The organism is Shinella sp. GW835-FHT14H05, assembly GCF_058793575.1.
In genome coordinates, this window is the sequence record NZ_JBXAFY010000011.1 from 113929 (window position 1) to 170186 (window position 56258).

A 56258-nucleotide genomic window follows, 5' to 3' on the forward strand; every position below is an offset into this window, starting at 1 on the left:
CCAGCTTTCCGTGCTGACGCTGATGCCGGTCATCTTCGTCTCGATGGGCTATACGCTGCAGGGCAGCCTGCTCTACAGCATGATCATCCAGAGCGGCAGCGTGCTCGGGGCGATTGCGGCCTCGATGTTCGGCTACTACTTCCCGCGCAAGCGCGTGCTGACCGTCGGCGCGATCTGCGCCTGCCTGGCGGCGCTGTCGATCATGTATCTCGGCACCACCATCTATCTGGTGCTGTTCTTCGGCGCGCTCTTCCAGTTCTTCGTGCTCCTGCTCAACACGTCCATCTGGATCTATGCGCCGGAACTGTTCCCGACCCGCATCCGCGCCTTCGGGGTGGCCTTCATCCTGGCTTCGGGCTCGGCGGCCGGGTCCTTCGTGCCCACCATTTCCGGCGCGCTGTTCGACCATTACGGCATGGTCGGCGTGTTCGGCCTGGCGGCGGCGATGTATGCGGTCTTCGCGGTCTGCATTCGTCTCGGACCGGAAACCTACGGCATGTCGATGGAGGACATCACGCAGCGCGCCGATGCCACCACCGAAAGCCCGGAGCTTGCCGTGCAACCCCTGAAAGCTGGAGCTTGAACCAAGCATGACCCCGCACATCCTGTTGATCAATCCCAACAGTTCCGAGGCGACGAGCGAGATGATGCACGCCATCGCGCTCAACGCTCTCGCCGGCAGGCTGGCGGTGAAAACCGTCACCGCCAGCCGGGCGCCCTCCATGATCGTCACGCCCGAGCAGCTCACGGCTTCGGCCGCCGAGGTGGTCGAACTGGGCACGGCGCATGGCAAGGCCAATGGGCGGGGGTGTGCGGGGATCATCGTCAGCGCCTTCGGCGATCCCGGCCTTGCCGAGCTTCGCCGCAAGGTGGCGGTTCCGGTTGTCGGCATCTGCGAGGCCTCGATGATCGAGGCTTCGGAGGGCGGGCGGCGGTTCGGCGTGGCAACCTCCACGCCGGATTTGGCCGAGGCGATCGGTCAGCGGGCGCATGATCTCGGCCTTGCCCATCTCTATACGGGCATCCGCTGTACGGCCGGCGATCCGGTGGCGCTTGCCGCCGATCCCGCCCTTCTCATCGAGGCACTCGCCGGTGCGGTCGGCGCGTGCATCGGGGAGGACGGCGCGCAGGCCGTGGTCATCGGCGGCGGCCCGCTCGGCGAAGCCGCCAAGGCACTCCGCCCCCGTTTCGGCAAGCCGGTGCTGGGGCCGATCCCGTCGGCCGTCGAGCGCATCGTCGGCCTCATCGGCGAGGCCGACCGGGTGTCCCGGGCGATCTAGAGCATTTCCAGGAAAAGTGTGAAGCGGTTTTCCGTCCGGAAATGCGCAAAAACAAATGCTTTAATCCAGGATTGCCATCTTCAGCTCGGCGTCGCGGCCGAGCGTCGTCATCCATTCGGTGAACTGCGGCCGGCTCTTGATCTGCCGGCCGTAATGGCGACGGAGGGCGGCCGTCAGGTCGCCCTTGCGGCTGAGCTGTTCATCGGCAAAACCCACCATCTGCGAATTCGGCCAGGCCTGCGGACGGATGGCGACGAGGCGGGCGAACAGGCTTTCGGCCGGCTCGTCCGGGTTCGCCTGCGCCATCAGCGTCAGCATGGCGGCCGTCGAGCGCGACACGCCCATATGGCAATGCACCAGAAGGTGGCTCGGTCCCTTGGCATCCTGCCGCGCCTGGAAATCCGTGCCGAAGCGCAGGATTTCCTGCGTGTGGTCCGGGTGCGGCATCACGCGCTCGGGCGCGGCGGCGATGATATCGTGGAAGCGCAGCGTCGTGCGGTGATGCGTGCCATAGGCCAGGAAGGCTTCCAGCTCCGGATAGTCCGGATCGATGATGGACAGCACATGGGTGACGTTGCGCGTGCCGTGGCCCGGCAGTTCATCGATCCCGCACACCGTCAGCTCCGGCGTAAAAACCACATCCATGTCCATCTCCAAGACTGCGTTTCGGCTTTGCCGCAGATAGCACCTGCGCCGCCCGCCGGGCAAACCTATTCGGCCCGGTTTTGGAACCCTGTCGCGGCAAATGGGTTTTTTCGGGGAAGACCAGGAGGTGACCCATGTTTGTCGTTCTCGGAGCAACCGGCCATATCGGCGCAAACCTCGTGCGCGCGCTCGACCAGGCGGGCCAGCGGGTGATCGCCGTGCTGCACGATGCGGACAAGGCCGGCGCCATCGCAACGGCAAGGGTGGAGCCGGCGGTGGTCGACATCACCGACACCGAGGCCCTGCACAAGGTGCTGCGCTGCGGCCACCGCGCCTTCCTGCTCAACCCGCCGGCCGATACGCGCGGCGACAGCGACGCCGCCGAGCTTGCGACGGCGCGCAGCATCACCGATGCGCTGGAAGGTTCGGGCCTCGAAAAGATCGTCGTCGCCTCGACCTATGGCGCGCAGAAGGGCGAGGCGATCGGCGATCTCTCGGTGCTCTACGACTTCGAGCAGCGGGCGAAGGCGAGCGGCATTCCCACCGCCATCGACCGCGCGGCCTATTATTATACCAATCTCGACATGCTGCTGGACCCGGCGCGCGGCGGCACGCTGCCGACAGCCTTTCCGGCCGACATGGTGCTGCCGATGGTCTCGCCGACGGATCTGGCGGAAGCGGCCTATCGCCGGCTGGTGAGCGGGCTCGACGATGTCGGCATCCGCTATGTCGAAGGTCCGCGGGCCTATACGTTCCAGGACGTCGCCAACGCCTTTTCCGCCACGCTCGGCCGGCCGGTGGTGGTGGAGACCACGCCGCGGGAACATTGGGAGCAGAGTTTTCGCGACGCCGGCTTTTCCGTCGAGGCAGCGCGCGCCTATGCCCGCATGACGGCGGCAACGGTGGACGGGCCGGCCCGGCCGGACAATCCGATCCGCGGCACGGTGACCTTGCAGGCCCATATCGACGGCCTGGTCGCCTCCGGCACGACATGAGCCGGAGGCGAGGGGGTCTACTTCACGAAGGCCTTGCCGAGGCCCATGGCGCGTTCGACGATCATGATGACGGCGAGGGTCAGCAGGATGAGGAGCGCGGAGGCGGCGGCGACGAGCGGGTCGGCCTGGTTGTAGACGTAGTTGTAGAGTTCGACCGGCAGCGTGCTGATGCGCGGGCCGGTGAGGAACAGCGTGATCACCACCTCGTCGAAGGAAACGAGGAAGCAGAGTGCGGCCGCCGCGACGATGCCGGGCGTGAGCATGGGCACGGTGACGCGGAAGAACACGGTGAGCGGTTTAGCGCCCAATGTTCGCGCCGCCTCCTCGCAGGCGCGGTCCAGCGTGCTGAGCGACACCGCCAGCACCCGCAGCGCATAGGGCAGCGTCACCACCAGATGGGCGAAGACCAGGCCGTGCATCGTCGCAAGCAGCCCGAAGGAGGCGAAGACGATGAGGATGGCGAGGCCGAGCACGATGGTGGGCAAAAGCAGCGGCGCGGTGAAGAGGTTGAACAGCAGGTCACGGCCGGCGAAGGTGAGCCGGGTCATCACCCAGGCGGCGGGCACGGCAATGACGATCGACAGGGCGGTGACAATGGCCGCGAGCGACAGGCTCGTCCAGAAGGCCTGCAGCATCTGGCTGTTGGCAAACAGCGCCGAATACCAGCGCGTCGACCAGAAGGACGGCGGGAAGCGCAGCACCTGGTCGCCCGAAAAGGACAGCGGGAAGACGAGGATGACCGGCGCCAGCAGGTAGACGAAGAGCAGGAAGACGAGGATGCGCATCGGCCAGGAGGTCTTGTGGATTTCCATCATCTTTCCTCCTAGTCGAGACGCCGCAGCACGGCGGAGTAGGCCCACAGCGCCGCACCGAAGACGATGAGCACCAGGATCGACAGCGTCGAGGCGAGCGGCCAGTTGAGCGTGACGATCGCCTGGTCATAGATCTCCGTCGCCAGCAGGAACACCCGCCCGCCGCCCATCAGCTTGGGCGTGATGAAGGACGAGACGGCGAGCACGAAGCAGAGCAGGCAGCCGAGCGCGATGCCGGGCAGGGTCAGCGGCAGGATGACCTTCATGAAGGTGCGCGACGGGGTGGCGCCGAGCGTGCGCGCGGCCTCTTCCACCCGCGGATCGAGCCGGCCGAAACCCGCCATCAGCGCGAGGATCATGTAGGGCATCAGGATTTCCGTGAGGCCGATGAAGACGCCCTTGATGTTGAACATCAGGCTCGGCGCCGGCAGGCCGAGCGCCTTGATGGCGCCGACCACAGGGCCGTCGTCGACGAGGATGGCGATCCAGCCATAGGTGCGCACGACGGCCGAGGTCAGAAGCGGCGAGATGACCAGCACGGTGAGGAAGGTGCGCCAGGCGCCGGAGGCGCGGTGCAGGTAGAGCGCGATCGGATAGGAGACGACGAGCGTCGTCAGCGTGATCGCCAGGCTGATCCAGACCGAGTTGAACACCAGTTCGAGATAGAACGGATCGCTCAACAGCCCCGCCCAGTTCTCCCAGGTGAAGACGGCTTCGATGCCGCCGCCGACGCGCGACTTGTTGAAGGAATAACGCGCGAGATTCAGCACCGGCAGGATGAAGCCGATCGCGTTGATGAGCGCGATGGGCAGGAGCAGGAGGACGGCGAGTTCGCCGTCGCGCCATTGGCGGGGTGCCGCCGGCACGGGGGTGGTGGTGGGAACGGCGCTCATTGTTCGCCCGCCGGATAAACGAGCGTGTCTTCCGCCGACCAGCCGAGCGTCACCGTGTCGCCGACGGCAAGCGGGCTGCGGTCGCGCCGGGTCGCCTCTTCCACCACGACCTCGGCATCGCCGACGCGCACGGCATATTGCACGAGGTCGCCGATGAAGGTGATGCCGGAGACGGCGCCCTTTACCCGGTTGGCGGTCTCGGCGGCGGCGTCGATGCGGATGCGGTGCGGGCGCACGAGGATCTCGACGGCGCCGGGCGGCAGCGTGGTGGCGGAACGAAGCTGGTGGCCGGCGGCCGTCAGCGTGCCCTCGGCGGTGATCGCGCCCTTGAGGCGGTTGGTGCGGCCCACGAAATTGGCGACGAAGGCGGTGGCCGGGCGTTCATAGACCTCCGTCGGCGTGCCGAATTGCTCGACCCGCCCGCCGCGCATCACCACGACGCGATCGCACATCGACAGCGCCTCGACCTGGTCGTGCGTGACGAAGACGGCGGTGATGCCGCTTTGTTGTTGCAACGCGCGGATCTGCACGCGCATCTCGTCGCGCAGCTTCGCGTCGAGGTTCGAGAGCGGCTCGTCGAGGAGCAGGATCGACGGCTCGATGACGAGCGCGCGGGCAAGCGCCACGCGCTGCTGCTGGCCGCCGGACAGTTCCTTCGGCTTGCGGTGGGCGAGGTGGCCGAGCTGGACCATGTCCAGCGCCTGCGCCGCGCGGCTTTCCGCATCGCGCGAGGGGATGTTGCGCATCTGGAGGCCGAACGCGACGTTGCGCGTGACGTTCATGTGCGGAAACAGCGCATAGCTCTGGAACACCATGCCCATGTCGCGATCATGGATGGGAAGGCGCGTGATGTCGCGCCCTCCCACCATGATGCGGCCCCGGGAGGGTTTGTTGAGCCCGGCGATGATGCGCAGCGTCGTGGTCTTTCCGCATCCCGACGGGCCGAGGAAGGCGACCATCTCGCCCTTGCGGACCGAGAGGTCGAGCGCGGGGATGACGTTGACGGCGCCGAAGCTGACGCCGATCCCTTCCAGTCTGAGATGCTCTTCGGGTGCAGATGTCATCGGTTGCAGACCTCCATCAACGGCTGAGCGGGATGACGCGACGGCGCCACTGCTCGGTGATGGCATCGCGGATCTTGGCGACCTCGAGCCAGTTGATGTCGATCATCTTGTCCATCGCGCCGGCGGCGGTGCGGCTCAGCGCCTTTTCCGAGATGAGGGCGGCGGCCTTGGAATTGGTCGGCGCGTAGAACATCTGCTCGGTGAAGGCGGCCTGCGCCTCCGGGCTCAGCGCATAGTCGATGAATTTCTTGGCGCTGTCGCTGGCAGGACCGCCCTTGACGAGGCCGATCACGTTGATCTGGAAGCCGCTGCCTTCCTCCGGCAGCACGACGCCGAGCTTGCCGTCGGAAAGATCGGCATAGACCTGCGCGCGGGCATTCCAGCCGATGCCGATCGCCGCCGTGCCGCTGGAAATCGGCTGGTAGACGTCCGGCCGCGGCTCCCAGGTCTGCACGAGGGGGGCGAGTTCCGCCAGCCGGTTGATGCCGGCCTCGACGCTTTCGATGTAGTTGGTGCCGCCCGCCATCTTGTCGGTGAGGATGGTGAAGGTCGTGCCCTGGATGTCCGGCACGGCGGGAATGGAGACCTGCTTGGCATATTGCGCGTCCCACAGCGCATTCCACGAGGTCGGCACGGTCTTCACCTTGTCGGTGTTGTAGAGCAGGACGAGGTTGTCGAAGGTGACGCCGACGGCATTGACGCCTTCGGCCTTGGCCTGCGGGTAGAGGTCGGCCAGATGTTTCGTGACGCTCTCGTCCATCGGCGCGAAGATGCCCTCGTCGGTCGCGGCCTTGGCGACGGAGACGTCCATGATGGCGATGTCGATCTGCGGGGCGCTGGCCTGGGCGCGCAGCGTGCCGAGCATCTGGGCGGAGTTGGGCATGCCGTAGAATTCTATCGTGATGTCCGGATTGGCCTTCATGAAGGGCTCGACGACGGCCTTCACGTAGTTTTCCTGGAAGATGCCGGAATAGGCGGTGAGCACCACCGTGTCGGCCATCGCCACCGAAGTGGCGAGGGCCATGGCAAGCGCGGCAAGGCCGGCGCGGGTTGCGTGTCTGGTCTTGGTCATGAGTTTTCCTCCACTCTTGGACCGAATTGTTCCCGTGTCTTTATAGTCTTGGGCTGCCTCAGGCGGCCGAGGCTTCCACGATTTTCGTGGCGCCGGATATGTCGGGCAGCTTCTCGCCCTTGCGCAGGCGTTCGAGCAGCACGAGTTCGCTTTCCTGCATGGCAAGCGCCTTGTCGACCGCCCATTCCGCCTTGGACGGATCGAGCACCAGCACGCCGCTTTCATCCGCAATCACGGCGTCGCCCGGATTGACCGTCTGCCCGCCGACCGAGACCGGCACGTTGATCGCGCCTTCCAGCCCGAGGATCTTGGTGGTGATCGGCGAGGGGCCGCGGCACCACATGGGCAGGTCGACGCGGCGGATCTCGGAGAAATCCGTCGCCGGGCCATCGATGACCGCGCCGACGATGCCGCCGAGCTTCATCGAATGGGTGACCACGCCGCCCCAGCAGGCGTGCTTGTCATCACCGCAGCGGTCGACGACGATGAAGTCGCCCGGCCGCACCAGCTTGGTGAGATAGTGCAGGATGGTCGAATCCGCATGGGGCAGGCGCACGGTGACGGCCGTGCCGCCGACGCGCTTTTCCGGCAGGACCGCGCGCAGTTCCCGGTTCAGGAAACCCGAATGCAGGAAATGGCCGACGGTCGCGGTCTCGACCTTCTCCATCTTCGCGATGAGTGCCGGAGCGATCTGCTGCGGCATGGGGTTGACGATGAACATGGCTCTTTCCTTCACAGAACGTGATGCTGGGCGACGGGCACGTCGCGGCGCACGCTGCCGATGCGATCGAGGTCGAGGCGGGCCGAGGCGGCGCTGACGCCATCCGAGCACTGGGCGACCATGTGGCCCCAGGGATCGATGACCATGGAATGGCCCCAGCACCACTTCTTGCCGTCTGCGTGCGCTCCCGCCTGGCCGACCGCAACGAAATAGGTCTGGGTCTCGATGGCGCGGGCGCGGGCGAGCACTTCCCAATGGTCCTTGCCGGTCATCAGCGTGAAGGCGGCGGGAAGCACGATGACGTCGGCGCCCTTGTCGCGCAGTGCGCGGAACAGTTCCGGGAAGCGGATGTCGTAGCAGATGGCGCAGCCGACCGTGGTGTCGCCGACCTTGTAGGTCACCACGTCCTCGCCGCGCCCGATCGTGTCGGATTCGCGGTAGGAGACGCCGCCGGGCGTGTCGACGTCGAACAGGTGGATCTTGCGGTATTTTGCGATTTCCTTGCCCTCGGGGCCGAAGACCACGGTGGCGTTGTAGTGGCTGTTGCCGGCCTTCTCGACCATCGAGCCGGCATGCAGCGTCACGCCGAGTTCCTTGGCCAGCGCTGCGAAGCGCTGGTAGGTCGGGCCGTCCGGAAAGCTCTCGCCGCTGCCGTGCACCGCATCGCGGCCCTCGCCGAGAAAGGCGAAATATTCCGGCAGAACCACCAGGTCCGGCCCCTCGGCGGCCACCACGTCGCGCACCATGCGCTCGGCGTCGTCGAGGTTTTTCGCTTTGTCGGAACCGGAATTCATTTGCACAATACTGATCTTCATCGAAGTCCTCCAAGTCTCAGTCCGGGTATCGTCAGGCCAGAAGATTGGAATGACAAACGACAAAGAATTGTCGTCCCTGATAGAAAAAACTTGTGTGGACGCTCTTTAGGCCGAGATGCCGGTCGTGTCGAGCGAAGCCTCTCTGGCGATGACGGAAAGCATTGACGGGATTAGATTTTCCGGGTCGTCGGCATAGACCGCGTGGAGTTTCAGGGCCGGAAATTGCGGGGTGATCGACAGGCGCTCCACCACGCCTTCGGCGATCATCGGCACCACCATGGGCACCGGCAGCAGCGCCACGCCGATGCCGTCGCGGGCCAGCCGCAGCATGGCGGAGAGCGAATTGGAATTGGAAATGACCGGCGGCTGCACGCCCATTTCCTCGAACTGCCGCAGCAGCCAGATATGCGGCACGCTGTTGCGCGAGAAGGTCAGAACGGGGTGCTCGGCGAGGTCATGCAGGGTGAGTTCGCGCCCGCCGAGCCCGAAGGACGGCGTCGCCACCCAGGCGCATTCCATCGTGCCGAGATCGATGTTCTTGAGGCCGGGGGTGAGCACCGGGCCCATCAGCAGCGCGAGGTCGAGCCGGCGCTCGCTGATGTCCTTGCCGATCGCCAGCGACGTGTCGACGTTGAGATCGAGGCCAAGCGCAGGAAAGCGCTCCTTCACGCGCTCGATGAAATTGGGCAGCCAGGCATGCACGATGGAATCGATGGTGCCGATCGATACGGTGGCGCGCAGATGCTGTGGGCTGCCGATCGCCACCTTGAAGCTGGTCGCGGCCTTCAGCAGCTCCTCGGCCGGCTGCATGGCGCGCTGGCCGATGGTGGAGAGCCGCACGCCGCCCGGCACGCGCTCGAAGAGTTCGCAGCCCATTTCCGCTTCCAGGCTGGCGATGCGGTTGGAGACGGCGGCCTGGGTGGCGTTCAGCCGGTCGGCGGCGGCGCGAAAGCTGCCGAGCCGGGCCACCCAGACGAATGTTTCGACGAAACGCAGGTTCATGGCATGTCCCCCCGTTCCGTCGATACAGTCACAGCCGCGCGGTTTCCACGCGTTTTTTCGCTACTCGGCGGGTGTCGCGTTGAAATCGGCGCCGCGATCGGCGTCGAGGATCGCGTCGATGGCGATCAGCTCCGGCATCTTCAACCCCTTGGCGCCGCCGCGCGAGGCGAGCAGGTAGCCGAGATAGACGGCGCCGATGGCGAACATGATCGCCACATAGGACCAGGGTTTTGCAAACGAGGCATCGCGGAAGATCGCGAGCTCGAAGGCGAGCCAGGCGATGGCGAGCACCAGCACCGGCACCTCCCATTTGCCGAGCGAAAAACCCTGGCTCGGCGGAAGCTGGTGGCGCTTTGCGGCATACATCAGCACCGTCACCGCATAGATGATGGCCGGCAGCAGGGTGGCGGCGGAAAACAGCGAGAACAGGGCGTCCGTCTGCTGCGAGAACAGCGCCAGGATGATCTCGCCGATGGCGGCGACGAGGATGGTCGCATTGACCGGCGTGTGCAGCGTCGGGCTGATCTTGTGCCAGAGCTGCCAGCCCGGGAAGCGCTCGTCGCGCGACATGGCCCAGACGAGGCGCGTGCCGGAGAGAAGGATGACGAGGCCGCAGGAGAAGATGGAGATCACCACCAGCACCAAGAGGATATTGCCGACGACCGGGCCGAGCACGCGGGAGATGACGTCAGCAATGGGCGTGGCGGAGCTGCCGATCGCCGCCGGATCGCCGAGAAGCGCGGTAATGGCAATGAGGAACAGCATGCCGATGATGCCGAGGCTCAGCACCGCCTGCCACATGGCCTTCGGCACGACGCGCGCCGGCTCGCGGGTTTCTTCCGCAAGGTTGGCGGCGGATTCGAAGCCGACGATGGTGAAGGCGCCGAGCAGCGTGCCCATGATCCACGGGCCGACCTTTGTCAGTTCGCCAAAGCCGTAATAGCCCTCCGGCGAGATGGTGCCGGTGCTGACGAGGTTGGAGAAGTCCAGCTCGTTGTTGAGGTAGCCGGCGGCAAAAAGCAGCACGACGAGGCCGATCATGCCGACGAGCTGGATGGTGACGGCGACGGCGTTGAAGCGCTGGGTGAATTTCGTCGAGAACGCGATCATCACCGCCTGCACGACGATGACCAGGCTGGTGATCCACCAGGCATTCGTCGGCGTGCCCTCATAGCCGAACAGCACCGGCAGCACGGTGGAGGCGATGGTGTAATCCACCGCGCAGAGCACGATGGCGAGAAAGGTGAAGCTGATCCAGCCCATGATCCAGCCGAAGACCGGATTGGAGATGCGCGAGGCCCATTGGTAGACATAGCCCGTGACGGGAATGCGCGCGGACAGCGAGCCGAGGATGAAGGCGACCATCAGCTGGCCGACGACGACGACCGGCCAGGTCCAGATGCCCATCGGCCCTGACGTCGAGAGCATGGCGCCATAGGCGGTGAAGATGCCGGTGGCGATCGACACGAAGCCGAAGGCGACGGCGAAGGACTGGAAGGCGGTGACGTCGCGTTTCAGCGTGTCGTGCTCGCTTGCATGGTGTGTCGTGCTGTTCATGGTTCCCCTCCTGTTGAAAATTCAGTTCATGCCGGAAAGTCGCTTTCGGCCTCGCTCCAAAGGCTGACCCGCCGGCCGCGTTCCTTGAAGAACTCGATCTCGCGGGCAACGCCGGCACTTTCCGTCCAGCCCGGTTCGTCGATGACGATCAGCTCCTCCATCGCCGCCATGAAGAGCGCATCGACCGGCGCCCAGAGGCGGCCGATCGCCGCCTTGTCGAGATGGGCGAGCTGGCCGTTGATCGGGTGCGACATGGAGACCTGGCTGAACACGGCCGCCCCATTCGCCACGATGCGGGCGGCGACCGCGTTGGAAATGTCGAAGCGCCGTTCCACGACGGCTTTGTCCGCATGCCCGTAGGGGCACGCGAGGAAGATTTTTCGCATGTCTGGCTCCGTGAGATTTTAAGGCGTTGCTGGCGGCGTTACCGCCAGGCGCGCGCCCTTTCGATGGCTTTGGCGAACCGGGCATGGTCAGAGGCCCCGACCGTGCCGTCCGGCTTGAAGGTTTTTGCGGCGGTGCGTGCGCCGCGGACGTCGACGCCGGCGAGTTCCGCAAGGCCCAGCGCCGTCAGCTCGTGCATCGGCGCCACCGTGATCGCGCGGTTGCTGGCCGACGCCAGGAACTGGGCGAAGTAAGCGCTCTGCGACAGGCCGCCGTCGATGGAGATGCTCGGGCCGAGTTCGCCGACCTTGGCCGCCGCCTCGATCAGCCCAACCGTCAGCATGGCGATGCCCTCCAGCACCGCGCGCACCAGGTCGCGCCGGTCCGTCGCGTGGTCCATGCCGATGAAGAGGGGGGCGGCCTGGCGGTCCCAATAGGGTGCGGCAAGGCCGGACAGCGCCGGCACGAAGACGATGCCGCGGCTGAGCGCGGAGGGGCCTTCGAAGCTGCCGAGTTCCTCCATGGCCGAAAACAGGCCGATATCGCGCGCCCATTCCAGCGCGGACCCCGCATCATAGACGCCGCCCTCGATGGCGAAGGTCGGGCCTTCTCCGGTGCGGTGCCAGGCGATGGTGGGCAGGAGATCGGATTCCGCCGGGCGCCGGTCGCCGGCGATCGCCAGCAGGAAGGCGCCCGTGCCGAAGGTGATCTTGCAATCGCCCGGCTTGCGGCAATTATGCCCGAAGAGGGCCGCCTGCTGGTCGACGATCGAGACTTTTACCGGCGTACCGCCGATCGCGCCAAAACCGGCATCGACCGCGGCGATCTCCGGCAGGCACTGGCGCGGCACGCCGTGCAGCGCGCACATTTCCGCGCTCCAGGTGCCGGTGGCAAGGTCGATCAGGCCGGTGCGCGAGGCGGTGGCGAGGTCGGTGCGGAAGGTGCCGCAGAGCCGGTCGAGGAAGAAGGCGTCGGTGGTGCCGAGCCGCAGGCGGCCGGCTTCCAGCGCGGCTGCGACGGCGGGCAGGGTCTTCACCAGCCAGGACAGTTTGCTGGCGGAAAAATAGGGATCGAGCGGCAGGCCGCTCACCGCCTTGGAGCGCGCTTCCGCCTCCGGGGGCAGGGCGGCGAGCGCCTCCGCCGTGCGCGAATCCTGCCAGACGATGACGGGCGACAGCGGCTTGCCGGTCTCCGCATGCCAGGCAAGGCAGCTTTCGCCCTGGTTGGAAATGGCGATGGCATCGACCGACCCCGCACCCTCCAGCACTGCCTCGATATTGCGCAGCAGCTCTTCCGGATCGTGCTCCACCCAGCCGGACGCGGGGTGGTGCTGCGCATGGCGGCGCGTGCCGGCGACGCGCCAGGCGCCGCCATCCTCGATGACGAGGCAACGGGTGGATGTCGTGCCCTGGTCTATGGCGGCTACCCGCATCTAGTCTTCCTCCCTGAAACGAAAATGCACATGCTGCGCTTTTGGCGCATCCGGCGGAATGGGCACGAGGATGCGCCGCTCGGGCATCCAGAGGCCGCGCGCCTGCCAGACCTCGCGCCCGTCAAGCGTGAGCGAAAGCCGGCCGCGCACGCGCCGCAGCACGCGGAGCTGGAACTGCCGGAAGGCCGGGGCGGACGCGGTGCGGCGCAGGATATTCGGCACGACGAGTTTTATCGGCGCATCGAAGGTGACGGGCACCGGGGCGGCGTCCTCGGGGTCGCGTCCGGAATCCTCGGCGATGGCCCTGCCGATGGCGCGGCCCTCGCGATAGGCCCAGCCGCCGGTCTCCACCGCGCGCAGGACATTGCCGGCGGCGAACATACGCGGATCGAGCGAGCGGCCCTGCTGGTCGACGGCCGGCCCGGCGCTGCCCGGGTCGACGCCCAGCGCCGATTGCAGGAACAGCGCGGATTCCGGGGTGAACTGGCCGGTGAGCAGCACGCCGTCGCAGTCCAGCGTTTCGAGCTTTTCGGCGCGGCGGATGGTGACGGCCTCGACGCGGCCGCGGCCGAGAATATCGACGATCTCGGCGCCGCGGTGGAAAGGAATGCCCATCAGGCTCGGGAACCAGGCAAGCGGCGCGCGGGCGAGCGCATGGGCGCGCGGCTCGATCATCGCGACGGGCCTTGCGCCATGGCTGAGGCAGGTCAGCACCGCCGACAGCGAGACGAGCTCCGAGCCGACGATCAGCGGGCGGCGGAAGGGCAGGAGGCCGTGGAAGGCGAGATAGGATTGCAGCGTGCCCGTGGTCACGACGCCGATCGGCCGGTCGCCGGAGAGCAGCCGGGCGGAGCGCGGTTTTTCCCGCGCGCCCGTCGTGACGAGGATGCGTTCGGCTGTCAGCTTTTCCACGCCGGGGCCGGCGGTGACGAGCAGCGCACCCTCGCCAAGCTCCACCACCGAATGCCCGGTGCGGATATCGACGCCGGCCTTCTCCGCTTCCCGCGTCAGCTTGCGGCCATAGGCGGCGCCGAAATAGACGCGGCCGAATTCCAGCATGCCGAAGGGCGAATGCGCACAATGCCGCGTCGCCCCGCCCAGCGCCGGCTCGCGATCCAGCAGGATGACCCGCCGGCCCTGCCGCCGAAGCTCGATCGCCGCCGCCACGCCCGAAGGACCGCCGCCAACGACCAGCACATCCGCATCCGCCGCGCTCATCGGCCAGCCTCCGTGTCGATGGCGAGGGGCGTGGCGAGCTTGCCCTTGGTCATCTCGGCGAGCCGGGCATTGCAATAAAACCCCTGGCAGCGGCCCATGCCGGCGCGGGTGCGGCGGCGCAGGCCGCCGAAATCGCCGGGGGGCACGGGGCTCGAAAAGGTCGCCTCGATCTCGCGGCGCGTCACCAGCTCGCAGTGGCAGACGATCTCGCCATGGTCCGGCCGCTGCCAGTCGCGCTCGCGGCATTCGGCGAGGTTGGGCGTGGCGATGTCCGGCGCCTGCGCCGGCGGCGTGAAGGGGCCGGCGAAATCGGCGTGGAGCTTCAGCGCGTGCTGGGCGAGGCCGAGGGCGGAGCTGAGGCCCGTCGAGCGGATGCCGCCGAGCGTAATCGCCCGTTGGTCCGGCCGCGCGAAGACGCGGTAGCCCTTCTCTTCGCTGGCGGGCCTGAGCCCGGCATAAAGCGCGGTGACGGGCATGCCGGCGAGTGCCGGCACGATCTCGGCCGCACGCGCAACGAGGGCTTCGAGCGTCTGGGTCTCGACGGTGGCGCGCACCCGGTCCTCCTGCTCTTCCGCCGTCGGGCCGACGAGCACATTGCCGAAGGCCGTGGGACAGACGACGATGCCCTTGGTCACTTCCGTGGGCACGGGCAGGATGATGCGTGGTACATGGCGCGCCGCCGCCTTGTCGAGCACGACGAACTGGCCCTTGCGCGGCTTGATGCGGAAGCCGGGGGTGAAGCCGAGGCGGGTATCGACGACATCGCCATAAAGCCCCGCCGTGTTGATCACGGTGTCGGCAAGGATCTCGCCCGCCGTCGTCTCCAGACGCCAGCTACCATCGAACGTGCCCTTGATCAGCTCCGCCCCGCGCAAAAACCGCGCGCCGAGCGCCACGGCCTGGGTGAGATAGGCGAGCGGCGCCGACCATGGGTCGATGATGTGTTCGCCCGGCACTTCGAGGGCCGCGACGAGCCGGTCGGAAAGCGACGGCATGGCCGCGCGGGCCTCGTCGCCCGAGCGCAGCACCACGTCCGTCGTGCCGTTTTCGCGCGCCTGCCGTTCGATGCCGGCGAGTTTTTCCGCCTCCAGGGCGTTCCAGGCGCAGACATAGGCGCCGGTCGTCACCAAAGCGAGGTTCAGGCTGTGCCTGATCTCCAGATATTCCTGCCGGCCGGCGCGCACCAGCTCCAGTTCGAGGCTGCCGGGCGGGGCGTCGAAGCCGGTGTGCAGGATGGCGCTGTTGGCCTTGGAGGCGCCCGACAAGATATCGGCGCCCTTCTCGATCAGGATCACCTTGGCGCCGGCAAGCGCGAACCGCCGGGCGACCGCACAGCCGACGACGCCCGCGCCGATGATGGCGACATCGTAGGTCTCCCCGGTCTGCGGCTGGCGTAGCACAGCATTCTCTCCCGTTCGGTCACATTATGACTGAACGGTATAAACTAAATGACCGAATGTAAAGCGGGATGGCAGAGTGTAACGGCCGGAAGACCCTTGCAAGGCATGCGAAAGCACGATTTTGCGGGCGAGGCGAAATACGTCGAAATGACTGAACGGTCGGAATTCAGTCATTGACTTGACCGAACCGCAGGATACAACGGAAGAAATTCTGCAAATCGCGCGAATTCCTGCGCGAATCTGTGCTTGCAAGGGGGCGCCGTGAGGCCGGCCGATCGCCACGAAAAAATTGTGAAGCTCGTGCACAAGGCGGGGGAGGTGAGCGTCGACGACCTCGCCCAGACGCTCGGCGCCTCGCGCGAGACGATCCGCCGCGACCTCGCCAATCTCGATGCGATGGGCCGCCTGAAGAAGTTCCACGGCGGTGCGCGCGTGCGCTCCAACACCGCGGTGGAGCCGGCGGTGGAGGGGCCTTTCGCGCTGCGCATGGCGGAAAACCTGCCGGCCAAGCGCCGCATCGCGCATGCCGCGGCCAGCCTGCTTGCCCCCGGCGACGCCGTCTTCATCGACACGGGCACGACGACGCTGATCCTCGCCGAGGCGCTGGTCGACCTGCCGGCGCTGGTCGTCGTCACCAATTCCTGGCGCATCGCCGCCACGCTGTCGGCCAACCCCGACCACAAGGTGTTCCTGATCGGCGGCGCCTATGGCGCGGATGCGGGCGAATCGCTCGGCCAGTTCGCGGTGGAGCAGATCCGCAAATTCCGCGCCCGCCACGCCTTCCTCACCGTTGGCGCGGTGGACGAACATGCGGTGATGGATTTCGACGCCGAGGTGACGGAGGTGGCGCAGACCATGATCGAGCGCGTCGACAGCGTCACGGTGCTGGCAGATGCCTCGAAATTCGGCAAGCGCGGCATTTTCGAGGTCGCCCCCTGGGGCAATATCGACCGCCTCGTCACCGACGAGGCCCCGCCCGCCGCGATTGCGGAGGCGCTGAAGGGCGCGGGCACCGAGATCGTCGTCGCCTAGATCAGCCCGACGATTTGATGCGGGTCGCCCGCTATTCCTTCGCCGAATCCCGCCAGGCGCGCTCGAAGGGCAGGCGCCAGGCATGCGGCGCGATGAGCTGGTGGATCGATTTCGGCCCCCAGCCGCCCTGGTCGTAGAGCCGTACCGGCGGCGGGTTGTCGAGCAGCGGCTGGGAGACCTCCCAGAGCCGCTCGATGCCCTCGGCGGTGGTGAACAGCGTGTGGTCGCCGCGCATGGCATCCAGGATCAGCCGCTCATAGGCCTCCAGCACTTCGCCGATCAGGCCGGTTTCGCTCATGGCGAATTGCAGCGACAGCTTGTCCAGCCGGAAGCCGGGGCCGGGGCGCTTGCCATAGAAGGACAGCGAGACCTTGGAGGCGTCCGCAAGGTCGAAGGTGAGATGGTCCGGCCCCTGCGCGCCGACGCCGGAGCCCGCCGGGAACATGGATTTCGGCGGTTCGCGGAAGGCGATCGAGATGATGCGCTGCCCTTCGGCAAGGCGTTTTCCCGTGCGCAGGAAGAAGGGCACGCCGGCCCAGCGCCAGTTGTCGATGGCGCATTTGAGCGCGATGAACGTGTCGGTGTCGCTCTCCGGGTCCACGCCCGGCTCCTTGCGGTAGCCGATATATTGGCCGCGCACCACGTCGCGCGGCTCGATCGGCAGCATGGAGCGGAACACCTTGTTCTTCTCCTCCGAGATCGGCGCCGGCTCCAGCGCGGTCGGCGGTTCCATCGCCATGAAGGCGAGGATCTGGAAGAGATGCGTCACGACCATGTCGCGATAGGCGCCGGTGGTCTCGTAGAAGGCGGCGCGGGTCGCAAGGCCGAGCGTTTCCGGCACGTCGATCTGCACATGGTCGATGAAATTGCGGTTCCAGATCGGCTCGAACAGGCCGTTGCCGAAGCGGAAGGCCAGGATGTTCTGCGCCGGCTCCTTGCCGAGAAAATGGTCGATGCGGAAGATTTGCTTCTCGTCGAAGACCTCGTGCAGCTTCTTGTTCAGCTCCACGGCGCTGGCGAGGTCCGTGCCGAAGGGCTTTTCCATGATGATGCGGCAGCGCTCCACCAGTTGCGCCTCGGCGAGAAGCTGCACGGCCGGAAGGGCTGCCTTCGGCGGCACGGACAGGTAGTGCACGCGCCGCGTCTCCGGCCCCAGCGCCTCTTCCGCCCGCTCCACGGCCGCCTTCAGCGCGCCCGCGCCGGCATTGAGCGGCACATAGTCGAGCGAGGCGGCGAAGGCCTCCCATTCGGCCTCGGTGAACTTGCGGGTCAGGAACTTGTCCAGCGATTCGCGGGCGATGGTGCGGAAGCTGTCCGCATTGATATCGTCGAGCGAGACGCCGACGATGCGGCAGCCCGGAATGAAGCCGGCATTGATGAGGTGGAACAGCCCCGGCAGCAGCTTGCGCCGGGAAAGATCGCCCGTCGCACCGAACAGCACGACGACCTGTGGAAAGCCGGGACCGACCCGGGTGGAATTCTTGCGCAAAGTGCCCGTCCCCAACTCTTGCCTGATGCTCTCGGCACCAGACGCGACCACGCCCGGCCTGCGCCGTCGCGAAGCAGTCGTCTTCGTGCCTGAGGCCACAACAAACCCTCACCGATTTCAGGTGGAGTAGACGCATGGATTGGCAAGCCGATCAAGGGGGTATCGAAGCCGGCGGGTGCCGGCTCCGACTGCGTTTGTTCGTTACATCGCCGGCAGCACCGCGATGTCGCGCAGCTCGCTGTCGACGCCGCTGATATCACCGACTTTCGTTGCGGCGCCGGTCTCCAGGTTGACGGTGTAGAGCGTCTTGCCGGCGGCGAGGAAGGCGGTGTTCTTGCCGTCTTCCGTTGCCTGGATGTCGAGGGCGTAGGCGGCCGGCATCGGCTCGATGCCGAGCTTGCCGATCGCCTTCAGCGTGCCGTCGTTCGGCTTGGTCTGCTGGATGAGCGCGCCGATCGTGGCATCGAGATTGTACATCGCCGTCTTCTCCGGCTTGCCGAAGGAATTGGTATAGGCGGCGGCGACGATGTTCGGGGTCTCGCCCTTGTGCATGTCGCCCTCCTCGTAGGCGAGCGTGCCGTCCACCGTGACGGCGCCGGTATCCGGGTGGACGCGGTGGTTGGTCGTGCCGGTCATGAAGCGCAGGCGATCGGCCATCGGGTTGAAATCGACGACGACCGGCGCTTCGGACAGATCGAGCATCTTGTCCATCTTCGCGACGTCGGTTGCCGTGCCGCTCTCCAGATCGATCGAGACGATGCGGTGGTCCGTGGTGACGCCGATGACGGTCTTGTTGCCGGGGCGGAAATCGATGCCGAGGAGCTTGTCGACGCCGCCGACCTCCATGGTTTTAGAGACGGCGGGCTTTTCCGTGTCGAACAGCACGAGCGTCTTGTCGCCGGCAAGGCCGAGGACGGGTGCGGCAGACGCCGTGGTGGCGAGAAGGCCGATGGCGAGGGAGGCGGTGAGGGCGTGGAAGTGCTTGGTCATGTCGTTCTCCGGTGCTTTTGGCGTTAGAGAGAGGAAATGCTCTCCATTCGAAGACACATGGCGGGTGGCCTTTGGATGCAGCGTGCAAAAAAATATTTGCACGCTGCATCCAGCAGGGCTGTCCGGGTGTCTTCCTGTCACCAATGCCGGAGAGATGACTGGACGAAATCATGCGGATGATGGCAATTGCTTTTCAGGAAACCGCGGCCGACTGCAATGTTCGACGGAAAGAGGGTGGCTTGGCTTTTAGACCTGACGATCCGGACGAACTGGAAGCCGCAGTACTTGCCTGCGCCAGGGGAGAGCGAAGCGGGCTCCGCGTGATCTTCGATCGCGAAAGCGGCCGGCTGGTCGCCGTCGCCCAGCGCATCGTGCGCCGGCGCGAGCTTGCGGAAGAGGTCGTGCAGGAGGCCTTCATCCGCATCTGGACCCATGCGCATCAATATTCGCGGGAGAGGGGTTCGGCGCGCGGCTGGATCTATGCCATCGTCCGCAACCGCGCGCTCAACCTGCTGCGCGACGGCGGGCGCGAGGAGGCGGTCGACGACATCGAGGCGCTGCAGGACCGCGACCATGCCAGCGAGGTCATGGCGGCCTGGCAGATGCTCGACCGCGACAGCCGCCTGCGCGAATGCCTCGACGGGCTGGAGGAAACGCGGCGCAGCGGCATTCTCATGGCCTATGTGGGCGGCTACACCCACGGCGAAATCGCCGGGCGCCTGCGCCTGCCGCTGGGCACGACCAAGTCGTGGATACGGCGCGGCCTTTCGGCGTTGAGGGAGTGCATGTCATGACCGGCGGCAGAGAGGACGTGCTTTCGCTTGCGGACGAATATGTGCTGGGCCTGCTGGATGCCGGCGAGGCGGCGGCCGTCGATGCCCGCATCGAGCACGATGCGGCCTTGCGCGCGGCGGTCGCGGCCAGCCGCGAGCGCTTCCTGCCGCTCGACACCCAGCTTGCGCCGGCCGCGGTCGACGATGGCCTGTGGCGCAGGATCGAGGCGAACTTGCCGGCGCGCGGGGAGTCTCCTCCGGTTGCCGCCCCGGCAAATGACAACAGGCGCTCCGGCTGGCGGCTGGCGGCGCTTTCCTCCCTTGCCGCCACGCTGCTCCTGGCGGCGGGTCTCGTCTGGAGCCTCGGCCGTACGGTCGAGCCGGTGGTGATCGCCGTCCTGCTCAACGAGGCCGGCGAGGTGCAGGCGGTCGTCGAGGACTTCGGCAACGACACGGCCAATGTGCGCCTGCTCAGCGCCTTAGAGGTGCCGGCCGACAAGACCATTGAGGTCTGGACGCTCCCCTCGCGCGAGCTGGGCCCCGTTTCGCTCGGCCTTCTGGACGGCAGCCGGTCCGCCCGGCTGGAAGGGCCGACATTGCCCGATCCGAACGAAGACCAGCTCTACGAGCTGACGCTCGAACAGGCGGGCGGCTCCACGTCAGGCCGTCCCACCGGGCCGATCCTCGCCAAGGGCTTTGCCAAGGCGGTGCACTAACGCGCACCGCGCTCAGGGTGAGGCGATGTTGCGCGGCGACAGTGCGACGCGGCGCTCCCAGATGACGAGGACCATGCTGGCGGCGACGATGAGGAAGGCGCCGATGAAGACGTTGAGGGCCGGGATTTCCGCCCAGATGGCATAGCCGTAGACGAAGGCCCAGATCAGGCCGGTATATTCGACGGGCGCCAGCGCGGAGGCGGGGGCATAGCGAAAACCCTCGTAGAGCAGGAACTGCCCGAGCGTCGCCACGAGGCCGAGCGCGAACATCAGCATCCACCCTTCCGCATCGGGCGTCTTCCACATCCAGGGGAAGGTGGCCGCACAGGCGATGCCGAAGAGCAGGCTTGTCGCGAACATCTGCGTGAGCGTGCTCTCGCTGCGGCTGACGAGGCGGATGAGGATGGTGCTCCAGGCCCAGCAGAAGCCCGCGACGAGGCACATGGCCGCGGGGATGAGGTTGGGCGAATGGGACGGGTTGGCCGCGATGATGACGCCGACGAAACCGCCGACGCAGGCGATCCAGCGTCCGGCGCCCACGGCCTCCTTGAGCACGAGGATCGACAGGAAGACCGTGATGATCGGCGCGGAGAAATAGAGCGTGGTGAGTTCCGCAAGACCCAGATAGCGCGCGGCATTGTAGTAGAGCAGCCAGGCGACGAGCATCAGCGCGGCGCGCAGCACGACGGTGCCGCGATAGGGGCTCTTGAGGATCGAGGGATGGCGGTAGACGCGGATCAGCACGCCGGAGACCAGCACGATGACGAGGCTGCGCACGAACAGGATCTGCGGAACCTCATAGGTCGCCACCATCCATTTCACCAGCGCATCCTGCATGGCGAAACAGGCATAGCCGGCCGAGGCCAGCGCAATGCCGGCCAGCGGTTTCGTGTCGATCAGTCCGGAACTCATGATGGCCTCAAGATGTCATGCCTTTTCGCCCGTCAAAGCCCAGGGCCTGGCCGAATGGCGCTTCCATCGCTGAAGCGCGCCAGCCGGAAACGGTGGAGACGATGGCCGGGATCGTTGCCCTGGATGAGATCCGCGACGACGCGCCCGATGCCCGGCCCGATGCCGAAACCATGGCCGCTCATGCCGGTCGCCACGAAGAGGCCGTCGATGGCCTGCGCGCGGTCCACGATGGGCACGACATCCGGCATGGCATCGATCATGCCCGCCCAGGTCGTCCGCAGCGAAACCGGCCCGATCTGCGGGAAAAGCGCCTGGAAGTCGCGCTCGATCGCGTAGAGGCGGGCGTTTTCGGGCGCGGGATCGAGCACCCGCATCGCCTCGAAGGGGCTCGGACCGTCCGGCGTCCAGTCGCGCGGCGTCGTCCAGCCGTCGGGAAACGCCGCCGGCGCGGCGAGGCGATAGCGCATGCCCAGCGGGTTGGCCCGCAGGACGGGAAAATATTTTGGCGCGTGGCGGAAGGCATCCGGGCCAAGCGAGAGCTGGCTGCTGCCGCCGGGGGCGAGCGTATATCCGCCATCCTGCCGGCGCCGGAAGGCGATTTGCGCATCGGCCGCCGCACCCGCATGGATCTCCGGCAGCGGCCCGGTGGCGGCCACGGTGGCCCGCACGCTGAGCTGCGGAATGGAAATGCCGTGTTTGCGCAGGAAGAGCGACGACCACGCGCCACCCGCGACCAGCACGCTGGAGGTGGCGATGAGGCCCGCCTCCGTCCACACGCCGCTGACCCGGCCGGCCGAAAGCTCCAGCGCCCGTGCGGCGCAGTTTTCCACGATCTTCACGCCATGGCGCACGGCAAGGCGGGCGAGCGCCGGCACGGCGAGCCACGGCTCGGCGCGCATGTCGGAGGGCGTGACCATCGCGCCGGCATAGCGGCGTGCGGCGCCCTCGAAGAGGCTGGCGGTCTCGTCCCCATCGATGAGGCGGGTGTCGAGGTCGTGCTCGGCGGCGATCTTCATGAAGGCGTCGAAGCCGGCGAGGTCCTTTTGCGACCGGGCGAGATAGGTCACGCCTGTCTGGTTCAGGCCGATATCCTCGCCGCTTTCCTCGGCCAGCGCCCGCCAAAGGCGGCAGGCCTCGATGACGATCGGAAGCTCGTCCGCATCGCGGCCCTGCTTGCGGATCCAGCCCCAGTTCCGCGAGGACTGCTCGGCGGCGATGCGTCCCTTTTCCACCAGCGTGACGGAGATGTTGCGCTTGGCCAGGAAGAGCGCGGTGGTGACGCCGATGACGCCGCCGCCGATGATGACCACATCGGATGCCTGCGGCGGCGGCCCAGGATAGCGGATGGGATCGGCCAGGGAGAAGGGGAAGGTGAGCACGGGATGCATTCTGGGGCAGGAGAGTCGCTGCCTTGGCAGTACCAGATAAACCGCCGCCAAACTACTGGCTTCCACGCGCAATCATGCCCCGGAATATCGGTCACGGGAGGGTAAGAACCGGCTCAGCGGCCTTGCAGGAGCGCGATGTCGCGGATCGGCGGATTGCCGAACAGCCGCCTGTATTCGCGGCTGAACTGGGTGACGCTTTCATAGCCGACGCGGAACGCCGTGGTGCCGGCATCGAGCCGCTCGGTGAGGAGAAGGCGGCGCGCCTCGTGCAGCCGGATCTGTTTCTGGTACTGCAACGGGCTCATGCGCGTGATGGCGTTGAAATGGTGGTAGAAGGTCGACACGCCCATGCCGGCCATGTCCGCCAGAACCTCGATCGAGGCCGGTTCGGCATAATGCGCGCGCAGCCAGCTTATGATTGTCGCGATCCGGTTGTGCTGCGTGCCGTGCCGCGCGATCTGGCGAAGCTGGCCGCCCGCTGGTCCCACCAGCAGGTGGTAGATCACCTCGCGCAGCACCATGCGGCCGAGGATGGGGATGTCGCGCGGCACATCCGCAAGGGCCGCCAGGCGCAGGATCGCGTCGAGCAGGCCGGCCGTGACCATGCCGATCGTCATGCCGGTGCCGGCATCGCTCGTGGCAATGCCCTCCAGGTCGATCTCGGCGCCGACCGCCTGCACCGCCGCAAGGTCGAGCTTCAGCATGAGCGACAGGAAGGGATGCGCCTCGCTGCCGTCGAGCACCTGCGCGATGGTCGGCAGGTCGACGGAGGTCAGCATGAACCGGCAGGCGTCGTATTCGTAGACATTCGCGCCGACCATCACCCGCTTTCGCCCCTGCACGACGAGCGAGAGGCTCGGCTCGTAGAAGGCCGATGCCGGATCGCAGGCCGAGCCGCGGCGATAGAAGGACAGGCCGGGAACGGCGGACTGGCGGTCGTCCGCGCCGGCGAGATCGTGCAGGATACGGTCGGCCAGCCGGGCGCGCGCGATCGCCCTCTCGTCGGGATGGCCGGCCGGGCTGTGTTTCTTGTCGTCGGGGCGCAACATGACGGGCAGAGTAGCGTCGCACCCGCCCGGCAGCAAGCGGCCGGGCGGCGGGCAAGAGGATTGGGCAACAATCCGGAAGGATTTAGCTACCGCGGCGGGGCAGGCTGCGGCTAGCTTCTCCCCATCTTCCCGAATGTGAACGGAACCTCCCCATGCAAACGACCGGATACGCCGCCTACGACGCGGACACGCCCCTTGCCCCCTTCTCCTTCGCCCGGCGCGAGCTGCGCGACAACGACGTGGCGATCGAGGTGCTCTATTGCGGCATCTGCCACACGGACCTGCATATCGCCAAGAACCTCTGGAAGGACTGGTTTCCGACGAGCTACCCGACCGTTCCCGGCCACGAGATCGTCGGGCGCGTCGTCGAGGTGGGCAAGGACGTCACGCGCCATGCCGTCAACGACCTGGTCGCCGTCGGCACCATCATCGACAGCTGCCAGCATTGCGACCAATGCCGCCGGAACGAGGAGCAGATGTGCCGCCAGGGGCCGACGCTCACCTATGGCGGGGCCGACCGGATCGACCGCAGCATGACCTATGGCGGCTTTTCGAAACATATGATCGTGCGCGACAATTTCGTGCTGAAGCTGCCGGACGGGCTCGATGCCGCCCGCGTCGCGCCGCTGCTTTGCGCCGGCATCACCGTCTATTCGCCGCTGCGGCTGTGGAATGTCGGCCCCGGCAGCCGGGTCGGCGTCGTCGGGATCGGCGGCCTCGGCCATCTCGCGGTCCGCTTTGCCGCAGCCCTCGGCGCCAGCGTCACGGTCATCACGCGCTCGGCGGCGAAGGGCGAGGAAGCGCAAGCGCTCGGGGCCGAAAGCGTGCTGATCTCGACCGCGCCCGACGCCATGGCGGCCGCGGCATCGTCCTTCGACGTCATCATCGACACGGTGCCCGTCGGCCACGACATGTCCCCCTATATCGACCTCCTGGATGTCGAGGGCGTGCTGGTGATCGTGGGGGCTCTGGACACCATGAAGGGCTTCAGCTCCCTGCCGCTCATCACCGGGCGCCGGCGCATCACCGGTTCGCCCTCGGGCGGCATCGCCGAGACGCAGGAAATGCTCGATTTCTGTGCCCGAAAGCAGATCCTGCCCGATTGCGAGATCATCGAGATGCACGAGGTCAACGACGCCTTCGACCGGCTGGAGCATGGCGACGTCCGCTACCGCTTCGTCATCGACATGGCATCGCTCGCCGTAGCCTAGGCGAGGCCGGGCTTCACGCCCGGCACTGCCGCTCCCAGTCGACAAGCATCGACAGGATTTCGAGCGAGTCGGAAAGGCGCGGCGCCGGGCGGGGTGGCCGCGTCGCTCCATTGGCGAGGCAGGCTTCGACCGTGCGGAGCTGGTAGTCGAAGGCATCGCCATCGGCCTCGACGATGATCGCCTCGACCGTGCCGTCGTGGTCGCGGATTTCGATCCGCGAAGGCCCGGCCTGCGGCAGCCAGGGATTGGCCGGCAGGCGCAGGCTCGCCCTCTCCCCATGCACGGCGAAATCATGGGTCAGCCCATAACCGTCGCTGCATTGCAGGCTGGCCAGCACGCCGTTCGAAAAGCGCACGGTAAGCGCCGCATCGATGAGGTTGCCGTCCGGAGCAACGTTGCCCAGGCCCGCCAGTTGCCGGGCGGCGAAGGCCTGTGGTCCGCACGCGGCCTGCACGACGAAATGCAGCAGCGAGACCGGATAACAGCCGAGATTGAAGAGCGTGCCGCGCCCGGCCGGATTGGCGACGCGCCAGATATCGGCGGCGTAGAAGCCGGTGACCGCGCGCAACGCACCGAGCCGGCCGGAGGCGAGGATCTCGCCCAGCCGCGCCATCAGCGGGTGGTTGAGGTACATCAGCCCCTCCATGAAGAAGATGCCGCTGTCCTCCACCGCGCCCGCCAGCGCCTGCGCATCGGCAAGCGTGGTGGTCAGCGATTTTTCGCACAGCACCGCCTTGCCGGCCTTGGCGGCGGCGATGACCGCCTCGTGGTGCACATGGTTCGGCAGGCCGACATAGACGACATCGACGTCGGGATCGGCGAGCAGCGCCGCCATGTCGCGGTAGGTGCGGGCGACGCCGTGGCGGGCGGCGAAGGCGGCAAGCCTTCCCGCGTCGCGCCCGGCGACGGCCTGGATGCGCGAGGCCGGGCTTTTCGCGATCGCGCCGGCCATGGTGTCGGAAATGAAGCTCGTGCCCAGAATGCCCCAGCGCAGCATGGTCTGTCCTATCGGTTGAGATCGAGGAAGGCGCCGGCCACCGCGCGATCGATATCGGCGGGCACGGGCACGAGGCAGGCGTCTGCGCCCAGCGTGCGGCCTGCCACCCGCTCCAGGCAGCGGGCCTGCATGGCAAAGCCCAGATCCATCGCCTCGATGCTGTTGCCGAGCGGGCGCGGGCCGGCGAGATTGGCCATGTGCCCGGCCGCAAGCAGGTGGATCCGGCGGCCATCCGCCAGGAAAATCGTCTCGATGCCGTCTTCGGGCGACGATGCCACGGAGGCGACAGCGGGATCGGCGACAAGGCCGTCGCGGTCGATCTCTTGCGGAAAATGGCCGCCGTTCATCAGGATGACGCCATCATTCAGGAGCGCCAGGTCGGCGGCGGTGACGATGCCCGGATGGCCGGTGACGGTGACGATCACGTCCGCGGACCGGACGGCGTCATCGCGATGCGGCGTGGAAAACCCGTCGAGATGGGCCTCCAGCGTCGTCACGGGATCGATATCGACGACGCCGACGGCGCTGTAGCCCTGGCGGAAGCAGGCGGCGGTGCCCTTGCCGCAGGCGCCATAGCCGAACACGAGCACGCGCTTGCCGTTGGTCGAGCGATTGGTGAAGCGCAGGAAGCTTTCGAACAGGCTCTGGCCGACGCCATGGCGATTTTCGGCGAATTGCTTGATGGGGCTGTCGTTGATGACCAGGATCGGCCGCGCCAGCCTTTCGCGCAGCGGCGACAGCCGCGTGCGGCCGGAGGTCGTCTCCTCCGTGCCGCCGATCAGCCCGTCATAGGGGCGTTCGAGGAAGCGGGCGAAGAGATCGCCGCCATTGTCGAGCAGCAGGTCGGGCTTCTCATCGAGAAGCGCATCGATGAAACCGTGGTGCGCGCCGGCATTGCGGGTCTGCTCGCCGATGATGGCGATGCCGTTGTCCGCGAGGAAGGCGGCGGTCGCCGGTTGGGTGCTGTTGAGATTGCCGGTCGCGACGACGCGCGCGCCGCCGGCCTTCAGCGTCAGGAGCAGGGCGGCGGTCTTCGGCTCCAGGTGGATGGCGGTGCCGATCGTCAGGCCGGCAAAGGGCTGCGTTTGCGCAAACTCGGCCGCGATGCCCTTGAGCAGGCGGCAGCCCGATGCCACCCAGTCGATGCGCGAAAAGTGCGGGTCCTGTTGCATGTTTCCCCTATCCGGTCTCGTGGTTCGATCCAGATAGAACTTTCCGCCCGCCCGGCGGCAGGGACATTATTCTGCGCTGCCGGGCAGTTTTCCTGCGCCCTCCCGCGTCAGCCAGGCCCTGAGCGCGAGGATCGCCTTGCCCTCGGCATCCATGCTGCGGCAGCACAGGCGGTAGCCGACGGGCCGGGCGACGAAGCCGAGCGGCGCGACGAGCAGGCCGTCCGCCAGTTCACGCTCGATGGAGGCGCGGGGTGCTGCGACGATGCCGAGCCCCGCCTTGGCGGCGGCGATGGCAAGCTCCAGCGTCTCGGTCTCGAAGCGCTTGTGGAACCGCAGGGGCGGCGTGCCGCTTTCGCGAAACCAGTCGTCGAGGAGGTACGCGACATCGCGCGCGACGATGGCGATGGCGGCCGATGCCTCGTCGCCGTCCACCGCCCCTTGCAGCTTGGCGGCCTCGGCCGGGGTTCCGACAAGGCCGAACTCGTCCTTCATGAAGCCGAAGGCGGCGATGTCGGGCAGCGGGCGGTATTCACCGCCGACGATGAGCGCGTCGAGGTCGGGCCGGTCGGCCAGCGTGAAGGCGACGTCGACGGGGATGATGTCGATCTCCAGCGCCGGCAGGTCGGCCATCAGCCGCGGCAGGCGCGGGATCAGCCAGTTGGCGGCGAGCGGCATGGGGGCACCGAGGCGAATGCGCCGGCGCCGCTCCGCATCGGTGATCTCGTCGGCGGCACGGGTCAAAATATCGAGGGCGACGGCGACGGCGTCGGCGAAACGCCGGCCGGCATGGGTGAGCGCCACCCGTCCGGCCTCGCGGCGAAGCAGGGCGACGCCGAGGCTGTCCTCCAGGCTCGCCATCTGCTGGCGCACGGCGCCGGGCACGACACGCAGCTCTTCCGCCGCCGCCCGCAGGCTGCCGCGGCGCGCCACCGCATCGAAGGCGCGCAGGGCATTGAGCGGCAGGGCCGCCGCCGCGCGCGGTCTGCCGGCCGGCAGGGACGGGGCGTCCTTCGCAGCCATGGTTGTCTCTCCTTCGCAAAGCTTCAGGAGTCTTTGCCATGGCCGGCGCGCGGGCAGAAGCGATTTTCGCTATTGGCGCTGGAGCGTGATCCGGCTCGTCGTCACCGTCTTGCCCGAGGCGGGGTCGCGGTCGGTGGTCGTGAGGGTCAGGCCGTCATTTCCGGCTTTCGCCACGGAGAGGCTGGCGCGCCGGTCGCCGTTCACCTCCTTGGCCCAGCCGATGGCGAGGTTCAGCGTATCGCCCCGGCGCTTGCCGGACAGCGATGCCGGTCCCGAGCCCGCGCCGATATAGGAGCCGCGATAGGCACCGCCGGAAATCTTCAGGTCGACGCCGACTGCCCGCGACACGACGAGCAGGCCGCGGCAGCGCCCCTTGAGCGACAGCGAGTTGCCCGATGCCGTCGAGGTGAAGGTGCAGTCGACGTTGATCGGTTCCTTGTTGGTGCGCAGGCGCACCTGGCCCTGGCCCGCATACTGGCCCTCGAGGCCGCCCAGGAACTGTTCTTCGGAGGCATGGGCGCCCGTGGAGAGCAATATCGGCGCACAGCAGGCCAGCATGGCCGGAATGATGCGATTCATGATGTTTCTCCCAAAACCGGAGTAAGGCTGCTGACGTAACCGCCAGAGACCCCGCGAAGTTCCCGCGAACTTGATATCCCGTCCGGCATTGCGCAACATAAGCCCGCATGGAGCGGCGAAACCGGGTGAGACGACATCGTGAATGAGAAGAAGCCTCCGGGCGCAAGAGCCGGCGCCGCGAAGCAGACGACCGGCCGCATGACGCGGGAGGCCTGGATCGAGGCGGGCATCGAAGCGCTCACCGCGGAGGGCATCGCCAATGTGAAGATCCAGGTGATGGCCAAGACGCTCGCGGTGTCGCGGTCGAGCTTCTACTGGTTCTTTGCCGACCTGCAGGAGCTGCACCGGGAACTGCTGGACTATTGGCTGCGCAAGAACACCAGCCCGATCATCGAGCGCGCCCTTCGCCCCGCGCAAACGGTGACGAAAGCCGTGTGCCACATCTTCGAATGCTGGGTGGACCCGGCGCTGTTCGACCCGCGGCTGGATGCGGCGGTCAGATCCTGGGGGCAGGTGGATATGGCCGTGCGCAGCGTCGTCGACCAGGCGGACGACCAGCGCGTCGATGCCGTGGCGCGCATGTTCCTGCGCTACGATTATCCGGAGGTGGAAGCCTTCATCCGCGCCCGGGTGCTGTATTTCACGCAGATCGGCCACTACACGCTCGGCATGCGCGACGATCGCGACATGCGACTGCGGCTCCTGCGACCCTATCTCCTCAGTTTCACCGGGCGTGAGGCGCCGGACGACGAAGTCGAGGCTTTCGAAAGCCTGGTGCGGCGCGTGCAGCCCGACGGCTGATAATGGACAGGCCTGTACGGCTTTAAAAACCCTCCTGCCTGCTGGTCAAGGTCATGAATGCGCCTTTGGCGTTGCAGCCTGTCGCGCTCTTCTGGACATTAGTGTCCAGATGTTTTATTGAGATCATGGGATCCATCAAAAACGCGGCCCAGAAGGCCGGTTCCGCCATGCAGGGGCAGCGCATGAAGCAGCACTCAGCCTTCCCGGTTTGCCGTTGCGCGCTGGCGCGTGCGGGCAGGGGCGCCGCGCGATGACGTGGCATTATTCGGCCCTCTCGCTGCTGAAGGAAGGCCTGAGAAGCCAGCAGGGATGGCAGCAGGCCTGGCGCTCGCCGGAGCCCAAGCCGCGCTACGACATCCTCATCATCGGCGGCGGCGGGCATGGGCTGGCGACGGCCTATTACCTCGCCAAGATGCACAACATCCGCAACATCGCGGTCATCGAGAGGGGCTGGCTCGGCGGCGGCAATACCGGGCGCAACACGACGGTGGTGCGCTCCAACTATTTCTTCCCCGAAAGCACGGCGCTCTACGACCTGGCGCTGCGGCTCTACGAGACGCTCGGTCGCGACCTCAACTACAACATCATGCTGTCCCAGCGCGGCATCGTCACGCTCGCCCATAGCGAGGCGGAGATGGAGATGGCGGCGCGCACCGTCAACGCCATGCAGATCAACGGCACGGATGCCGAACTGTTCGGCGTGGACGAGGTGCGCCGCGTGCTGCCGCTCCTGAGCGTTTCGCCCGAGGCGCGTTATCCGGTTTTCGGCGGGGTCTGGCAGGGCCGGGCCGGCACGGCACGGCACGATGCCGTCGCCTGGGGTTATGCCCGCACCGCCGACCGGCTGGGGGTCGATATCATCCAGTCCTGCGAGGTGGAAGAATTCCTCATCGAGGGCGGGCGTTGCCGTGGCGTGAAAACCAGCCGCGGCGAGATCCGCGCCGAGCGCACCGCCATGGTCGTCGCCGGTCATTCCTCGCATCTTGCGGCCAAGGCCGGCTTCCGCCTGCCGATCACCTCCTATGCGTTGCAGGCCTGCGTTTCCGAGCCGATCAAGCCGGTGCTCGACACCGTCGTGCTGTCGCCCGGAACCGGCACCTATGCCAGCCAATCCGACAAGGGCGAGCTGGTTATCGGCGGCGCACTCGACCGCGTTCCCTCCTATGGCCAGCGCGGCAACCTGCCGATGCTGGAAGGCGTCGTGTCGGGCCTGCTCGAAATGTTCCCGAGCTTCCGGCAACTGCGGCTGATGCGGCAATGGGCCGGGATCGTCGATGTCACGCCGGATTCCTCGCCCATCCTCGGCGAAAGCCCCCTGCCGGGGCTCTTCCTCAATTGCGGCTGGGGAACGGGCGGCTTCAAGGCGATCCCGGCCGGCGGCACGCTGCTCGCCCATCTGCTCGCCACCGGAAAACACCATGATGTCAGCCGGCCCTTCGATCTCGACCGTTTTGCACGCGGGCGGCTGATCGACGAAGCCGCCGGCTCCGGCATCGCGCACTAGAGCAAATCCGGCGGACCGGACTTGCTCCAGATTTTTGTTTGTACCGCATTGTCCGACGCCGAAGCGACGCTTCGGCTGGAATGCTCCAGGAGACCGCCATGCAGCTTTTTCCCTGCCCCTTCTGCGGCCCGAGAAGCGAGACCGAATTCCACTTCGGCGGCGACGCCGGCAACCGGCGGCCCGAGGGGTTTCGCGCGGTGACGGACGGCGAATGGGCGGCCTACCTGCACGATCGCAACAACCCGCGCGGCGCGGCCAGCGAAATCTGGATGCACATGACCTGCGGCGAAGTGTTCCGCATGGAGCGCGATACGGTGCACCACGGCGTGGCGCAGGCCTTCGCCCTTTTGGAAGGAGGCAGCGATGACGGCTTGGCGCACTGAGGGCGGCACGGCCATCGACCGGACGCGGCCGCTGCGCTTCACCTTCGACGGGCGAACCGTCGCCGGTTTTGCGGGCGATACGGTCGCCTCGGCGCTATTGGCGGGCGGCGTCTCGATCGTCGGGCGCAGCTTCAAGTATCACCGCCCGCGCGGCCTCTGGGGTGCGGGCGTCGAGGAGCCGAACGCGCTTCTCGACATTGCGGGCGGCATGCCGAACACGCGCGCCACGCAGGTCCTCGCCGCCGACGGCCTTTCGGTACGCAGCGTGAATGCCGAGCCGAGCGCGGAGAAGGATCGTCATGCCTTCCTCGACGCCTTTGCGCGCTTCATCCCGGCGGCCTTCTACTACAAGACATTCATGTTTCCCGACTGGCACCTGTTCGAGCCGCGCATCCGCCAGATGGCAGGCCTCGGCACGCTGGACGCGGCGGTGCGCGCGCCGGCCTTTGCCGAACAGGTCAACCACCATTGCGACGTGCTGGTGGTCGGCGCCGGCCCCGCGGGCCTTGCCGCAGCCCGCGACGCCCTGCGCGCCGGCCGGCGTGTCGTGCTTTGCGACGACGGCCGGCAGGCGGGCGGCAGCCTGCTCTTCCGCGCGGCGACGATTGAAGGAAAGCCGGGCGCGGTGTGGGTGGCGGATGTGGCGGCGGAGCTGGAGCAGGCCGGTGCGCTGGTGCTGGCCGGCACGACGGCCTTCGGCATCTACGACCACCACCTCGCCGGCCTGAACCAGAAGGGCAAGGGCGGCGCACCCGACCGGCTCTGGCGGGTCCGCGCGAAATCCATCGTGCTTGCCACGGGCGCCATCGAACGGCCGCTGCCCTTCGGCAACAACGACCTGCCGGGCATCATGTCGGCCGAGGCCGCGCTCGTCTATCTGCGGCGCTTCGGCGTTGCTGCCGGGCGCCGGGTCGTGGTGGCGACGAACAACGGGCTGGCCTATGAGACCGCGCAGGCGCTCTCGGCCGCCGGTGCCGATGTCACGGTCGTCGACTACCGCGCCGACGCCCCGTCGCCCGAGGGGCTGCGGGTGCTTACGGGCCGCACCATCGTCAAAGCCAGCGGCCGGGGCGCCGTCAGCGCCGTGCGGCTGTCCGACGGCAGCGTGCTGGAAGCCGATGCGGTGCTCGCCTCCGGCGGCTTCACGCCGACCGTCCACCTCTTTTGCCAGGCGCAGGGCAAGCTCGACTGGCGCGACGACATCCTCGCCTTCGTGCCCGGCCGGCCGGTGGACGGCGTCGAGGTGGTGGGCGCCGCCGCCGGGCAGTTCGCGCTGCCGGCGGGGCTTGCGGAGGGTGCGGGCCAGGACCTCGGCATCGTCGCGGCCTGGCCGAAATCGCGGTCGAAAGAGCGCGTCTGGATCGACCTCCAGAACGACGTGACGGCGAAGGACGTGGAACTCGCCGTGCGGGAAAATTTCGTCTCCGTCGAGCACCTGAAGCGCTACACCACGCTCGGCATGGCGACCGACCAGGGCAAGACCTCGAACGTCAACGGGCTGGCGCTGGTGGCCGAGCTGACGGGAAGGCGCATTCCGGAGGTGGGCACGACGACCTATCGCCCGCCCTTCACACCGGTTCCGCTCGCCTCCTTCGCGGGTGCGCGCTCCGGCACGCGCATGAGCCCGCTGCGCCGCCTGCCGCTGGAACGCGAGCACCGGGCGGACGGCGCGACCTTCCGCGAATATGGCGGCTGGCTGCGGCCGGCCTTTTACGGGGATGGCGCGCCGGAAGACCGCATCCAGGCGGAGGCGAAAGCCGCGCGCGCGGGCGTCGCGTTGTTCGACGGCTCGCCGCTCGGCAAGATCGAGGTCATCGGGCCGGATGCCGCGTCCTTCATCGATTTCATCTATTACAACACCATGTCGACGCTCGCCCCCGGCCGCTGCCGCTACGGCTTCATCCTCTCGGAAGCGGGCAATATCTACGATGACGGCGTGCTGGTGCGGCTCGACGAGAACCGCTTCGTCGTCTCCTGCTCCTCCTCGCATGTGGCGGGCGTGCATGCCCTGCTGGAGGAATGGCGGCAGGACCGTTTCGACCGGCGGCGCGTCTTCATTCACAACGCGACCGCCGAAATGGCGACGCTGACGGTGACCGGCCCGCAATCGCGCGCCCTTCTCGAAGCAATCGGCCTCGGCCTCGAACTGGACGACGCCGCCCTGCCGCACATGGCCCTCGCCATGGGCCGTTTCGAGGGGCAGGCGGTGCGCATCGCCCGGGTCAGCTTCACCGGCGAACGCTCCTACGAAATCTCCGTGCCGGCCGATCATGCCGCCGTCCTCTGGTCGCGGCTGAAGCGCGAAGGGCAGGCGTTCGGCGCGACGCTGCTCGGCCTGGAAGCGCTGATGGTGCTGCGTGCGGAAAAGGGCTACATCGTCATCGGCAAGGACACCGACGGCACGAGCCGGCCGATGGATTTCGGCCTCACCGCGCCGCTGGAGAGGAAGAAGGTCGAGTTCATCGGCCGCCGTTCCCTGGTCACCGAAGATGCCGCGCGCCCGGACCGCCGGCAGTTCGTCGGGCTGGAGGCGATCGACGGTGCGGGTGTGCTGCCGACCGGCGCGCATGGCATAGAGCGCTTGGCGAGCGCGCCGCGCAGCATCGGCTATGTCACGTCGAGCTATTTCAGCCCCGCGCTCCAGCGGCCGATCGCGCTCGGGCTGATCGAGCGCGGCCTCGATCGCATGGGCGATATCATCGAGTTGCAGCACCTGCGCGAGGTGCGGCGTGCCCGCATCGTCGCCGCCTGCGCCTTCGACGCCGAAGGAGGCCGCCTCCATGCTTGACAATTCCCGCAAGTGGCAGCCCGAACCGGACTGGGCAAGCGCCCGCCTTGAGGGCCGCACCATCGCGCTTCGCGCCGTTACCGGCCTGCCGCAACGCCTCGTGAGCGGTGACCTCGACCGCTTCCTCGCCGAGCATGGTCTCGGCAAGGATGTCGGCGCGCTCGGCCTCGCCACGGGCGCGCGTTACACCGTGCGCCTCGCCCGCGACCGCCTCCTCGCGGTCGGCATTCCCGTCGACGATGGCTGGCACGAGGCGGGATATGCCGCCACGGGCGTCGGCTCGGCCTTGCGGGTCTTCGAGGCGCGGGGAGATGGCATCCGCGATCTCCTGGCGCGCGCGACGACGATCGATGTCGACAATCCGGGGCCATGCGCCGCCCTGTCGTTTTGCGGCGTGACGGCGGTCGTGTACTTTCACGAGGACACGCAGACATTGCGCATCCACGCCGATCGGGGGCTTGCCGTCTATCTGTGGGAATGGTTCGAATGCCAGCCGCTGCTGTCGGTGGGATAGTTGTTTTTGGAAGGAGCAGCCGCGCTGGTGCGGCTGCAAAGAGGGAGTTGAGAATGAAGAAGATCCTGATTATCGGCACGGCCATCGGCCTGCTCATGGGCTCGGCCGCTCGCGCGGAAGACCTGACCTTTGCCGTGGCGGGTCCGCTGACCGGGCCGCTTGCCACGATCGGCGACCAGTTCAAGCAGGGCGCGCAGGCCGCCGCGGACGCCATCAACGCCAAGGGCGGCGTGCTCGGGCGCCAGATCAAGCTCCAGTTCGAGGATGACCAGTGCGACCCGAAGCAGGCCGTGTCGGTGGCAAACCGCATCGCTGCCAGCGGCGTCAAGTTCGTCGACGGCCATGCCTGCTCGGGCTCCAGCATTCCGGCGTCCGCGGTCTATGCCGAAAACGGCACGCTGATGATGAGCCCGGCCTCCTCCAACCCGGTCATGACGGACGATGCGGCCGCCAAGGGCTGGACCAACATCATGCGCCTCTACACCCGCGACGACGCCCAGGGCGCCTTCATCGGCCCGTGGATCGCCAAGGAATATGCCGGCAAGAACGTCGCCGTGCTGCACGACAAGACGGCCTACGGCCAGGGCGTGGCGGACGCGGTGCGTGCCACCATGAACGAGAACGGCCTGAAGGAAGTGCTCGCCGAGGGCATCAATGCGGGCGAGAAGGACTATAACGCGCTCGTCACGAAGCTGAAGGACGCCAAGGTCGATGTCGTCTATTTCGGCGGCTATCACCCCGAAGCCGGCCTCATCCTGCGCCAGGCGGCCGAGCAGAACTACAAGTTCCAGCTGATCATGCCCGATTCCATCGCCTCGCCGGAATTCTGGCAGGTCGCAGGCCCCGCCGGCGAAGGCACGCTGTTCGTCTTCCCGTCCGATCCGCAGGCAAAGCCTGAAGCAAAGGAAGCCGTGGAAAAGATTTCCGCCGGCGGCTTCAAGCCGGAAGGCTTCACGCTCTTCTCCTATGCCGTGATCCAGGCCTTCGCCCAGGGCATCGAGCGCGCCGGCTCGGACGATCCGACCAAGGTGGCCGAGGCACTGAAGAACGGCCAGTCCATCGACACCGTCGTCGGCACCATCACCTTCGACGAGAAGGGCGACCTGAAGGACGCCAGCTACGACATCAACCGCTGGCACGACGGCAACTACGCGCCGATCAACAAATAAGGTCTGTCCTTATGCAAAACCCGGGCCTGGCAATCTGCCAGGCCTTTTTGTTGTTCACCCGGCATGAAGCGGGAGATGACCTTGCCTTTCGATTGGCCCCGGACTCACGCAGTCCTGGTCTGAAGGCTTGCCTCGGCGGTCCGGGCGAGCAGTTCGGCTGCCGTCGTAAGGATGGCGTCGTTGAAGTTGTATTCCGGCTGGTGCAGGCCGGCGCTGTCGGTGCCGTTGCCGATCCAGGCGTAGGCGCCGGGGCGTTCGGTGAGGAAGACGGCGAAGTCGTCGCCGGCCATCGAGGGTGGGCAGGATGTGCGTTGCTGCGAACCCAGCGTCGTTGCGACCTCGCGCATGATCTGTGCCTCGCGGGGGCTGTTGACGACGGGGGGAAAGTCGGGGCCGTCGAGGGTGAATTCGGCGGTGACACCGCTCATCTCGGCGGTGGCGCGCACGGCGTTTTCGAGCCGTGTGCGGATATGGGCGAGCATGTCGAGCGAGAAGCCGCGATAGGTGCCGCGCAGCCGCGCTTCCTTGGGAATGACGTTCTGCGCCATGCCGGCATGGAACGAGCCGACCGTGACGACGGCCGATTGCAGCGGATCGACGGTGCGCGAGACGATCTGTTGCAGGCCGGTGAGGAAATAGCCGCCGGCGAGGATGGGGTCGGCGCTCAAATGCGGCATCGCGCCGTGCGCGCCATCGGCCCGGAAGCCCACCTCGAATTCGTTCGAACCGGCCATGACCGGGCCGTCCGCGACCGACACCGCGCCTTCGGCCAGTCCCGGCCAGTTGTGGAACGAGAAGATGCTGTCGAAGGGAAAACGCGCGAGCAGGCCGTCGTCCAGCATCGGCTGCGCGCCGCCGTAGCGTTCCTCGGCGGGCTGGAACACCAGCAGCACGCGGCCGGCAAAATTCCGGGTCGTGGCGAGATAGGCGGCGGCACCCAGGAGGGCTGCGGTGTGCCCGTCGTGACCGCAGGCATGCATGCAGCCCGGATGGCGCGATGCGTAGGAGAGCCCCGTCGCCTCCTGGATCGGCAGCGCATCCATGTCCGCCCGAAGGGCGACCGTCGGCCCCTCCGCCTTGCCGGCGATCTCCGCGACCACGCCGTAGCCGCCGATATTCTCGTGGGGGACGAGCCCCAGCGCGCGCAGTTCCGCGGCGACGAGCCTTGAGGTCTCGACCTCCTGGCGGGACAGTTCCGGCATGGCGTGGAGTTTCTGGCGCAGCGCGGTCAGGCGCGGCAGCTCGGTGGCGAGGAAGCCGGCGGCGGTTGCGTCGGGCATCAGAGGATGCCCTTCAGCACCGGAGTGCTGACATTGCCGCCACAGACGACGATTGCGACCGGGCCTTCGATGAGGCCGCGCTCCGCCTTGATGGCGGCCGCGATGGCGACGCCCGCGGCGCCCTCGCAGAGCATGTGGTGATGCTCGACGAACAGCTTCATCGCCTGGGCGATCTCCGCCTCGGAAACGTCGATCCAGTGATCGACCAGGTCGCGGCAGGGCGCAAACGTGATGGTGTCCGGCTCCACGCCGCCCGCCGTGCCATCCGAAAGCGTATCGTCGGAATCGAGGTCGAGCACGCGCCCGGCCGTGACGGAGGCGGCCATGACGCGGGAGGCCTGCGGCGAGCAGCCGACGATCTTTACCTGCGGGGCTGCGGCCTTGAGATAGGTCGCGATGCCGGCGATCAGCCCGCCGCCGCCGACGGAGGCGATGACGGTGCGCACATCCGGCAGTTGCCGCAGGATTTCCACCCCGAGCGTGCCCTGGCCGGCCATCACGTCGATATCATTATAGGGCGGCACATAGACGCCGCCTTCGGCCTCGGCGAACGCCCGCGCATGGGCTTCCGTCACCGCGGAATCCGTGCCGTGAAAGCGGACTTCCGCGCTGAGCCGGCGGATGGCGGCGACCTTTGCCTCGGAGGCATTTTCCGGAACGAAGACGATGCCTTCGCCGCCGACCTGTCTCAGCGCGAAGGCGACGGCCGCGCCGTGGTTTCCCGACGAGGCGGTGACGACCCGCGTGGTCGCGGCGGCGCTCCCCAGCGACAGGATCTTGTTCAGCGCACCCCGCAGCTTGAACGAGCCCGTATGCTGGAGGTTTTCCAGCTTGAGATGCACGTCGAGGCCGATCGTCTTCGACAGATAGGGCGAGGCTTCGAGATAGGTCTCCCGCACGAAGGGGCGGATGCGCGTTTCAGCGCTTCGGATGGCATCGATTGCAGTGGTGGATTCCATGGTTGCCGCCCTCAAACTGGTGTGGACTGAATGTCCATATCGCACAATCCGTCCACGATAGGAGCGGCGTTTTCGAGGAAAGTCAAGCGGCGTGGATGAAATTTCTATTCTGGACAAATTTGTCCACGAATGGCACTGTCGCGGTGAAATGTGAGGCCACGGACTTGAACCAGCAACTTGAGAGTTACGCCCGGATCTGCGACGCCGTCGCCCTGCTCTTCCAGCCGTTTGCCGAGGTCGTGTTGCATGATCTGGCGACCGAGACGGTCGTTTATCTCGCGGGTAATTTCTCCAAGCGGGAAATCGGCGAGCCGTCGCTGCTCCACGAGATCGATTTCCAGCCGGACGAGCGCCTGATCGGACCTTACGAGAAGGTGAACTGGGACGGCCGGTCGATCAAGGCGATCAGCGTCGTGCTTTCGGATCATCTTGGAAAGCCCGCCGCGGTGCTCTGCATCAATGTCGACCTGTCGGATTTCCATTCGGTGATGCGCACGCTTTCGACGCTGATCCGGCTGCCGGAGGACAAGACCAAGCCCGCAAGCCTCTTCAAGGAAGACTGGCACGAGCGGATCAACGAATATATCCAGCAATGGACCCATGCCCGCGGCATCCGCATCACCGACATGACCCGCCAGCAGAAGCGCGAACTCGTCGTGGCGCTCTCCTCCGACGGCGCATTCTCCGCGCGCAACTCCGCGCCCTACATTTCCCGTGTGCTGGGGCTGGGGCGCGCGACCGTCTACAAATATCTCAATGAAGGCAATGCATGATGATCAGCCTCACGCTGGACGACCTCAAGCGCCTGCCGATTGCCGCTTTCGCGGTCGATGCCATTCGGGACGCCTATGTCGCGATCGTCGACGGGCGGGCGAACATTCCGCCGGTCGGCTATCTGCGGCTCGAAGCGCAGAATGCCGACTGCCACATCAAATACGGCTATATCGCGGGCGACGATGTCTTCGTCGTGAAGATCGCCTCCGGCTTCTACAACAACCCGCGCCGCGGCCTTCCGTCGAGCAACGGCATGATGATCGCCATCTCCTCGGACACCGGCCAGGTGGTCGCCACGCTTTATGACGAGGGCTGGCTGACCGACCTCCGGACCGGTTTTGGCGGCGCCATCGCGACGCTGGCGCTCTGCCGGCGCGACAGCCGGTCCATCGCGATCGTCGGATCGGGCACGCAGGCCCGCCAGCAGATCAGGGCCCTGTCCGCCATCGCGCAGCATCCGCTCACCTTCCGCAACTGGGGCCGCGACGGCGCCAGGGCTAAGACCTTTGCCAGCGAGATGACGGCCGAAGGATTCTCCGTCAAGGCGGAGCCGGATCTTGCGACGCTGTGCGCAACGGCGGATGCGATCATCACCACGACGCCATCGGCCGCGCCGATCGTCATGGCCGAGTGGGTCCGGCCCGGCACCCATATCACCGCGCTCGGCGCCGACGCCCCCGGCAAGCAGGAACTGCACCTCGACCTCCTGTCGCGTGCCGCGGTGATCGCGGTCGATCACCGCGCGCAATGCGCCGACCATGGCGAGATCGCGACAGCGGTCGCGGCCGGCCTGCTCGACCCATCCGGATGCCCGGAGCTCGGCGCCATCCTCAACGGATCGCAGCCGGGGCGGACCGCCGACACGCAGATCACGATCGCTGACCTTACCGGCGTCGCGACGCAGGATATCGCCATCGTCCGCGCGGCTCTCCAAGCCCTGAAACAGGCATCGACCTGAAGCTCAGGCGGCTGCGACATAGGTGCGGGGACGAAGGCTCTTGTAGCTCTTGGAATAGGTCTTGGCCCAGAAGAACTTGAACCAGGTGGTCAAGGCAACTTTTGACGGAAACCAGAATTCGCCGTAGTTGGGATCCATGAACAGCGCATCGGAACCGTCGTACCAGGCGCTGACGGCATGTCCGCCGCCGGCGCCCGAATTGGTCTTTTTCAGGCTGATCATCTTGTAGCCGTTGACCGAGGTGATCAGGGCGGCGGCCTGGTCCGTGGTGCCGGCTGTCAAAGGCATATAGGCGTTCGGCAACTGCCCGCCCGAGATCGACTTGTTGCGCAATTCCACCCCGAACTTCTTCATGAAGTTGTCGAAATAGATGAGCTGGTTGCCGGACGACTGGTGATGTTCGACGACGATATTGGTGGCCGCGCCCGTGTTCAGCCCGCCGTCGTTGAACAGGTAGTCCCAGACGGACCGTCCCTTGGTGAAGGCGCTGCCGCCCTTCTTGTCCTGCATGGCATGAAACACCACCCAGAAGGCGCACATGGTCATGCAGACGCCACCCATCGGCTGGCCGTTTCGCAAGACCATCTTGTACATCTTGCCCTGGCTGGGATCGTCCGTCTCGATGACCTTGAAGGCGGTGGCCTGGCTGAAATCGTAGGCCCTGAAGCCGCCCACGGTCTTGGCGAATGCATCAAGCGCGTCACTGGTCGGGCTCTTACCCATGTTCAGTTCCCCCGTTGCCGTTGAGTTCCCAAATAGCCGTGCCCATGCACGCTCCGCGCGAATGGTTGCATACGCGCTCCCGCAGCACAATGAGCGCTGAGGGCAGCGGTGCGAAAACCTGCTTGCGATGGTAACCAGGTTCTTCCCGGCGTCAGGGGGGACGATCGGGGAGGGCGGGCAGCGGCGTTCAACGCCTCCGCCAGGGCCTCACTTCATCTGGTATTTCTTCGGCGCGATGCCGAACTGTTTGCTGAAGGCGCGGGTGAAGGCGGAGATTTCGGAATAGCCGACCTGCTGGGCGACCTCGCTGACCGACATCTGGCGGTTGACGAGCAGGTCGCGCGCCTTCTGCAGGCGCCAGTCGCGCCAATAGGCCTCGACGGAGGTGCCGTAGACCTCCTTGAAGGTGGTGACGAGCTTGGTGCGGTTCATGCCGACGCGCCGCGCGATATCGGCAAGCGAATCCTTCGAGGCGGGGTTCGACGTCAGGTAGCTCGCCACCGCCTCGACCTTGCGATGGTCGCCGTCGCCGCAGAACGAGCGTTTCTGGTTGGCCTGGTCGACCAGCGACTGGTAGATCGTCGACAGGAGTTCCAGATATTTGGAGCGCACGAAGGCACGGCGCACGCCGCCGGAAAAATTGCAGGCCAGCACGTCGTTGACCGCATGGTACATCTGCGTCGTCAGCGGTATCGAGGCGTAATAGACCCGGTCCACGCGCCCCGCCTTCAGCCAGAAGAGCTCGTCGGGAATGCGCGATTCCGTCGTTTCGAGCATTCTCAGCAAGGCCTCCGGCTTGAACCAGAGACAGGCGATCTTGTATTGCCCGTCGAGCCGCGACATGCGGTCGATCACCGATTTCGCCGGATAGCGCGTGATCGTGCACTCGTAGCGCTCCTGCTCGACCACTTCCTGCCCGAGCACGTTTTCGCAAATGGCAGAGTCCAGACAGAGCGTGAAGTGGATCCAGTCCTCGTCGCCGACGGTCTGGACGTGGTGGCGCACATTGGGCAGCGGAAACGGGCTGCCGAAGCCGGCAAAGGCGAGCACGTCCGGCTCGAACTGGATCAGGTCCTGGCGGAACGGGCCGCCGTCGACATGGGTGCGCACCACCATCCCGCGGTCGTCGTCATAATAGCGTCCGGCAGGCTCCGGCTCGACGCCATAGTAGATTTGCGCCGTTTTCCGATCGAAAAGCATCTCATAGTCGATACGCGATGACAGATCGATAACGCGTTCCATTCGTAACCCTTCGACGCATTGGCACTTCGGGAGGTTTGACGTCGGGCGCCTCGCGCAGCCCGTTCGTCATGTTTTCATCATGATTGCCGGTGCCCGGCCGAATCGCAAGGCCTTTTGCCGCACGCGGTGACAAAAGACGGTTGGCGGGTTGCCGTGCCGGCGCCGCGGCACGACCGCCGGTTGCTGCCCTGCACAAATCCGTTGCTGCAATCCTGCCGTTGCGACAAAAAAGACGTACGCGGTGTCAAGCCGGGAGTGCCGTGCGGCTGCTAACGTTGCTGCAATTGGAAGGGGACGGGGGTCGGGAAAGCCGCCGCTCTCCTCCGGCAGGTCAACGATAAAGGGAACCTATCCATGATTACACGTCGCGAACTGCTTGCGAGTGCGGGTGCTGCCGTTGCGGTGGCGGGCCTTGCCTCGATTGCCGGGCCTGCCGCAGCGCAGGCGAAGAAGACCGTGGTCCTCGCCTCGATGGGTCCGGTGACCGGGAACTGGGACCCGACCTCGCACACCACGCTTGGCCAGTCCAATTTCGAAAAATTCGTGTTCAGCCATCTGACCCGCTGCCAGATGGAAGAGGGCAAGGTTCCCGAGCTGGAGCCGGATCTCGCGGTGAGCTGGCAGCTGATCGACGCCAACACGCTGGAGTTCAAGCTGCGCGACGGCGTGAAGTTCCATGACGGCAAGGACTTCGGCGCCGAGGATGTCAAGGCGACGATGGAATATGCCTCCAACCCGGAACGGCCGGCCGCCTCCTTCTATCCGGGCCGCGTCGATGTCGAGGTCGTGGACCGCCTGACCGTGCGCCTCAGCACCGCCAAGTATGGTTATCCGGCATCGGCCTACTGGTTCATCTCCAGCTTCCTGCCGATCCTGTCGGCCAAGGACGTCGCCGATCCCGCGACGCTGCAAAAGCGTCCGAACGGCACCAATGCCTTCAAATATGTCGAGACGGTCGGCGATCGCAGCATGCTGGCCGCCAATGACGCCTATTACGGCGGCCGGCCGAAGATCGACGAGATCGTCTATGCCTATGTGCCGGATGCCAATACCCGCCTGCTCGGCCTGATGAACGGCGAATACCAGATCGCCGAGCGCCTGGAGCCCGAGCAATATGCCACGCTCGCCGGCAACGATGCCATCGTCGGGCATCGCGGCCTCTCCACCGAGAACAAGTACCTGCACTTCCGCTGCAACAAGGCGCCCTTCGACGATCCGCGCATCCGGCTTGCCGCCTGCCATGCGATCGATCGCGAGCAGATCCTCATGCTGATGGGCGACGCCGCCTCGGCGACGAGCTGCTTCATCTCGCCGATGAAGTTCGGCTTCAAGGACATCGAGACCTATCCGAAATACGACCCGGAGGAATGCCAGCGCCTTTTGGCGGAAGCCGGCTTCCCGAACGGCGAGGGCCTGCCGCCGCTCGAATATATCACCTCGATCGGCTTCTACCCGAAGACCAAGGAATATGGCGAGATCATCACCGCGATGATGGCCGAGCAGGGCTTCAACGTGCAGCTGACCGTGCTGGAGCCGGCCGCCTGGGAACAGGCGATCTATCGCGCCGCCGACGGCCAGGGCCAGGGCCATATGTGCGACGTGGGCTGGATGACCGGTTCGCCGGAGCCGGACCTGGTGCTGCGCCCGAACTGGCATTCGAAGGCGGCGCTCATCACCGGCGTCAACGATCCGGAGATCGACGCCGTGCTCGACGAGGAGCGGGGTGCCGCGACGCCGGAAGAGCGCCTCAAGATCCTTCAGGAAAAGGTCTTCCCGCTGATGGCGCAGAAATCGCCGAGCTTCTCGCTGTTTTCCGCCGTCAACTTCCACGGCGCGGCGAAGGTCCTTCAGGGTGCATACTACTTCCCGAACGGTCCGATCGATCTCAGCAAGGCGGACCTGGTCTAAAGCATTTCCAGCCGAAGCGGCATCGCTTCGGCGTCGGATAATCCGGCAGACTGTAACGGCATCGCGGGGTACCCTACATGCTCTTTGCTCTCGATTTCTTCATGCGAAGAATAGCGCAGGGTCTCATCATCGTTCTCCTCGTGGCACTGCTCATCTTCACCTTGTTGAGGGTGGTGCCGGGAGACCCCGTGCGCATCATGCTGGGGCCGATGGTGTCGCCATCGGTCGCAGAACAGACGGCCAAGGAAATGGGGCTGCGCGACCCGGTGCTCGTGCAGTTCGGCCGTTATGTCGGGCAGATCGCCCAGGGCGATTTCGGGCGTTCGTTCGTGCGCAGCGCCCAAGGCGCCAGCACCGGCGGCACCCGCGCCGCCGATACGTTCAACGCCGCCAACCGGGCGTCGGTCATCGGGCTCATCGCGACGGCAGTGCCCTACAGCCTGCTGCTCGCCGGCCTCGCCTTCGTCTTCGCGCTCGCGCTGGCGGTGCCGATCGGCATCTATGCGGGGCTGCGGTCGGGCAAGTGGCCGGATCGCTTCGCGCTCTACCTGAGTTCGATCTTCGTCTCGCTGCCCAATATCTGGCTGGCGCTGGTGCTGATCTTCCTCGTCTCGGCGAAGGCCGGCTGGCTGCCGGCCATCGGCTACAAGGGTTTCAGCTACGCCATATTGCCGGCGATCGTGCTGGCGGTGGAACTGGCACCGGTCTTCATCCGCTCGATCGCGGTGTCGGTCAGCGGCAACCTGATGGAGGCCTATGTCTCGGTCGGCCAGATCCGCGGGCTGTCACGGTCGCGCATGATCGTCTTCCACGTCTTCCGCAATTCGCTGATCCCGCTTCTCAACACGCTCGGCATCCAGGCCGTCGGCGTGCTGCTCGGCAGCCTGTTCCTCATAGAATACGTGTTCAACTTTCCGGGCGTGGGCCTCCTGATGATCAACGCGGTGTTCCAGCGCGATTTCCCGATCATCCAGGCGATCTCCATCCTCGCCTGCGTGGTTCTCGTCGTCGTCAACATCCTCGTCGACTTCGCCGCCACCACCATTGACAGAAGGCTGCAGTACTGATGGCTATCGGAACGGATATCGATCCCGCCGGAACGGCCGTCGCAAGAAAGCGCGGCCCCGGCACCAGCCTCTTCGCAAAGGCATGGCGCACCGCCGATTTCAAGATCGGCTTTGCCATCGTGCTCGGGCTGCTGCTCCTGTCGGTGATCGGCCCCTATCTCCTCAACCTGTCGCCGACGCAGTTCAACGTCAGCAAGAAGTTCCTCGAACCCGGGCTTCTCGACGGCGCGAACATGCCCTACCTCTTCGGCACGGACCAGCTCGGGCGAGACCTGTTCTCGCGCTCGCTGATCGGCCTGCGCAACGCGCTGTTCATCGGCGTCGTCAGCGTCATCGGCATGTTCATCGTCGGCTCGGCGATCGGCATGATCGCCGGCTATGTCGGCGGATGGGTCGGGCTGGTGCTGATGCGGCTCACCGATGCGCAGATGTCGATCCCCGTCGTTATCCTGGCGATCACCATCCTCGGCGTCACGCGGCCGACGCCGCTGACGATCATCCTCGTCTTCATCCTGGCCGGCTGGCCGGCCTATGCCCGCGTCGCCCGCAGCGTCACGCTGTCCGAGCGGCGGCGGGAATATGTGCGGGCGGCCAAGATCCTCGGCGCGTCCGACCTCCGGATCCTGCTCGTGCATATCGCGCCGAACATCCTGCCGCCGATCGCCTTCGTCGCCGTGCTGGATGTGGCGAAGATGATGATCTTCGAGGCGGCGCTCGGCTTCATCGGCATCGGCGTGCAGCCGCCGACGCCCACCTTCGGCACGATCATCGCCGATGGCACGAAATACCTCATGAACGCCTGGTGGATCACCACCGTGCCCGGCCTGCTGCTGGCCCTCTCGCTGTGCGGCATCAATTTCATGGGTGGGGCACTGGAACGTTCGCGCAACAAGATTCTGCAGGGGGTCGAATGAACACGTCCTCGAAAATCCTGGATGTCCAGGGCCTTTCCGTCGATCTGCTTCTGGGCTCCGGCGCAAGGCGGCCGGTGCTTAGGGACGTTTCCCTCAGCATCGAGGAAAACCGCGTGCTCGGCATCATCGGCGAAAGCGGCTCCGGCAAGACCGTGCTGTCGCGCGCGCTGATCAACTGGGTCGCCAGGCCGCTGGAAATTACCGGCGGCAAGATCCTCTATCGTGGCGAAGACCTCGTCACGCTGCCGCAGCGGCAGATGCAGGCGCTGCGCGGCCGCAAGATCGCCTATATCGGCTCTGATCCCGGCAGCGCGCTCGACCCGACCATCCCGATCGGTCACCAGATCGTGGAGAAGCTGAAAGCCGTCGAGCCGGGCATCAGCACGGCCGACGCCGCGCGCCGGGTCGTGCGCACGCTCGATGCGGTGCGGATCCCCTCGGCGGCGCAGCGCTTCCAGGAATTCCCGTTCCAGTTTTCGGGCGGCATGATGCAGCGCGTGATGATCGTCGATGCGCTCGTCACCCAGCCGGACCTGCTGGTGGCCGACAACATCACGCAGCCGCTCGACGTGACGGTGGCGGCGCAGATCCTGCGCCTGCTGAAGGATCTCCAGCGCGATTTCAACACGGCGATCCTCTTCGTCTCGTCCTCGCTCGGCACCCTGCACGATATCGCCGACGAGGTGCTGGTCCTGTCCGCTGGCCAGGTGGTGGAACACCAGCCTTTCGAGGACCTGCTGAGCGCCCCCAAACATCCCTATACGGCGAACCTCATCTCGGACCTGCCGAAAATCTGGGAGGCCGACACGCGCAACACCGGCGCCTCGATCGCCGACAAGATTTCCGACAGCGAGGTGGTGCTGTCCGTGCGCGACATCAGCCGCGTCTACAGCACCAAGGACCCGACGAAACTGTTTGGCAAGCAGCATGTGCATGCCGTGCGCGGCGTGTCGTTCGATGTGCACAAGGGCGACAGCCTCGGCATCGTCGGCGAATCCGGCTGCGGCAAGTCTTCGCTCTCGCGGCTGCTCAGCCTGCTCGAACTGCCCAATACCGGGCAGATCCTGTTCAAGGGCAAGGATATCGCCCGGCTCAACGCCAAGGGCCAGCTCGACCTGCGCAAGCGCTTCCAGCTTCTGCTGCAGGACCCGTTCAACGCCATCCCGCCGCATTTCACCATCGGCCGCACGATCGCCGAACCTTTGAGGATCCACGGCATGGCGGGCAGCGCGATCCGCCCGAAGGTCGAGCAGGTCATGCAGGAAATCGGCCTGTCGCTCGATCTCCACGACAAGCTGCCGGTGGGCCTCAGCGCCGGCCAGCGCCAGCGGGTGAACATCGCGCGCGCCATGGTGCTCGATCCGGAACTGCTGATCCTCGACGAGACGCTGTCTGCGCTCGACCAGGTGGAGCAGACGAAGCTTCTGGCGCTTTTCGAGAAGTTGCAGCGCGAGCGCGGCATCACGCTCCTCTACATTTCGCACGATCTCGGAATGGTGCGGCGGGTCTGCAACCGCGTCGCGGTGATGTATCTCGGCCGCGTCGTCGAGCTTTCCGACAACCAGACGACCTTCTTCAATCCCGGCCATCCCTATACGCGGGCACTTCTCAGCGCCGTGCCGTCGATCGAGGCGCGGCCCTACGATCCGGAAAAATACCTTCTCGAAGGCGAGCCGCCGAACCCGATCAACATCCCGCCGGGATGCAGCTTCCGGACGCGCTGTCCCTTCGCGATCGAGAAATGCGCAACCATCGATCCGGTGCTGACACCGCGGGCCGGCGAAGCCCTCGCCGCCTGTCACCTGGCGAAAATCGTCGAAGCGGCGTGACGGATAATCCAGAGGTCTACAGCAAATGAGTGCCTTGAAAGAATTTGATTATATCGTGGTGGGATCGGGCAGCGCCGGTTGCCCGCTGACCGCCCGGCTTCTCGAAAAGAAGAATTCCGTCCTGCTGGTGGAGGCCGGCAAGAAGGAACGCCTGAACCTCACCCATATCCCCGCAGCGCTCGTGCACACGATCGGCAACAAGCGCTACGACTGGGATTTCCAGACCGAGCCGGACCCGACCCGCGACAACCTCGTGGAAAAATGGCCGCGCGGCCGCGTGCCCGGCGGTTCCTCCGCCATCAACGGCATGATCTTCATCCGCGGCGCGGCGAAGGACTACGACGCCTGGGAAGCCATGGGCAACAAGGGCTGGGGTTGGAACTCGGTGCTGCCCTATTTCCGCAAGATGGAGACGGCCGACAACGACAAGGACAATGCGCTGCGCGGCGGCCTCGGCCCCCAGCGCGTCTCGGCCCTGCGCTGGAAACATCCGGTCTCCGAGGCCTTCCTCGACAGTTTCGTCAATGCCGGCGTGCCGCTCAACCCAGACCTCAACGGCGCCTCCCATGAAGGCGTCGCCTGGAACCAGGGCTCGACGCGCGAGGGCAAGCGGCACTCGGCCTGGGAGGCCTTCATCAAGCCGAAGCTCGGCAATCCGGACCTCACCTTCGTGGACGGCACGATCGTCGAGACCATCCTCTTCGAAGGCCGCCGCGCCGTCGGCATCCGGGCGATCAAGGACGGGACGCGCGTCACCTTCAAGGCGCGCAAGGGCGTCGTGCTGTCGGCCGGCTCCATCAACTCGCCGCAGATCCTCATGCTGTCGGGCATCGGCGATCCGGCGCAGCTGAAGCGCCACGGCATCGAGCCTCTCGTCGAAAGCCCGGATGTCGGGCGCAACCTCATGGAACATCCCGGCCTCTATGTGCTGGCCGAGATGAACGTGACGACGGCCAACAGCCTGGCGACGCCGATCAACGGCGTGAAGACGCTCGCCGAATGGGTTTTCCGGCGCAAGGGCTTCATGAGCGTGCCGACCGCGCAGGTGCTCGCCTTCCTGAAATCCGATCCGTCTTTCGAAGAGCCGGACCTGCAATTCCACCTCTTCCCCTTCGGCTGGGTGAAGAAGAAGGGCCGTTATACGGTTCCGAACCGCAAGCTGACGACCATCCTCGTCAACATCAACCATCCGAAGAGCATGGGCCACCTGGAGCTCCGCTCGAAGGACCCGCTGGCGCCGGTGGCCATCTATCCGCGCCTGCTCGACCACCCGGACGATTTCGACGGTGTCAAGCGCGGCCTTGCCTGGGTGCGCAAGATCGCCTCGACGGCGCCCTTCGGTTCGCAGGTGATGAAGCTGATCGACGTGCCGGACCCGAGCGCGGGGGCCGCGGCCGACGAGGCCTACATCCGCAAATCGACCGTGCCCTTCCTGCATCCGGTGGGCACCTGCCGCATGGGCGTGGACGCGCGCGCGGTGCTGACGCCGGACCTCAAGGTCCGCGGCGCCGAGAACCTCTGGGTCGCCGATGCCTCGATCTTCCCGCGCCACATTGCGGGCAACACCAATGCCACATCGATCATGATCGGTGAGAGGGCCTCAGACCTTATAGAACCCTGACAATCTGACCCCACCACCGTCCGGGCGCTGGTCCGGACACCGAAATTTTCCACCTTGCCCGCGCCTGCGCGTGGGCGAGACACCCTTCCTATAACTTCGAACAGGCTGAGCGCGACATGGTACATTTCACTGGAAACTTCATTGGCGGCCGTCGACAGGAACCACTGGGCGCGGAGCGCATCGAGGTCCGCTCGCCCTATGACGGCGCGCTCGTCGGCTCGGCGCCGCTGGCCTCGCGGGCGGATGTCGACCTTGCGGTGGCCACGGCCCGCGACGCCTTCGACAAGGGCGCCTGGCCCCGCCTGACGCCGGCCGAGCGCATCGCGGTGCTGCGCCGCTTCTTCGATCTCTACGAGGCGAGGGCGGAAGAATTCGCGCAGTTCGTCTCGCGCGAAATGGGCGCGCCGCTCTGGTACACGCGGGCGATCCAGACGCTGATCCGCGACCAGAGCCTTGCCTATTTCAAGGCGGCCGAAGAATATCCCTGGGAGGCGACGCGGGATGGCTTTCCCGAAGCGAAGACCCTCTGGATGCGCGCGCCGGTCGGCGTCGTTGCCGCCGTCATTCCGTGGAACGCGCCGCACCAGGTGGCGCTCGTCAAGCTCTACCCGGCGCTGCTGGCCGGTTGCACGGTCATCCTGAAGCTTGCGCCGGAAACCGCGCTCAGCGGCCAGTTCCTCGGCGAACTCTTTGCCGAAGCCGGCGTGCCGGAGGGCGTGGTCAGCATTCTCGTGGCGGACCGCGAGGTCAGCGAACATCTCGTCAGCCATCCGGGCGTCGACAAGATCGGCTTCACCGGCTCGAGCGCCGTCGGCAAGCGCATCGCGCATATCGCCAGCGACCGGCTCGCGCGCTTCAGCCTGGAGCTCGGCGGCAAGTCGGCGGCGATCGTGCTGCCGGATGCCGATATCGAGAGCACGGTCAGCGCGCTGCGCTACCGGTCCTTCCCCAACAACGGCCAGGTCTGCGTCGCCCAGACGCGCATCCTGGTCTCCGAAGGCCAGCACGACAGCTTCGTCGATGCGCTGGTGGACGAGGTGTCGAAAATGGTCGTCGGCAATCCGTCGGAGGAGCAGACCTTCATCGGACCGCTGGTCTCCGAGCGCCAGCGCAAGCGGGTGGACGACTATATCGCGCTCGGCATGGAGGAGGGCGCTTCGGTGGCGATCGGCGGCCATGGCATGCCTGACGGCATCAACCACGGCTCCTTCATCCGGCCGACCGTCTTCACCGGCGTGACGAACACCATGCGGATCGCGCGCGAGGAAATCTTCGGCCCGGTCGTCAGCGTCATCCGCTACCGGGATATCGACGAGGCGGTGGAGATCGCCGGCGATTCCGAATACGGCCTCGCCGGTTCCGTCTGGACGCGCGATGTGCCGGCCGCACTCGACATCGCCCGCAAGGTGCGCACCGGCGGCCTGTCGATCAATGGCGCGGCGGCAGACCTGATGGCGCCCTTCGGCGGCTTCAAGCAGAGCGGCATCGGCCGCGAGTTCGGCGCCGAGGGCATCAACCATTACATCGAGCACAAGACGATCAGCTTCTGACCGCAAACCGCAAATCCGGAGGTTACGCCCATGCCGCTCAACAAGGACATCGCCCCGATGCTCGAGGAAATCGTGGCGTGGCGGCATGATTTCCATAGGCATCCGGAATTGCAGTACGAGGTGCACCGCACGGCCGGCATCGTCGCCGAGAAGCTTGCCGAATTCGGCTGCGACGCGGTGGTGAGCGGCATCGGGCGGACGGGTGTCGTCGGTCTCATCCATGGCTCGGCCGGCGCCGGCGGACCCGTGATCGGCCTTCGGGCCGACATGGACGCGCTGCCGATCATGGAGGAGACCGGCTGCAGCTATGCCTCGCAGACCGCCGGCCTGATGCATGCCTGCGGCCATGACGGGCATACCGCGATGCTGCTCGGTGCCGCGAAATACCTCGCCGCGACACGGCGCTTTGCCGGAAGCGTCGCGGTGATCTTCCAGCCGGCCGAGGAGGGCGGCGGCGGCGCGAACGAGATGGTGAAGGACGGCCTGCTGAAGGGCACGGTGCGCACGCTGAACGGTGAGGTGCAGGACCTGATGGAGCGGCGGCTCGGCGAGGTGGTGGACCTGACGGCGAGGACCTTCGGGGCCACCGCGCGGCTGCACTATCTGCGCGACTACCCGGTGACCGTGAACGCGGACGCCAATGTCGACATCGCCTTTGCCGCCGCCGCCGCGGTGGCGGGCACCCAGAATGTCGATCGCGACGTGGCGCCGATGATGGGCAGCGAGGACTTCGCCTTCATGCTGCAAAAGCGCCCCGGCGCCTACATCTTCCTCGGCCAGGGCAAGACCGCCGGCCTCCACCACCCGAAATACGATTTCAACGACGACGTCATTCCTGCCGGCGTCAGCTACTGGATCGAACTGGCCTCATCGTCCGCGGGCGCGCTTTGAGGCCAGACTTCCGGCGGAAGGTCGAGCTTGCAGATGCCGGCGAGGAGCCTTGCGACGGAGGCGTCGTCATCCGCCCCCATTCCCGCGGCCTCGCACATCAGGAACAGTTGCAGCGCCGTGCCGGCCATCGAGGCGGGAAACTTGTTGGCACGCGCCATGTCGGAGACGATGCCGAGATCCTTGGTGAAGATCGAGACGCTGCTTTTCGGGCTGTAGTCGCCGGCAAGAACATGCGGGATTCGATTTTCGAACATCCAGCTGTTTCCGGCGGATTTGGTGATGACCTCGAAGACCTTGGCGATGTCGAGGCCGAGCGACCTGGCGAAGGTGATCGCCTCGCAGGCGGCGGCGATGTGAATGCCGGCGAGGTGCTGGTTGACCATCTTGAACGAGGAGCCGATGCCGACATCCGCGCCGAGGTCGTAGACGGTTTCGGCCATGGCCTTCAGCGCGGGTGCCGCGGCATCGAAGGCCTGCTGCGGGCCGGAGGCCATCACCGTCAGTTTTCCTGCGGCCGCCTTTTCCGCGCCGCCGCTGATCGGGGCGTCGAGATAGAGGATGCCGTGCTCGCCTGCGCGCGCCGCGAAAGCCTTCGCCCGTTCGGGCGCGATGGTGGCGCAGCAGACCACGACGGAGCCCGGCTGCATGGCGGCAACGGCACCGTCCTCGCCGAACAGCACGGCCTCCACCTGCGCCGCATTCACCACGACGACAATGACGATATCCGCCGCGCCCGCCGCCTCTGCGGGCGTGCGATAGGTCGCCACCCCGTCGCGTTCCATCGCCTGCAATGCTTTCGCGTTCACATCCGTCCCGGTCGTCCGCATCCCGCTTCGATGCAGCGCGCGCGCCATGCCGGCACCCATCGATCCGAGCCCGATCACGGCGGCGCTTCGACGATCATCCATTGCGGCAACTCCTTCGGTTTCAAAGCGTGACGTTCAGCACTTTCGTCCAGGCGAGCCCGTCATCCGTGCCGCCGCGCGGCTTGTATTCGCAGCCGACCCAGCCGTCGTAGCCGAGGCGGTCGAGTTCAGCGAAGGCATGGGCATAGTGGACCTCGCCCTCGTCGGGTTCCGCCCGGCTCGGCACGGCGGCGATCTGCACATGGCCGATGAGGGGGAGATAGGTTTCGAGCTTGCGGAAGATGTCCCCCTCGGAAACGCCGACATGGTAGATGTCGAACAGGATCCTGACGTTCGCTGCGCCGACCTCGGCGATGATGTCCGCCTTCTCGCCGATGGTGGAGTAGAAATAGCCGGGCTTGTCGCGCTGGTTGATGCCTTCCAGCAGGAGCGTCATTGCGGGTGCCAGCGCGGCGGCCTTGCGCAGGTTTTCGACAAGCGTGCTTCGGCCTTGCGCCTTCTGATCGGCCGCGACGACACCCGCCATCACATGGATGGCCGAGGCCCCGGCGACTTCGCCCCAGGCAAGGCATTGCCGAAAGCCCGCCTCGAAATCCGCCTCGCGGCCGGGCAGGGCGCCGAGCCCGAAATCGCCGTCTTCGCTGCGGCCAAGCGGCGTGTTGATGCCGAGAAGCTGGAGGCCGTGCGCGGCGCAGCGCTGCTTCACGCTGCCGGCGGGCACGTCATAGGGCCAGTGCAGCTCCACCGCGCGAAAGCCGGCCCTGGCGGCGGCGTCGATGCGGTCGAGCAGGGGTCTGTCCGGCCAGAGGAAGCCGAGATTGGCGGAAAATTTCGGCATGGTTCACCGTAGTTTGAAGGTGGCATTGAGATCGTCGACGGCGGCCTTGGACAGCTGCCTGACCGGAAGGCCGCGCGTCAGAATTGCTAGCTTTGCGGCCTCCTCCAACTCCTCGATGGCAAAGACCGCGGCATCGAGCGTCACGCCGGAGACGATCGGCCCGTGGTTTTCTAGGAGGGCTGCACTGTGCTCGGCGACAATCCGGGCGATGAGCGGCCTGACCTCCGCCGAGCCCGGCCGCGTATAGGGCACGACCGGAACCCGGCCGACGCGCATCACCACATAGGGCGTGATGGCCGGGATGGCGTCTTCGGGATCGGTATCCGACAGGCAGGAGAGGGCAGTGGCGTAGGTCGAATGCAGATGGACCACGGCGCCGCAGGCACGGCCCTCGTAGAAGGCGAAATGCAGGGGCAGTTCCTTCGTCGGCGGGTCGCCGGAAAGGTGGGTGCCGCTCTCATCGAGCTTCGACAGGCGGTCCGGGTCGAGGAAGCCGAGGCAGGAATTCGTCGGGGTCGCGATGAAACCATTTTCCACGCGGGCGGAGATGTTTCCCGACGAGCCGGCGGTCAGCCCGCGCTCGAACAGCGACTTTCCCCATTGGACAATGTTTTCGCGCACGCTTGCTTCGTTCATGGCTGTCCCACCCGGCCGAGTGCCTTTTCGAAGAAGTCCACCGCGCCGAAGTTGCCGCTTTTGAGCGCCAGTCCGAGCGGGCCGTTGCGCTCGCCGACCAGCACCGGGACGCCCGGATCGATCTCGCGGCCCACCTGCATGCTCGACAGGTCGAGCGCCTCCACGACGGCGCCCGAGGTCTCGCCCCCGCCGACGACGATGCGGCGGGTGCCCGTATCGGCGAGATGACGGGCGAGGGTGGCGAAGAAGTCCTCGATCTTCGCCGCGACCGCCGCGCGGCCGAAACGCGCCTGCGCCGCGGCAACCGTGTCTTCGGCGGCGGTGGAATAGACGATGGGCGTTTGCGCGCTCTGCTCCCCGATCCAGCGCGCGACACCTTCGACAGTCGTTTCGCCGCGTATCAGGGCCGACGGGTCTATGGCCAGGGAGGGGTGGTTTGCCGCGTAGACGGCCACCTGCTGCTGCGAAGCCGTGGAGCAGGACCCGCACAAGACGATGCCCGGCCCGCGCACGGCCGGCAAGTCCCGGCGCATTGCGGAGAGCTTGCCCTGGGCGCGGAAGTTGCGCGGCAGGCCCTGCGCGATGCCGGACCCGCCGGTGACCAGCCTGTGCCCGGCGATGGCGGCGCCGATCGTCATCAGGTCTTCGTCGTCGATGGCATCCGTGACGACCAGCCGGCGGCCGGCTTGCGCGTTGAGGGCAAAGGCGGCCCTCACGGCATCGACGCCGGAGCGGATGGTGTCGAGAGGGACGCCGCCCACCTCGCCGGCGGTCTGGAGGGACAGCCAGCGGCGGATGTCGGGATCGGTCATCGGCGTCAGGGGATGATGCCGCATGCCCGTTTCGGACAGGAGGCGATCCCCGACGAAGAGATGGCCCATGAAGATGCGCCGGCCCGCACCCGGAAAGGCCGGGCAGACCACCGCCGTGCCGCCGCCCAGCAGGTCGAGCAGCGCTTCGGCGACCGGGCCGATATTGCCCTGCGGCGTGGAATCGAAGGTCGAGCAATATTTGAAGACGAGCTGTTCGCAGCCCTGGTCCAGCAGCCAGCGCGCCGCGGCAAGGGATTGCGAAACGGCATCGGCTGCGGGAATGGAGCGCGTCTTGAGCGCGACGACGCCCGCTTCGCAATCCGCCGCCTCATGGCCGATGCCGGAAAACTGCACGGTCGACATGCCGCCCTTTGCCAGCGTGTTGGCCAGGTCGCTCGCGCCGGTGAAATCGTCTGCAATGGCACCCAGCAGCATGTCAGGCGCGCTCCGGAGCCCGGTTTCCCAGCTCGTCCTCGATATGGACGCGGATGATCTCCTCGAAGGATGTCTCGGCTCGGAAGCCGAGCGCTTCGGCGCGGCTTGCGTCAAAGCTCTTCGGCCAGCCGGCGATGATGCCGGCAATCGTCTCGTCCGGTTCGCGGCGGATGAGTTTCGTGGCGCCATCGCCCGCAATGCGGCGAAGCGCCTCGATCTGGTCGCCGACGGTGGCGCAAAGGCCCGGCATGGTGATGGTGCGCAACTGGCCGAGCGACCCGGTATCGAGTTCGGCCGCATGCAGCAGGAAGCCGACGGCGGCGCGCGGGCTGGCGAACCAGTGGCGCACCGTCTCGCTGACGGGCAGGATGGCCGGCTCCCCGACCAGCGGCTCGCGCAGGATGGACGAGAAGAAGCCCGAGGCGGCCTTGTTGGGCTTGCCCGGCCGGATCGAGATGGTCGGCAGGCGAATGCCGATGCCGTCGAAGAAGCCCTTTCGGGAATAATCCGCCAGCAGAAGCTCGTCGATCGCCTTCTGGGTGCCGTAGCTCGTGAGCGGGGTGAGGCATTGCGTATCGCCGATCACCGCCGGCAGCGGCTCCCCGAACACCGCAATCGAGGAGGTGAACACGACTCGCGGCCTGTAGGGCCTTTCGAGGCCGGCGCGGCGGATGGCTTCGAACAGTGCATGGGTGCCGCCGAGATTGACGCGGTAGCCCTTCTCGAAATCCGCCTCGGCCTCGCCGGACACGATGGCGGCCAGGTGGAATATGATATCCGGCCGGGAGGCGATAAGGGCGGCCGCCGCACCGTCATGCGCGAGATCGGTCGCGATGGCCTCGACCTCTCCGTCGAAATCGGGCGTTTCCGGCGCCACGATATCGGCAAGGGTGAGGCGGCGTATCGGCCTGCCGGCCACCGTGCCGGTCCGCAGCAGCGCGTTCACCAGCTTGCGCCCGACCATGCCCGCCGCGCCGATTATCAGGATATGCATAGGCCAACTCCCTAGTTTGTGAGGCCGCGCTCGTCGACGGCGCGCGATGTGTCGCGAATGCGCAGGATATGCTCGGAGAATGCCGCCGCCACGGCGTCCGGATTGCGCATCTTCAGCGCCCGCACGATGAAACGGTGGTCTTCCAGGCTCTTCTCGATCGCCCCGGGCTCTCCCATCGCGATGC

At 66.5% G+C, this 56258-nt stretch carries 54 protein-coding genes (2 of these 54 only partly in view); 22 read left to right on the plus strand and 32 right to left on the minus strand.

Features of this window, described 5'->3' with window-relative positions:
- A protein-coding gene (locus tag AC1Q6Z_RS26290; RefSeq protein ID WP_439629469.1) for an MFS transporter crosses the window boundary here: on the plus strand, positions 1–583 show its end. Its footprint begins 875 nt before the window's first position; only the last 583 of its 1458 coding nucleotides appear in the window; the start codon falls outside the window, past its left edge; the stop codon is at positions 581–583.
- 7 nt (positions 584–590) lie between these two features.
- Positions 591–1280, plus strand: coding sequence for an aspartate/glutamate racemase family protein (locus AC1Q6Z_RS26295; protein WP_492649822.1), 690 nt, complete (start codon positions 591–593; stop codon positions 1278–1280).
- Between the two features lie 60 nt (positions 1281–1340).
- Here the strand turns inward: AC1Q6Z_RS26295 and AC1Q6Z_RS26300 are convergent, their stop codons facing one another.
- The gene (locus AC1Q6Z_RS26300) at positions 1341–1925 is read right to left on the minus strand and encodes a tyrosine phosphatase family protein (RefSeq protein WP_439617313.1); all 585 of its coding nucleotides are present in this window, start codon (positions 1923–1925) and stop codon (positions 1341–1343) included.
- A 134-nt stretch (positions 1926–2059) separates the two neighbouring features.
- Here AC1Q6Z_RS26300 and AC1Q6Z_RS26305 point away from each other — a divergent pair, with 134 nt between their 5' ends.
- Positions 2060–2920, plus strand: a complete 861-nt coding sequence (locus tag AC1Q6Z_RS26305) for an NmrA family NAD(P)-binding protein (RefSeq protein WP_492649823.1) — start codon at positions 2060–2062, stop codon at positions 2918–2920.
- A 17-nt stretch (positions 2921–2937) separates the two neighbouring features.
- On the opposite strand, the gene AC1Q6Z_RS26310 is transcribed toward AC1Q6Z_RS26305, so the two are convergent.
- From AC1Q6Z_RS26310 to AC1Q6Z_RS26365, 12 genes are all read right to left on the minus strand, one after another.
- Entirely contained in the window at positions 2938–3732 is a 795-nt protein-coding gene (locus AC1Q6Z_RS26310; protein WP_492649883.1) for an ABC transporter permease, read from the minus strand.
- A gap of 11 nt (positions 3733–3743) precedes the next feature.
- Positions 3744–4625: an ABC transporter permease gene (locus AC1Q6Z_RS26315; RefSeq protein WP_256119150.1), complete on the minus strand. Its 882-nt coding sequence runs from the start codon at positions 4623–4625 to the stop codon at positions 3744–3746.
- Positions 4622–5689 carry an ABC transporter ATP-binding protein gene (locus AC1Q6Z_RS26320; protein ID WP_492649824.1) on the minus strand — a complete coding sequence of 356 codons (1068 nt, stop codon included), beginning with the start codon at positions 5687–5689 and terminating at the stop codon, positions 4622–4624. The genes AC1Q6Z_RS26315 and AC1Q6Z_RS26320 overlap by 4 nt, the downstream gene beginning before the upstream one ends.
- 16 nt (positions 5690–5705) lie before the next feature.
- A complete protein-coding gene (locus AC1Q6Z_RS26325) occupies positions 5706–6761 on the minus strand; it encodes an ABC transporter substrate-binding protein (protein WP_492649825.1) in 1056 nt (351 codons plus the stop codon).
- A 58-nt stretch (positions 6762–6819) separates the two neighbouring features.
- Positions 6820–7482 carry an RraA family protein gene (locus tag AC1Q6Z_RS26330; protein ID WP_439617309.1) on the minus strand — a complete coding sequence of 221 codons (663 nt, stop codon included), beginning with the start codon at positions 7480–7482 and terminating at the stop codon, positions 6820–6822.
- 11 nt (positions 7483–7493) lie between these two features.
- On the minus strand, positions 7494–8297 hold the full coding sequence (locus tag AC1Q6Z_RS26335; protein ID WP_439629455.1) for a carbon-nitrogen hydrolase family protein: 804 nt from the start codon (positions 8295–8297) through the stop codon (positions 7494–7496).
- A 105-nt stretch (positions 8298–8402) separates the two neighbouring features.
- Positions 8403–9299, minus strand: coding sequence for a LysR family transcriptional regulator (locus AC1Q6Z_RS26340; protein WP_256119155.1), 897 nt, complete (start codon positions 9297–9299; stop codon positions 8403–8405).
- 60 nt (positions 9300–9359) lie between these two features.
- Positions 9360–10856 carry an amino acid permease gene (locus tag AC1Q6Z_RS26345; RefSeq protein WP_256119156.1) on the minus strand — a complete coding sequence of 499 codons (1497 nt, stop codon included), beginning with the start codon at positions 10854–10856 and terminating at the stop codon, positions 9360–9362.
- 26 nt (positions 10857–10882) lie between these two features.
- Entirely contained in the window at positions 10883–11242 is a 360-nt protein-coding gene (locus AC1Q6Z_RS26350) for a DUF1937 family protein (RefSeq protein WP_492649826.1), read from the minus strand.
- 38 nt (positions 11243–11280) lie between these two features.
- Positions 11281–12672: an FGGY family carbohydrate kinase gene (locus tag AC1Q6Z_RS26355; protein ID WP_492649827.1), complete on the minus strand. Its 1392-nt coding sequence runs from the start codon at positions 12670–12672 to the stop codon at positions 11281–11283.
- On the minus strand, positions 12673–13890 hold the full coding sequence (locus AC1Q6Z_RS26360; protein WP_492649828.1) for an NAD(P)/FAD-dependent oxidoreductase: 1218 nt from the start codon (positions 13888–13890) through the stop codon (positions 12673–12675).
- Positions 13887–15290 (minus strand): NAD(P)/FAD-dependent oxidoreductase, encoded by a 1404-nt coding sequence (locus AC1Q6Z_RS26365; protein ID WP_492649829.1) that lies wholly within the window; start codon positions 15288–15290, stop codon positions 13887–13889. The genes AC1Q6Z_RS26360 and AC1Q6Z_RS26365 overlap by 4 nt, the downstream gene beginning before the upstream one ends.
- A gap of 261 nt (positions 15291–15551) precedes the next feature.
- Between AC1Q6Z_RS26365 and AC1Q6Z_RS26370 the strand changes: the two genes are divergently transcribed.
- Positions 15552–16322 carry a DeoR/GlpR family DNA-binding transcription regulator gene (locus tag AC1Q6Z_RS26370; protein ID WP_256119161.1) on the plus strand — a complete coding sequence of 257 codons (771 nt, stop codon included), beginning with the start codon at positions 15552–15554 and terminating at the stop codon, positions 16320–16322.
- Positions 16323–16353: 31 nt separating this feature from the next.
- Here AC1Q6Z_RS26370 and zwf read toward each other — a convergent pair whose 3' ends face one another.
- Together zwf and AC1Q6Z_RS26380 are read right to left on the minus strand one after the other, a co-directional pair.
- Entirely contained in the window at positions 16354–17811 is a 1458-nt protein-coding gene (zwf, locus tag AC1Q6Z_RS26375; RefSeq protein WP_492649830.1) for a glucose-6-phosphate dehydrogenase, read from the minus strand.
- Between the two features lie 201 nt (positions 17812–18012).
- Positions 18013–18801: a DUF4394 domain-containing protein gene (locus AC1Q6Z_RS26380; RefSeq protein WP_492649831.1), complete on the minus strand. Its 789-nt coding sequence runs from the start codon at positions 18799–18801 to the stop codon at positions 18013–18015.
- 239 nt (positions 18802–19040) lie between these two features.
- On the opposite strand from AC1Q6Z_RS26380, the gene AC1Q6Z_RS26385 reads away from it, so the two are divergent.
- A complete protein-coding gene (locus AC1Q6Z_RS26385) occupies positions 19041–19595 on the plus strand; it encodes a sigma-70 family RNA polymerase sigma factor (RefSeq protein WP_069062361.1) in 555 nt (184 codons plus the stop codon).
- Positions 19592–20290, plus strand: coding sequence for an anti-sigma factor (locus AC1Q6Z_RS26390; RefSeq protein WP_492649832.1), 699 nt, complete (start codon positions 19592–19594; stop codon positions 20288–20290). The genes AC1Q6Z_RS26385 and AC1Q6Z_RS26390 overlap by 4 nt, the downstream gene beginning before the upstream one ends.
- Positions 20291–20302: 12 nt before the next feature.
- Here AC1Q6Z_RS26390 and AC1Q6Z_RS26395 read toward each other — a convergent pair whose 3' ends face one another.
- From AC1Q6Z_RS26395 to AC1Q6Z_RS26405, 3 genes are all read right to left on the minus strand, one after another.
- Positions 20303–21202 (minus strand): DMT family transporter, encoded by a 900-nt coding sequence (locus tag AC1Q6Z_RS26395; RefSeq protein ID WP_256119166.1) that lies wholly within the window; start codon positions 21200–21202, stop codon positions 20303–20305.
- Between the two features lie 32 nt (positions 21203–21234).
- Positions 21235–22581, minus strand: a complete 1347-nt coding sequence (locus AC1Q6Z_RS26400; protein ID WP_492649833.1) for an NAD(P)/FAD-dependent oxidoreductase — start codon at positions 22579–22581, stop codon at positions 21235–21237.
- Between the two features lie 122 nt (positions 22582–22703).
- Positions 22704–23639: an AraC family transcriptional regulator gene (locus AC1Q6Z_RS26405; protein ID WP_492649834.1), complete on the minus strand. Its 936-nt coding sequence runs from the start codon at positions 23637–23639 to the stop codon at positions 22704–22706.
- Positions 23640–23791: 152 nt separating this feature from the next.
- On the opposite strand from AC1Q6Z_RS26405, the gene AC1Q6Z_RS26410 reads away from it, so the two are divergent.
- On the plus strand, positions 23792–24850 hold the full coding sequence (locus tag AC1Q6Z_RS26410; RefSeq protein ID WP_492649835.1) for an NAD(P)-dependent alcohol dehydrogenase: 1059 nt from the start codon (positions 23792–23794) through the stop codon (positions 24848–24850).
- A 13-nt stretch (positions 24851–24863) separates the two neighbouring features.
- Here AC1Q6Z_RS26410 and AC1Q6Z_RS26415 read toward each other — a convergent pair whose 3' ends face one another.
- The 4 genes from AC1Q6Z_RS26415 to AC1Q6Z_RS26430 all read right to left on the minus strand — a co-directional run bounded on the left by AC1Q6Z_RS26415 (position 24864) and on the right by AC1Q6Z_RS26430 (position 28618).
- Positions 24864–25847: a Gfo/Idh/MocA family protein gene (locus AC1Q6Z_RS26415; RefSeq protein ID WP_492649836.1), complete on the minus strand. Its 984-nt coding sequence runs from the start codon at positions 25845–25847 to the stop codon at positions 24864–24866.
- A gap of 8 nt (positions 25848–25855) precedes the next feature.
- Entirely contained in the window at positions 25856–27019 is a 1164-nt protein-coding gene (locus AC1Q6Z_RS26420) for an adenosylhomocysteinase (protein ID WP_492649837.1), read from the minus strand.
- A gap of 66 nt (positions 27020–27085) precedes the next feature.
- Entirely contained in the window at positions 27086–28039 is a 954-nt protein-coding gene (locus tag AC1Q6Z_RS26425) for a LysR family transcriptional regulator (RefSeq protein WP_492649838.1), read from the minus strand.
- Positions 28040–28108: 69 nt separating this feature from the next.
- A complete protein-coding gene (locus AC1Q6Z_RS26430; protein ID WP_435269093.1) occupies positions 28109–28618 on the minus strand; it encodes a hypothetical protein in 510 nt (169 codons plus the stop codon).
- A gap of 138 nt (positions 28619–28756) precedes the next feature.
- Between AC1Q6Z_RS26430 and AC1Q6Z_RS26435 the strand changes: the two genes are divergently transcribed.
- The 6 genes from AC1Q6Z_RS26435 to AC1Q6Z_RS26460 all read left to right on the plus strand — a co-directional run bounded on the left by AC1Q6Z_RS26435 (position 28757) and on the right by AC1Q6Z_RS26460 (position 35777).
- Positions 28757–29419: a TetR/AcrR family transcriptional regulator gene (locus AC1Q6Z_RS26435; protein WP_492649839.1), complete on the plus strand. Its 663-nt coding sequence runs from the start codon at positions 28757–28759 to the stop codon at positions 29417–29419.
- Positions 29420–29669: 250 nt separating this feature from the next.
- Complete coding sequence (locus AC1Q6Z_RS26440) at positions 29670–30923, plus strand: sarcosine oxidase subunit beta family protein (RefSeq protein ID WP_492649840.1); 1254 nt, start codon at positions 29670–29672, stop codon at positions 30921–30923.
- Positions 30924–31021: 98 nt separating this feature from the next.
- Positions 31022–31306: a sarcosine oxidase subunit delta gene (locus tag AC1Q6Z_RS26445; protein WP_492649841.1), complete on the plus strand. Its 285-nt coding sequence runs from the start codon at positions 31022–31024 to the stop codon at positions 31304–31306.
- A complete protein-coding gene (locus tag AC1Q6Z_RS26450; RefSeq protein ID WP_492649842.1) occupies positions 31287–34094 on the plus strand; it encodes a 2Fe-2S iron-sulfur cluster-binding protein in 2808 nt (935 codons plus the stop codon). The genes AC1Q6Z_RS26445 and AC1Q6Z_RS26450 overlap by 20 nt, the downstream gene beginning before the upstream one ends.
- On the plus strand, positions 34087–34608 hold the full coding sequence (locus AC1Q6Z_RS26455; protein WP_492649843.1) for a sarcosine oxidase subunit gamma family protein: 522 nt from the start codon (positions 34087–34089) through the stop codon (positions 34606–34608). Before AC1Q6Z_RS26450 ends, AC1Q6Z_RS26455 begins: the two co-directional genes overlap by 8 nt.
- A 53-nt stretch (positions 34609–34661) precedes the next feature.
- Positions 34662–35777 (plus strand): branched-chain amino acid ABC transporter substrate-binding protein, encoded by a 1116-nt coding sequence (locus AC1Q6Z_RS26460; protein WP_439617286.1) that lies wholly within the window; start codon positions 34662–34664, stop codon positions 35775–35777.
- Between the two features lie 104 nt (positions 35778–35881).
- Here AC1Q6Z_RS26460 and AC1Q6Z_RS26465 read toward each other — a convergent pair whose 3' ends face one another.
- Both AC1Q6Z_RS26465 and AC1Q6Z_RS26470 read right to left on the minus strand, forming a co-directional pair.
- Complete coding sequence (locus tag AC1Q6Z_RS26465; protein ID WP_492649844.1) at positions 35882–37057, minus strand: M20 metallopeptidase family protein; 1176 nt, start codon at positions 37055–37057, stop codon at positions 35882–35884.
- Positions 37057–38016, minus strand: a complete 960-nt coding sequence (locus tag AC1Q6Z_RS26470) for a threonine/serine dehydratase (protein WP_492649845.1) — start codon at positions 38014–38016, stop codon at positions 37057–37059. Before AC1Q6Z_RS26470 ends, AC1Q6Z_RS26465 begins: the two co-directional genes overlap by 1 nt.
- 164 nt (positions 38017–38180) lie before the next feature.
- On the opposite strand from AC1Q6Z_RS26470, the gene AC1Q6Z_RS26475 reads away from it, so the two are divergent.
- Together AC1Q6Z_RS26475 and AC1Q6Z_RS26480 are read left to right on the plus strand one after the other, a co-directional pair.
- Positions 38181–38789 (plus strand): helix-turn-helix transcriptional regulator, encoded by a 609-nt coding sequence (locus AC1Q6Z_RS26475; RefSeq protein WP_492649846.1) that lies wholly within the window; start codon positions 38181–38183, stop codon positions 38787–38789.
- Positions 38786–39748, plus strand: coding sequence for an ornithine cyclodeaminase family protein (locus AC1Q6Z_RS26480; protein ID WP_492649847.1), 963 nt, complete (start codon positions 38786–38788; stop codon positions 39746–39748). The genes AC1Q6Z_RS26475 and AC1Q6Z_RS26480 overlap by 4 nt, the downstream gene beginning before the upstream one ends.
- 3 nt (positions 39749–39751) lie before the next feature.
- On the opposite strand, the gene AC1Q6Z_RS26485 is transcribed toward AC1Q6Z_RS26480, so the two are convergent.
- Together AC1Q6Z_RS26485 and AC1Q6Z_RS26490 are read right to left on the minus strand one after the other, a co-directional pair.
- Positions 39752–40471, minus strand: coding sequence for a YopT-type cysteine protease domain-containing protein (locus AC1Q6Z_RS26485; RefSeq protein ID WP_492649848.1), 720 nt, complete (start codon positions 40469–40471; stop codon positions 39752–39754).
- A gap of 207 nt (positions 40472–40678) precedes the next feature.
- Positions 40679–41713, minus strand: a complete 1035-nt coding sequence (locus tag AC1Q6Z_RS26490; protein WP_256119185.1) for a helix-turn-helix transcriptional regulator — start codon at positions 41711–41713, stop codon at positions 40679–40681.
- Between the two features lie 354 nt (positions 41714–42067).
- Between AC1Q6Z_RS26490 and AC1Q6Z_RS26495 the strand changes: the two genes are divergently transcribed.
- From AC1Q6Z_RS26495 to AC1Q6Z_RS26525, 7 genes are all read left to right on the plus strand, one after another.
- Positions 42068–43621, plus strand: a complete 1554-nt coding sequence (locus AC1Q6Z_RS26495) for an ABC transporter substrate-binding protein (RefSeq protein ID WP_492649849.1) — start codon at positions 42068–42070, stop codon at positions 43619–43621.
- 77 nt (positions 43622–43698) lie between these two features.
- Positions 43699–44688, plus strand: a complete 990-nt coding sequence (locus AC1Q6Z_RS26500) for an ABC transporter permease (RefSeq protein ID WP_130520143.1) — start codon at positions 43699–43701, stop codon at positions 44686–44688.
- Positions 44688–45602, plus strand: a complete 915-nt coding sequence (locus AC1Q6Z_RS26505; protein WP_256119187.1) for an ABC transporter permease — start codon at positions 44688–44690, stop codon at positions 45600–45602. The genes AC1Q6Z_RS26500 and AC1Q6Z_RS26505 overlap by 1 nt, the downstream gene beginning before the upstream one ends.
- The gene (locus tag AC1Q6Z_RS26510) at positions 45599–47431 is read left to right on the plus strand and encodes a dipeptide ABC transporter ATP-binding protein (RefSeq protein ID WP_492649850.1); all 1833 of its coding nucleotides are present in this window, start codon (positions 45599–45601) and stop codon (positions 47429–47431) included. Before AC1Q6Z_RS26505 ends, AC1Q6Z_RS26510 begins: the two co-directional genes overlap by 4 nt.
- Positions 47432–47465: 34 nt before the next feature.
- Positions 47466–49052: a GMC family oxidoreductase gene (locus AC1Q6Z_RS26515; RefSeq protein WP_492649851.1), complete on the plus strand. Its 1587-nt coding sequence runs from the start codon at positions 47466–47468 to the stop codon at positions 49050–49052.
- Between the two features lie 116 nt (positions 49053–49168).
- The gene (locus AC1Q6Z_RS26520) at positions 49169–50602 is read left to right on the plus strand and encodes an aldehyde dehydrogenase (RefSeq protein WP_492649852.1); all 1434 of its coding nucleotides are present in this window, start codon (positions 49169–49171) and stop codon (positions 50600–50602) included.
- A gap of 30 nt (positions 50603–50632) precedes the next feature.
- Complete coding sequence (locus tag AC1Q6Z_RS26525; RefSeq protein WP_492649853.1) at positions 50633–51493, plus strand: M20/M25/M40 family metallo-hydrolase; 861 nt, start codon at positions 50633–50635, stop codon at positions 51491–51493.
- Here the strand turns inward: AC1Q6Z_RS26525 and ltnD are convergent.
- The 6 genes in view from ltnD to AC1Q6Z_RS26555 are tightly spaced (at most 19 nt apart) and all read right to left on the minus strand, a layout consistent with a single transcriptional unit that may run on beyond the window.
- Positions 51451–52401, minus strand: coding sequence for an L-threonate dehydrogenase (gene ltnD / locus AC1Q6Z_RS26530; RefSeq protein WP_492649854.1), 951 nt, complete (start codon positions 52399–52401; stop codon positions 51451–51453). The genes AC1Q6Z_RS26525 and ltnD overlap by 43 nt on opposite strands.
- A gap of 19 nt (positions 52402–52420) precedes the next feature.
- Positions 52421–53197, minus strand: a complete 777-nt coding sequence (locus tag AC1Q6Z_RS26535) for a hydroxypyruvate isomerase family protein (RefSeq protein WP_492649855.1) — start codon at positions 53195–53197, stop codon at positions 52421–52423.
- A 3-nt stretch (positions 53198–53200) separates the two neighbouring features.
- Positions 53201–53833, minus strand: coding sequence for a 3-oxo-tetronate 4-phosphate decarboxylase (gene otnC / locus AC1Q6Z_RS26540; protein ID WP_492649856.1), 633 nt, complete (start codon positions 53831–53833; stop codon positions 53201–53203).
- Positions 53830–55080, minus strand: coding sequence for a 3-oxo-tetronate kinase (gene otnK, locus AC1Q6Z_RS26545; protein ID WP_492649857.1), 1251 nt, complete (start codon positions 55078–55080; stop codon positions 53830–53832). Before otnK ends, otnC begins: the two co-directional genes overlap by 4 nt.
- A gap of 1 nt (position 55081) precedes the next feature.
- Positions 55082–56074 (minus strand): D-erythronate dehydrogenase, encoded by a 993-nt coding sequence (denD, locus tag AC1Q6Z_RS26550; protein ID WP_492649858.1) that lies wholly within the window; start codon positions 56072–56074, stop codon positions 55082–55084.
- Positions 56075–56085: 11 nt separating this feature from the next.
- A protein-coding gene (locus AC1Q6Z_RS26555) for a FadR/GntR family transcriptional regulator (RefSeq protein WP_492649859.1) crosses the window boundary here: on the minus strand, positions 56086–56258 show its end. The gene runs 559 nt beyond the window's last position; 173 of the gene's 732 nt are visible here — the last part of the coding sequence; its start codon lies beyond the right edge, outside the window; the stop codon is at positions 56086–56088.

Coding starts and splice junctions, on each gene's coding strand:
- AC1Q6Z_RS26395 (WP_256119166.1), bottom strand. CDS start 21,202: ATGAGTTCCGGACTGATCGACACGAAACCGCTGGCCGGCATTGCGCTG.
- AC1Q6Z_RS26295 (WP_492649822.1), top strand. CDS start 591: ATGACCCCGCACATCCTGTTGATCAATCCCAACAGTTCCGAGGCGACG.
- AC1Q6Z_RS26505 (WP_256119187.1), top strand. CDS start 44,688: ATGGCTATCGGAACGGATATCGATCCCGCCGGAACGGCCGTCGCAAGA.
- AC1Q6Z_RS26310 (WP_492649883.1), bottom strand. CDS start 3,732: ATGGAAATCCACAAGACCTCCTGGCCGATGCGCATCCTCGTCTTCCTG.
- ltnD (WP_492649854.1), bottom strand. CDS start 52,401: ATGGATGATCGTCGAAGCGCCGCCGTGATCGGGCTCGGATCGATGGGT.
- AC1Q6Z_RS26350 (WP_492649826.1), bottom strand. CDS start 11,242: ATGCGAAAAATCTTCCTCGCGTGCCCCTACGGGCATGCGGACAAAGCC.
- AC1Q6Z_RS26415 (WP_492649836.1), bottom strand. CDS start 25,847: ATGCTGCGCTGGGGCATTCTGGGCACGAGCTTCATTTCCGACACCATG.
- AC1Q6Z_RS26465 (WP_492649844.1), bottom strand. CDS start 37,057: ATGCCCGACGCAACCGCCGCCGGCTTCCTCGCCACCGAGCTGCCGCGC.
- AC1Q6Z_RS26510 (WP_492649850.1), top strand. CDS start 45,599: ATGAACACGTCCTCGAAAATCCTGGATGTCCAGGGCCTTTCCGTCGAT.
- AC1Q6Z_RS26420 (WP_492649837.1), bottom strand. CDS start 27,019: ATGCAACAGGACCCGCACTTTTCGCGCATCGACTGGGTGGCATCGGGC.
- AC1Q6Z_RS26500 (WP_130520143.1), top strand. CDS start 43,699: ATGCTCTTTGCTCTCGATTTCTTCATGCGAAGAATAGCGCAGGGTCTC.
- AC1Q6Z_RS26355 (WP_492649827.1), bottom strand. CDS start 12,672: ATGCGGGTAGCCGCCATAGACCAGGGCACGACATCCACCCGTTGCCTC.
- AC1Q6Z_RS26460 (WP_439617286.1), top strand. CDS start 34,662: ATGAAGAAGATCCTGATTATCGGCACGGCCATCGGCCTGCTCATGGGC.
- AC1Q6Z_RS26340 (WP_256119155.1), bottom strand. CDS start 9,299: ATGAACCTGCGTTTCGTCGAAACATTCGTCTGGGTGGCCCGGCTCGGC.
- AC1Q6Z_RS26315 (WP_256119150.1), bottom strand. CDS start 4,625: ATGAGCGCCGTTCCCACCACCACCCCCGTGCCGGCGGCACCCCGCCAA.
- AC1Q6Z_RS26330 (WP_439617309.1), bottom strand. CDS start 7,482: ATGTTCATCGTCAACCCCATGCCGCAGCAGATCGCTCCGGCACTCATC.
- AC1Q6Z_RS26335 (WP_439629455.1), bottom strand. CDS start 8,297: ATGAAGATCAGTATTGTGCAAATGAATTCCGGTTCCGACAAAGCGAAA.
- AC1Q6Z_RS26325 (WP_492649825.1), bottom strand. CDS start 6,761: ATGACCAAGACCAGACACGCAACCCGCGCCGGCCTTGCCGCGCTTGCC.
- otnK (WP_492649857.1), bottom strand. CDS start 55,080: ATGCTGCTGGGTGCCATTGCAGACGATTTCACCGGCGCGAGCGACCTG.
- AC1Q6Z_RS26425 (WP_492649838.1), bottom strand. CDS start 28,039: ATGGCTGCGAAGGACGCCCCGTCCCTGCCGGCCGGCAGACCGCGCGCG.
- AC1Q6Z_RS26445 (WP_492649841.1), top strand. CDS start 31,022: ATGCAGCTTTTTCCCTGCCCCTTCTGCGGCCCGAGAAGCGAGACCGAA.
- AC1Q6Z_RS26495 (WP_492649849.1), top strand. CDS start 42,068: ATGATTACACGTCGCGAACTGCTTGCGAGTGCGGGTGCTGCCGTTGCG.
- AC1Q6Z_RS26320 (WP_492649824.1), bottom strand. CDS start 5,689: ATGACATCTGCACCCGAAGAGCATCTCAGACTGGAAGGGATCGGCGTC.
- AC1Q6Z_RS26470 (WP_492649845.1), bottom strand. CDS start 38,016: ATGGAATCCACCACTGCAATCGATGCCATCCGAAGCGCTGAAACGCGC.
- AC1Q6Z_RS26300 (WP_439617313.1), bottom strand. CDS start 1,925: ATGGATGTGGTTTTTACGCCGGAGCTGACGGTGTGCGGGATCGATGAA.
- denD (WP_492649858.1), bottom strand. CDS start 56,074: ATGCATATCCTGATAATCGGCGCGGCGGGCATGGTCGGGCGCAAGCTG.
- AC1Q6Z_RS26535 (WP_492649855.1), bottom strand. CDS start 53,197: ATGCCGAAATTTTCCGCCAATCTCGGCTTCCTCTGGCCGGACAGACCC.
- AC1Q6Z_RS26405 (WP_492649834.1), bottom strand. CDS start 23,639: ATGTTGCGCCCCGACGACAAGAAACACAGCCCGGCCGGCCATCCCGAC.
- AC1Q6Z_RS26525 (WP_492649853.1), top strand. CDS start 50,633: ATGCCGCTCAACAAGGACATCGCCCCGATGCTCGAGGAAATCGTGGCG.
- AC1Q6Z_RS26440 (WP_492649840.1), top strand. CDS start 29,670: ATGACGTGGCATTATTCGGCCCTCTCGCTGCTGAAGGAAGGCCTGAGA.
- AC1Q6Z_RS26305 (WP_492649823.1), top strand. CDS start 2,060: ATGTTTGTCGTTCTCGGAGCAACCGGCCATATCGGCGCAAACCTCGTG.
- AC1Q6Z_RS26390 (WP_492649832.1), top strand. CDS start 19,592: ATGACCGGCGGCAGAGAGGACGTGCTTTCGCTTGCGGACGAATATGTG.
- AC1Q6Z_RS26485 (WP_492649848.1), bottom strand. CDS start 40,471: ATGGGTAAGAGCCCGACCAGTGACGCGCTTGATGCATTCGCCAAGACC.
- AC1Q6Z_RS26480 (WP_492649847.1), top strand. CDS start 38,786: ATGATGATCAGCCTCACGCTGGACGACCTCAAGCGCCTGCCGATTGCC.
- AC1Q6Z_RS26380 (WP_492649831.1), bottom strand. CDS start 18,801: ATGACCAAGCACTTCCACGCCCTCACCGCCTCCCTCGCCATCGGCCTT.
- AC1Q6Z_RS26410 (WP_492649835.1), top strand. CDS start 23,792: ATGCAAACGACCGGATACGCCGCCTACGACGCGGACACGCCCCTTGCC.
- otnC (WP_492649856.1), bottom strand. CDS start 53,833: ATGAACGAAGCAAGCGTGCGCGAAAACATTGTCCAATGGGGAAAGTCG.
- AC1Q6Z_RS26430 (WP_435269093.1), bottom strand. CDS start 28,618: ATGAATCGCATCATTCCGGCCATGCTGGCCTGCTGTGCGCCGATATTG.
- AC1Q6Z_RS26455 (WP_492649843.1), top strand. CDS start 34,087: ATGCTTGACAATTCCCGCAAGTGGCAGCCCGAACCGGACTGGGCAAGC.
- AC1Q6Z_RS26520 (WP_492649852.1), top strand. CDS start 49,169: ATGGTACATTTCACTGGAAACTTCATTGGCGGCCGTCGACAGGAACCA.
- AC1Q6Z_RS26490 (WP_256119185.1), bottom strand. CDS start 41,713: ATGGAACGCGTTATCGATCTGTCATCGCGTATCGACTATGAGATGCTT.
- AC1Q6Z_RS26360 (WP_492649828.1), bottom strand. CDS start 13,890: ATGAGCGCGGCGGATGCGGATGTGCTGGTCGTTGGCGGCGGTCCTTCG.
- AC1Q6Z_RS26345 (WP_256119156.1), bottom strand. CDS start 10,856: ATGAACAGCACGACACACCATGCAAGCGAGCACGACACGCTGAAACGC.
- AC1Q6Z_RS26450 (WP_492649842.1), top strand. CDS start 31,287: ATGACGGCTTGGCGCACTGAGGGCGGCACGGCCATCGACCGGACGCGG.